This window comes from Brucella tritici, assembly GCF_902825325.1.
GTDB lineage: Bacteria > Pseudomonadota > Alphaproteobacteria > Rhizobiales > Rhizobiaceae > Brucella.
The window spans coordinates 115343-172807 of the sequence record NZ_CADEAR010000008.1 but is presented as its reverse complement, the minus strand read 5'-3'; the positions used below and the strand labels follow the sequence as shown (position 1 = coordinate 172807).

Genomic DNA, 57465 nt, shown 5'->3' with positions numbered 1-57465 from the left:
CGCCTTTCTCCTGACAAGCTTCATGCCTGGGGCAACGGTCCCGCGATCAAGTCTTTGCAGGAATTTCGCATTCTTGATGTGATTACGGCCGCCACACAGGATCATGTCGACCTCGCTCTATCGCCGCCCTTCGCATATCCCGACGACGGCATACTGAATTTTGAGGGTGGACTGGAATCCGGCAAGGGCTATCCGAAGCGGCCGGGGCAGCGCGGCGAAATCGAGAAGCTCTATTTCGGCGGCGATGCCGATCTTGGGTTCTATACGGTTGCCGATCTGGAAAAGAAGGTCCGCCGCAAGTTCTTCGCTGACTATCCCGAACAGCGCGGCGACACTCCGCCATCGGCAACGCAGTGGATGGATGAGATGGTCCGCTCGCAGCGCCGTATCGGCACGCCAGGACTGAAGTTCTGGCGAGAGGGCCCGTATGAGGTATTCCGCCGGTTCGAGTATCTGCTCGACAAGGATGGAAAGCTCGACCCGATTGAGGTCAACGGCAGCAAGATCACGGTGACGCCGAACAACCCGGCAACGCAGGCGCAGGACGCACAGAAGCTCCAGACAGCTGGCAATCTCCTGAATGCCTTCAAGGGATACTTCCCGATGACTTCTCAGGCCGCCATCAACGAGCGCGCTACAATGGACAAGATGAAATCGCTATCGAAAGATGAAGTCATAGTGCTCCGCGATGAACGGGAAACCAATCAGCTTGTGCAGGGCATATTGAGCCAAATGGGCGGCGGCGCAGGCGGGCCGGAAGGTGGCGACAATGGCGCAAGCTAAGCTTCACGACGAGGAAGTCCAGAACTCTATCCGGTGGATTTTCCGGCAGAAAGAAGCCCGCCCGTTCCTCGAATATCTACAATCAGAATTGGAAGCCATCGGTGTTCCCGAGACCTGTGCTTTGCACGTCCAGCATGGTCGCCGCACATTCGCGGCAGATTTGATCACAGCTGGAATGAAGGGATTGGGTAGCGATGGACCCGAAACTGACAATGAACGATACCGCCGAAGCAAACCTCAACCAGAACAGCGCAAAAGCAGGCGTCACGGCCCCGCTGGCCGGTAGTATTACGTTCGGCGCCACGATGTATGGTCCGAAACCAGTATTCGCGCCGGAAGATGGCGGAGGATCGGGCGGCGGAGACGGCGGACAAAGCGGTGACGATGGCGCAAACGCCAATGCTGGTGCTGGCGACGGTGGCGATCAGGCAGCCAAGGTCGAAGGCGATCAACAGCTACAGCGCCCCGATTACCTCCCTGAAGAACTATGGGATGAAAAGGCTGGCTTCAAGGCAGACGCTTACAACGATCTCGTTGCATTCAAGGCCAGCCGTGAAGCTGAACTCGCTCAAGTCCCCGACAGCCCGGACAAGTACGAGGCCCGTTTGCCCGCCACGTTCAAGCTGCCGGAAGGTGTGGAAGTTCCAGAGGGCGAGCTGGTTCTGGATGCCAGCGATCAGCGCATACAGTTTTTGCGCGAAGTAGCCCACAAGCAGAACTGGTCGCAGGCACAGTTTGAAGATGTTCTCGCCATGGGCGTCCATATGGACATTGGCGAAAACCAGAAAATGAAAGAAGCGGCAGCCGCTGAGCGCGAAAAGCTTGGTTCGCGGGGTGCCGAACGCGTCAACGCGGTTACGACATTTCTCGATGCCAAGATCGGCAAGGAGTATTCTGGCGCCCTACGCGGCATGATGTTCACCGCCAAACAGGTTGAAGCTTTTGAGGCGCTACAGCGCCTTGTCCGAGGAGACGTTCGGGGCAATCCGAACGGGGGCCGCGATGCCACACCAGCCGAACTTTCTGATGAAGAATATCAGAAACTATCGCCAACCGAACGGATCAACTACGCGCGCGGAATCATGCCCCGTTCGCTCTGACCGACTGCTGAGGAAAAACACCAATGCCAGCCATTACCCTTCCCGAATATGCCAAGGGTCTCGAAAAAAAGAGCATCGAACGTCCTCTGATCGAGACTTTCGCGGAGCATTCCGACATCGTTGCGGCCCTTCCGTTCTCCGGTTTCTCCGGCGGCTCGTATGAAGGTTATCGCGAAACCGATATCGGTAATGCGCAGTTCCGCGCCATCAATGAAGGCGCGAGCGAATCCCAGGGCAAGATTGCGCCGTTTCAGGAAACCAGCTTTCCTATCGACACTATTCTGAAGGTCGACAAGGCAATCATCCGCCGCCACGGCCCGGAACGCCGAGCCCGTGAAGAAGCGATGCAGATGAAGCGCCAATCAACGCTCTTTACTGACACCTTCATCAATGGCGACAACAAGTCGAACCCGAAGGAATTCAACGGTGTGAAGGCGCGTGCAACGGTTGCCAATGGCCGTCGCATTCACAATTCGACTGCTTCCGGTGGTGCTGCTCTGTCACTTGCTGCGCTTGATGAAGCGATCGACAACACCACGAACCCGACGCACCTCATCATGAGCCGCGCCTTGAAGCGCCGCTTCATCGGGGCGATGCGTGACACCACCATCGGCGGTTATATCTCGCAGACCCGCGACAGCATGGGACGTCCGGTCACCAGCTATAATGATCTGCCGATCCTGACCGGCTACCCCAAGGATCGTCATAGCGCAATTCTGCCATTCAACGAAGTTGGCTTCGGTGGCGGCGCTGCGCAGACGACTTCGATCTTTGTTGTTTCGTTCACTGAAGAAGGTCTTCACGGCATTCAGTTGACGAACATCCAAGCCGAAGACCTCGGCCTGCTCCAGCCCGACAATGTGTTCTACGGCACGAATGTCTCCTGGGATGTCGGCCTCGTCGATGACAGTGACTTCTGCTTGACGGCACTGGATTCGATTACTGACGCGGCCATCGTCAAGTAAGGCGAGCCGACTTTTGTGAAACATGGCCGGGTTTGATCCCGGCCAACTCTGACAGGAGATTGGCTATGGGCCAGCGGATTTTTAACCAGGACAAAGAGCTTATTTTCAAGGATGCCGGTGCAGTTACCGCCGATGGCGCAGCAACTGTTGACGGCTCCGCGAAGATCATCAAGGTCGGCGCCGGGCGCTTCGAAGCCGTAATGCTGATTGACGTTTCGGCGATCACTGTGGGCGCTGATAACGTATACAATATCATCATCCAGGGCAGCAACACGGCTGATTTCTCGGGTGCGAAAGAGAACCTTGCTGTTCTCAACCTCGGAAACACGGCGGTTCGGCCAGGCGGCGCAATTACCTCGCTCATCGGTCGATACGAAGTCCCGTTCCACACCGACATCAACGACGTGATTTATGATTACGTCCGCGTTTATGTCGACGTCGCCGGTACCACCCCGTCGGTCAATTTCAAGGCGTGGGCTTCCACCAAGTATTAATCGAAGGGGCGCGAAAGCGCCCTTTCTCCAAGGAGATATGAAAATGCCGGATAACAAAACGATCTATTTCAAGCGCGATGGCAAAGGCTATGAGATGGCCGCTATCGATGCGAACCGGGCACTACGTCAGCACTCAGACGAATGGAGTGCCGAGCCTTGGCCCAAGGCCAAGCAGCCAAAGGCTGACGCGAAGACGGACACGTCTGATGCGGGTTCCAACGACAAGACCGATCAGGACAAGACTGATTTGCTTGGGGCCGGTACCGAAGACAAGGCCAAGGCCGAACAGAACAAAGGCTGACGCGGCGCGTATCTCCATCGCGGCACGTGCTGCTCAGAAGGCCGGGGGTTCAACGCCTCCGGCCTTTTCGCTTATCCGCCCTGTGCTTTGCTGGTCTGCCGTGCGTCAGCCAAATTCTGCGCATGGACAAGCTCACGGTTCTCAATAACGCGCTCATCAACACCGGCAACAACCGCGTAAACACGCTTTACGAAGGTTCGGATGAGTATGTCGTCGCGGATACAGCGTTCGACGCTGCTATCAAACTCCTGTCGTCGATGCATACTTGGCCGTTTGCGACAACGATCGAAAAACTGGTGCGAGCGCCCGACAGCGAGAATAAGTCTCGAACGTTCCCCGAGAACTGTTTCCGTATCCCGGCACCGCCTCAAGTTCTTCATGTGAAGGAAATCTATTACGGCAATGTGCTGTTGGTCGATTACGAGATCATGGGCTTTATTCTCAGTTGCCGTTACGAGGACGAGGTTTATGCCAAGGTGGTTCGTGAGGTGCCGGGGGCAATCTGGCATCCAATGGCTGAGCAAATCCTCACGCTCCGGGTTGAGGCAGGTATTCTGCGCGGCCTGAACGAAGACTTCAAGGAAGCCGATAACCGTGAGGCTCGCGCCGACGACTGGCTAATGATGGCCCGGCCCCACCTCGATCAGCAAAACCCAGCCCGTAATATGTATCGCTCCAAAGTCGCAGAAGCGCGGCGCACGAGGCGGGTATGAGCATTGCAAAACAGGTCATCCGTCAACGTGATTGGTCTGCTGGGGAAATTGATCCCGACGGTGAGCGCCGCGACGACACCGAGGTTTTCAAGTACGGCGAACGCAAGTCCCTTAATATGCAATCGCTTCGGACCGGCGGTGTGGAAAACCGGAACGGTCGAAGCTATCTGTATCAGGATGATGGTGTGCGCGATGATTTTCGATTGCTGCCAAACATCCGTCATTCCGTAACATTTGCACATCAACGTGCGACGATCCGCAACGAAGCGGGGGCAACCATTGCAACGCTCACGGCGCCGTGGACAAGCGCTATCCTGGACCAACTCGTCTGGACATCGAACGATAACATGATTTTTGTGACAGGGCCTGGAATGCGCCCGCAAGTCATCGAGATCAACAAGAACACTGCAGCATGGTCAATCCGAAACTACGATTTCCGTGTTGAGATTGACGGAACCGTCAGCGTTCCGTTTTATCGGTTTGACGACTTCGGCGTGACGCTTCGCCCGAGTGCTCAAGCAGGCGTCGTGACTGTTACATTTTCCAGTGCGGTTCTGAACGCTTCTCATGTTGGCGTGATTTTCCGATATGCAGGAAAGCAGCTTCGAATTCAAAGTGTCACGTCCGCCACTACGGGCACGGCGTTGTGCCTTGAACCATTGAACCCGACTGTTCAATACCCAATGGGCAACGCAAACGAAATCACGTTTGCAATTGGCCAGACCGTTTCAACGACGATATCAGGCGTTCAGGGTGAAGTCGTCGGGATTGATATCCCGGGGAAGACTGTCACCATCGTAGTTACCAATCGATGGCGCGCACCCGCTGCCGATGAGAGGTTGGTCGGGCCAGGGTCAGACGCTGCGATTGCCAACACCGGGACAACAATCGTTTCGCCGGGGGCGACCACACAGTGGGACGAGCAATTCATATCATCACGGCGGGGATGGCCGCAAAGTGTGGCCAAGGATCGCCAGCGCGTAATTTTCAGCAATTTCCCGCAGCTTAAACAGGCAATTGTCTGGTCAGCCGTGTCCGATCCTTTTGACCTCCAAGTGAACGCAGATGCTTCCGGTGCAATATTTGAATTGATCGATGCTGATTGTCAGGTGTTCCACGTTGTCGGCGGCTACGATGAATTTGCCATTACTGATATCGGCGCGTTCTATATCCCGATTTCAGCCGAGACGCCGCTGACCCCAGGATCGGTTGAGTTTCGCAGAATTTATGCGGGTGAAGTTGCGAACGTCAAACCGATCGAAGTGACAGAAGGCGTTCTTTTCGTCGACGAATCGCTGACGGGAATCTATGCCATCACTGCAACTGGCCAGACTGCCCGTCCGTATGTCGCCACCGAGATTTCGCAGTTTCATCGACATTTGTTCAATGGGGTCAAAAGTCTCACGAGCAATTACGGCACACCGAAGAATGCCGCGCGCCAGATATTTGTTGTCAATGCCGACGGCACCGTCGTGGTCGGACAGTACAGCAACGAGCGCGAATTCGTAGGTTGGCGCTTATGGAACGGTGACGGCGTGGTGAACTCCGTCTCCGCTCGTTTCGGCGATGTGATTTTTTCAACGATGTACGCGACAATCGGGACCCCGCTTTATGTAGCCGAACGCATTGACGTCGACCGCGAGCTGGATTGTTCAGTTGTTTACAACGGCTCCGGCACATTGCCGTTCCCGGTTGGCGAGACAGTACAGGTTATTGCTGATGGGTTTTATCTCGGCGACTTCGTTGTCGGCCCAGGCAATACCGTCGCGGTAAACGTTTCGGATTATGCGCAGATTCATGTTGGCAAAGAGTTCGACTGGTACCTGACGCCGAACCTTTCCGACTTCGAAGGTGGTGAAGCATTTGGGCAACGGCAGCGCCGTCGCAAAGTGTCGAAGGTAAATGCCAAAGTTCGCGACTGTCAGGAATTCAAGATCGGAAACAAGGTGCTTTGCACGTGGCTTGGCGGCGAGGATACATCTCAACCCATGCCGAAACGCTCGGGCGTTTTCACATATCGCGAGACAGGCCGTTCCTTCGATCCTGAATTCACGATCAGCAAGACTATCCCGGGGCGTTTCAAACTGCTTGAACTGACGACAGAGGTGACCATCTAATGGCCGATCCAGCAACGCTCCTTACCGGCGGGTCGATGCTTATATCTGGCGTCGGTGGCGCCATTGGCTACAACCAGCAGGCCGAACAGTCGTTGAATGCTGCCGCAACGGGCCGCATCCAGGCGAACCAGATTGACACCGGATATCGCGACGAACTGAACTCGACGATCAACAATATTCGGGCGATACGTGCTGGTACAGGCGTAGCAGCCGACAGCCCAACCACCATGGCTATTGAGGCGGAAAACGACCGGGTTAGTGATCAGAACCGCTCTCGTGATGTTGCCAGCAGGCGCATCGATGCGGCGCAGAAAGAACGTGACGCCCGAACATTTCGCAATTCCGCCGTTACGTCGTTGCTTGGCGGTACTGCGAAGTCCCTTCCCTATTTCTTCGGACAGTAAACTATGGCTCGTCTCCCCACGGTATCGCAGCGAACAGCAATATTCCAAGGCCCGCAGTCGTCAGTCTCAGGCGCAGCGGCGGCGAATCCTTATATGCAAATCGCGGATGCAATGGGTGCGCTCGGGACAAAGTTCGAGGAGCAAGCCGTCATAAGAGCGGAGCAAGAAGGTTCGAATGCCGTCTATCGCGATGAGAGCGGTACCTTGCAAGTCGATCAGCGCTCGAACTGGTCGAAGTCAGGCCAGGCCTATAATCGTGCCGCACAACAAGCATACGCGGCTCGCGTAGCCGGAGATGTCCGCACGAAAGGGCAAGAGCTTTTCAACGCTGCGAAAGGCGATGTTTCCGCTTTCGATGCATCATGGAAGGGGTTCTCCGATCAGCTGCTTTCGAATACGCCGAAGGAGTATCGCGGCCCGCTGAAAACGATGCTGGAGACGGAAGGATCGCGGCTGGGCCTTGGTGTTTCTGAGCAGAAGCGGAAGCGCGATCTTTCCATATTCGAGAACGACATTAAGACTGAAATCCAGTTTCTCGATAATGACATGGCCGCCCTTGCGCGTGCTGGCGGCACCGGCACTCCTGATTATCTGGAAAAGCAAAGCCAATTGCAGTCTCTCTATAAGGAGCTTGTCGACAATCCGGAATTTACGGTTTCGGAAAAGCAAGCCCAGATGGAGTTGCAGCGGGTCGAATCCCGACACATGAGCGAAGCGGTTATCGGCTCCATCGATAAGACGCTGACGACTGGCGGCGTGAAAGCCGCCCAGAAGGAAGCTGAGCGCATCCTAACGGATGAGAAGTTGCATCTTTCTCCGGCGGAACGCCGTCAGTATGCAGGACTTGCAGAGCAACGCATCAGTGGCTTCGTCGCGGAGCAGAAAGTCGCGCTCAAGCCTATTCAGGACCAAGCGACGAAATACAAGAAGCTGCTTGATGAGGGTGTTGGTCTCGATAACCCGGACATCGACATGACGATTGCAAACCTCGCGCGGGGTGGCGATGTTGCGGGTGCTCTCGACCTCATCAACTCGCGGCGTGCTGCGCAAACGATTCAGCAGTTCAATCTTGCGAGCCCCGAGGCGCGCGTCGCTGCGCTGGAGCGTGGGCGTGCCGCCGCCAATGGCATTCAGGGCGCGGGCGGTAGCCTTATCGATGCTGTTATAAATGTCGAAAGCGGAGGTAACACGAATGCTGTCTCCCCTAAGGGCGCGGCTGGCATCACACAGGTAATGCCTGCAACGGGCGCGGAGATTGCGGGGGAACTTGGCGACGCCAATTATCCGGTTGATGGCACCGAAGCCGAGCAGCGCGCCTATCTCCAGCGCGAAGATGTGGGCCGCCGGTATGGTGAGCATTATCTGAACAAGCAACTGGCGAGATATGGTGGCGACCAGGAAGCGGCGCTTATCGCGTATAACGGTGGCGCGGCTCGTGCTGACGCTTGGCTCGCAGCTGGCCGAGACGATAGTGTCATCCCAAAAGAATCCGCCGACTATTACAAAAAGGTGCTTCGCCAGACTGGTAACTTCCAGCCGACCGGAAAAACCTTTGGTCAGTCGGGGCCTTCCGAAGCGCGTGCGTTCTTGCTCTCACGGAGCAATAAGGACGCGAGCCACGTCGACGGTATGGATGCAGCTTTTGGAAATAAGCTGGCGGCACTAATCCAGGCTGCGCCTCCTGGCATTTCCGAAAAGCTTGGAATTTATTCTGGCGCCCGATCGGTTGAGCGCCAGACAGAGCTTTGGAACGACGCGCTGAAAAAGTACGGTTCCGTTGCTGAGGCTCGCAAATGGGTCGCGCCGCCTCCCGGCGTTGCGGGATCGAAGGGCTCCAACCATAATCATGGCACGGCAGCTGACCTTTCATATAACGGTCAAAGTCTGAAGAACGCGCCGCCGGAAGTCGTTGACTGGTTGCATTCTCACGCCAAGGATTTCGGCCTCAAGTTTCCTCTCTCGAATGAAAACTGGCATATCGAGGATGATAGCACGCGCGGAGGTGCGGTCGCGTCGTCGCAGCCTACGGTCGATCCTGATGTCATCAAAGCCTACCGCACCGGCGTTACTCAAGACGCGAAAGACCTCTGGGGCGATATGAAAGATGGAATTTCAAAGGGAATTCCGCCCGCCGCCAATGAACTGTCGCTCCTTACCCGGCAGCTTTCCGTCATTGATGATCCGAGTTTCCGGCGCGAAGTTACGTCCTATCTGACGAACGAAGATGCCGCCGCGATGTTCGCATCGATGCCGCCGCAGCAAGCCGCCGCAGTTCTCGACGAACTAAAGGTAGACGCTGGGGACGGCGCCACTGTTGCACAGCAACAGATAATGGAAGCCGCCGACCGCACTGCAAAGCGGGTGGCCGAGGCGATGAAGAATGACCCCATTGGCTACGCTGCACAGCGCCAGTGGGCACCCAACACACCGCCGATCGACCTTGCAGCCGGGCCGGACGCTGTGGGCGCAGCATTCGCAGCCCGTCAACAGGCCGTCGACCTTTTACAGGCGCGTGGAATGGTCCAGCCGGGCACGTCCGCACTTCGTCCGCAGGATAAGGCTATTCTTAACCAGGTGATGACACAGGGCACTCCGGGCGAACAGGCCGCGCTCTTTGGCGCCATGTCGAAAAACCTATCTCCGCAGACATACCGGGCGACGATGACGGCGCTCGCCGGTGATGCGAACTCGCGCACGTCTGCAAGTGCGGGCGCGCTCTACCAGTACAATCCGCAAGTCGCTGAAGGTGTGTTACGCGGTCAGGCACTGCTCAAGGAAAATCCAAACTATGCGCCTAAAAAGACAGACGACAATCAGGCATCGATTGATGATATTCTGCCGCCTCAAGCGTTCGGCGCAGGCTTGGAAGCATCGCGGCAAACGCTTCTCGACTCCGCCCGTGCCCGTTATGCCGATCTGAGCAACACAGCAGGTGATACCTCGGGCGAGTTCAACGAGGAGCGAATGACGCAAGCCGTAAATGAAGTCACTGGCGGGATGATCGATTTCAATGGGCAGTCGATTATTGCGCCGCGCTACGGCATGAATCAGGAAGATTTTGACAAAACGATTGCCGGTCTTTCAGACGATAGCCTGACTGGGGCTGTAACGTCCGAAGGCCAGCAAATTACTGCAAGCGACCTTCGCCGTTATGGACGCCTGCGCGCGGTCGGCGATGGGCGGTATCTTCTCGAATTTGGACTGGAGAACGCGCCGACTTTTGCGATTGACAGCAAGGGCGGTCCGTTCGTTCTCGATCTGCGAGGTGACCAGTAATGGTGCTTCTCGTCGACCCAAAGGAAGAACGGACCGCGTTACAGGCCGCCCAACAAAATCCTGTTCAGGGTTTTGATCCCGGTTTCATTGAGCGATTCAAGGCGGATTATACGTCGATGATGGATTTCGCGAATGTGAACGCCCGCGAGCGTTCACGCGCCGATATCCAGAGCGAGTTCATTTCTCGGTTTTATCAGGAAAGCGGCATTGGGATTCGAAACTGGCTTACTGGCCCCGGCCTCAATCCTCGGGCTGACCTCGAAGCGAACGCGCGTGGGCAATTCGATGCCTGGAAAAAAGAGAACCCTGAAAGTGACCTGACGTTCCCTGACGCGGAGGCATTGGAAGCCCAGACGCTTGACCGTGCGCGCGCCGCTCGCGAAAAGTCCATCAAACTTCAGGGGCTTTCGACTGGCTGGGGCTCGGCTATTGGCGGTTTCGCCGGTACAGCAGTCGGCGCGATGCGCGATCCGATCAATGCCATTTCTCTTGCATTTGGTGCCGGTGCCGCGTCGGGCATTCTGCGCACTGCACTCATCGAGGGTGCCATCGGCGCGTCATCGGAAACGGCTATCCAAGGTTTTAACTACGGCTTCAAACAAGAAGTCGACCCCAATTTCGGATTTCGTGACGCGCTGACTGAAATTGCGGCGGCGGGTGCCGGTGGCGCTGTGCTCGGTAGCGGAATCAAAGGGCTGGCGGCTGCATGGCACCGCGCCGCCACCGGTGAGTGGCCTCGCCAACTCGTCGATGCTGGTAACGTTGTAACACGCGAGGCGTCCGTACCGTCGGCGCGCTTCGACAAATCCGCGCAAGGTTCCGCTGTTTATCGCGCCGCGGTTGAAAAGGCTGCCGACGATCTGTTTCGGGGCCAGCCAGTGGAAATTCCACAGGAGGCATTCTTGCAAGCGAATGCCCGGCCCGGTCGTGTATATGATGCGGATGGCCGTTCTGTTGGTGTTCAGTACGAAGTGGTTGAAGCTGACAACTTAATCACCTCCAATCTCGACGATATGTCGATCAATCCCGCCTTTCCTCCTGAGCTTCAGCCGCGAGACCGCACCCGAGCCATATCGCAAGACCAGATTAATTCAATCGCTGCGAACCTTCAGCCCGAACGGCTCGGCCCTTCCGCAGATGCCGCCAACGGTGCGCCGGTGGTCGGTCCAGAGGGGTTTGTCGAATCCGGCAATGGTCGCGTAATGGCTATGCGCCGGGCGTATCTCGAAAATGGTCCCGCGTCGGAGTCCTATCGCAACTTCCTGCGTTCGCAGAATTTCGATATTGAAGGCTTCAACAAGCCCGTGCTTATCGCGCGCCGGATTACTGATCTCGACCCAGAGGCGCGCATTGGATTCGTGACTGCCGCAAATCGATCGACAGCTATGCGTCTCGGAGCGGCAGAACAGGCGCTTGCCGACGCTCGCCTCATTGACGATGCGGTCTTGTCGAAGCTGCGCGATGCTGGTGATGTCGATACGATCAGCAACCGGGATTTCGTTCGCGGCTTCATGCAGAAGCTTCCTCGTGCTGAACAAGGTGAACTGGTCGATAAGGCTGGCGTTCTGTCTCAGGCCGGGGAACGCCGTATTATGTCGGCTCTTATGGGCCGGGCATACGGTGAGCCAACGCTCTTGGGCCGCGCGCTCGAAGATGCCGACAGCAACATTAAATCTCTGGCGGGTGCGCTCGGGGACAGTGCCGGTTCGTGGGCAATCATGCGTGATGCTGTAGTGCGCGGGGATATTCCTCGCGGTATGGATATTACCGACGATCTGATGAATGCCGTCGGTTTGGTGATGCGTGCGCGCGACGAAGGCCGTCCGGTCGCGGACTTGATCAACCAGGCTGAAATGTTCGGCGGGCCCAACGAAATATCGAAGATACTGGCGCGCGCCATGTTCGGCGATGAGAATATGCGCCGTCCGATCAGCCGCAAGCGCCTCACTTCGTTCCTCCGCGACTACGCCGATGAGGCGTTGAAAAACGATGCAGGCGCGCGCCTCTTTGGTGATCCGCTGGAATCCGCCGATGTTCTCCGTACATCGCTGGCCAAGGCGGACCGCGAAGATTTGATTGCGGTGGCCAACGACCGTTTGACGCCAGAACATGTCGAAGAAGTGGCCAAGGCTCAAGACACGTCTGACGCTGTTCTGCGCGAGGCAATCCGCATTGGCGAGGAAATGCCTGATATCAAGGTCGATCTGGGCGACGGCGCTGGCGAGCGTTCGATCGCTGAAATAATGGCCGAGGCCGACGACGAAATCCGCATGGCTGCCGATCTCGAAGCCTGCACTATGGGCAATACTGAACACTTCATGCGCGCTCCGGGGGCGAAATAATGTCGATCCAGAATTGTCTTGCCAAACTCGTTGCAGCTAAGCGGATCACACAGAAGGCAGCCGATGACGCTCTCGCCTTGCACAATGGTATTCAGGATAGGCTCTATCCGGCGATGGGCCCAGCAACCGCCGACGCCGCCGGTGCTCTTGAAGCTGCGCGTGTTATGGCGGAAGCCGCCCGCGAGCGAAAAATGGAAGCGGCTGTTCAGGCTATCCGGCAGGCTGAAATCTACGACCGTATGCAGAAACACCCTCGCGGGCAGACTGTCGGCCTGATGAGCGCGCTCGTCCGCGACAACTGGGAAGCCGGTCGAGCAACTGGCAACGCGATCAATATCGATAGCCATTCCGAAGCCGTTACCAAGCGTCTGTTCGGTATCATGGGCGGTACTCTTGATAAGTATCGCTCGACCATGGCCGGGCTTCGCCAAGATACGGAGTCCATCTGGAATGTTGTTGACGAATTGTTCGGGCGAGACACGGGCGATCAGTCTGCGCAGGCCGCAGCAAAGGCATTTCAGGAAGCGACTGGCTACGCCGTCGACCGCGTGAAGCGGGCTGGCAAACGCTTGTCCGTTCTCGAGGATTGGCGCCTGCCGCAGTTCTGGGATGCCTCGCGCACCAAGGCCGTTACCGAGCGCGAGTTCGTTGACGATCTGATGCAGGAAGTGCGTGCCGGAACAATGCGCGTGATGGATAAGGAAGGCCAAGGCGAAGCGCCCGTGACGATGATTCCGGGCATTATTCAAAACGCCTATAAGGACATTACGCTGGGCCGGGGCGTCGGAGCGGCGGGTCCGAGCGGGTTTTCAAACCAGCTTCGCGTTTTCCGTTTCGATAATCCAGACGCCTACAAGCGCTTGATGAAGAAATACGGTGTTGGCGATGGCGGTCTCTACAATACGCTTGTCGGTCATTTGTCCGGCATGGGTAAGGAAATCGCTTTTACCGAAGTTCTCGGACCTAAGTATGAGCAGAATTTCAACACGCTTCTGGAGAAGGCCCGGCGCGCCGACGCGGAAAATCTGACGAAGGGCCAGCGTATAAAGAACGTGATTTCCCTGAACAGTCCCGCAGCGGCACAGCGCACGTTCGATGCGCTTTCTGGTAAGCTCGGCGTTCCACAAAATGAATTGCTGGCTGGAATCGGGGGAGGTCTGCGCAATATTCAGACTGCCTCCCGGCTCGGCTCGGCGACAATCGCGGCCCTCCCCGGCGACAGCTTCACCATGTCGTTCGCAGCCAATCACAATGGCATCCCGGCGACGGCTGTACTTGGTCGACTGGTGAAAGACTTGGCGAACGACGAACAGGCCGAAGCCATTGCGCGTCAAGTAAATCTCACCGCGAATATGGTAATGGACAATGCGTTGGGTTCGAAACGCTTTGCCGATGAAATCGTCGGACAGGGCATCACTGCCCGCGTTGCTGATACGATTATGCGCGCGAGCGGCCTCAACACTTGGACGGAGGGTCTGAAGCGTGCTTTCTCAATGGAGTTCATGGGGGCTATCGCGCGCGAATCCGACAAGAAGTTCGAAGTCCTCGACCCGCTTTTTCGTGGTTTCTTTGAACGATATGGGTTTACGGCGGCTGATTGGGACAAACTTCGCGTCACGCCGCAACTCGAAGCGGACGGCGCACGGTTCTTCGATGTGAATGGAGTCGAAGATCAGCGACTTGCTGACCGGCTGATGTCGGCCATCATCGACGAGCGGCATATGGCAGTGCTCGAACCCGATGCGCGTATTCGCGGCGCTATGTCCGGCGGCTTGCAGCGCGGTACCGTGTTGGGCGAGGCCGTTCGGTCAGCCACTCAATTCAAAAGTTTCCCCATGACCTACATGATGACGCACATGATGCGCGCCGCATCTCAGGATGGAATGTGGTCGAAAGCCGCTTACACGTCGAAGCTGCTTGCGCTCATGACTGTTGCCGGTGCGTTCACGGTTCAGATGCAATCGATTATCGCGGGTCGCGACCCCAACGATATGAGCCGCCCGCAGTTCTGGACAGAAGCTTTTATTCGTGGCGGCGGTGGCGGCATGATGGGCGATTTCGTGAATTCATCTGTCTCGCGCGGTGGCGCTGGCGTCACGGAATTTCTCGCAGGCCCCGGTCCATCGGCGATAATTTCGACGGCTGACTTCCTGAAAAACGGGTTCAGCGGAAAGTCGCTTGCACAATACATGAAGGGTTGGACGCCCGGCTCGTCGCTCTGGTACACCAAGCTTGCGACCGATCGTATGGTTTTCGATCAGATACAGGCGATGATTGACCCGGATTACCGGAAGTCCTTCCGCCGGTATGAAAAGCGAATGAAGAAGGACTTCGGACAGACCTTCTGGTGGTCGCCAGGTCAAACGTCTCCGGCACGTTCACCGGGCTTCCAACGCTGACCTGTGCTTTGCTGGAAAATGCCCGCGCGTGAATATTCGCGGGCATGGTTACGATCTCTGAATCCACGCGCCGCACAACTTATCAACCAACGACGCCGACAACGGTTTTCCCTGTCGGCTATCCGATTTTCGACAACGACGATTTGCGCGTCACCTTAGATGGTGAGCCCTTTCTTTCGTTTACGGTGAGCGGAACATACATCAACGGCATAGCGACGGATGCCGCCATCAATGTTACTGGCCCCGGCATTATTGGTGATGTTGTCATCGACGGTTATCGACTACCGCGCCGCACTGATCAGTACAAGAATGGCGCTCCCCTCAAGATCGAAGATCACAATTATTCCTTGAACCGCGTGGAAATCACGCTGCAAGAGCTTCGTCGTGATACCGACGACAACACGTCCCGCATTGACGGGATGATTGATGAGGTCACCGATATAACAGAGCGAGCCGAAACGGCAGCCTCTAAAGCCGAAACTGCAAATACTGCTGCTCAGCAGGCGAAAGACGAATCCGAGCAAGCTCGTGATGAGGCTGTGGCTGCCGCTGCTGGCGTTAATCTGCCGTCCGTTTCAATCGGAAATGCTGGCCAGACGCTAGTCGTAAAGCCCGACGGCAGCGGTTACGATCTTCGCACGACGACGATATCCGTCCCAACTCGTACTGTTCTGAAGGCGTTATCCGTTGTTTTCAAATCGGTATACCTTACCGAAGCGGGGCGGGAAGGCACATTCATTTCTAAGGCCGGTTCGCCACCCGTAGCGGACACGCAGGAAGGCGTCTACGTAGTCAGCAACACAGCTGGATATTATTGGGAGCGTGTCTATGCTCCGATGCGCGTACCAAGTGTAACGGCGTTCGGCGCAAAATTAGACGGCGTTACAGACGACAGCCCGGCTATACGCGGGGCCTTGTCTGTATGCAAAGAGGCTTTCATCCCTCGTACTGATACCGGCTTTGTGGCGGGAGATATTGATATAAATCCTGCATTAGGTCATGTGATCTCTACAGTTGGATGCCCTACGTGGAAGATTAAAGACACAGCTTCATGTGCGATCCGAGTTCTGCCCGGTGCTGTCGCCGGGAAGTATGCTCGGATCAGTTTGTTCCTATACGATGGGCAGGCGGCACCGAATACATCAGGGGCAATTTTGATTAATACATCTTCCGGCATTGTGCTCGGTCTTCGCATTGAAGGAATAACCGCCAAGGATTGCGGGTTTGCCTATAAGGAGGAAGATAGCGCGTCTAACTACGTGGTTGATTTCACGATAGGAGACACGCTTTGTTACTTCACTCGCGGCAGACAAATATACTCTCGTCGATCGCGTGGGTTCTTTAACTGGAACGACATCAAGGTAGATAATACCTATAATGTTGCAGGTGGACGTCCTGTGGTTACTTGGAACAGTATCTACTTTGGGGATATGATCGGCCTCGAGTTTAACAAGATTGATGTTGTCGGCCAGGTGCCGGGAAGTCTTGCCCATCAGCCAAGTGCATATGGTGTTATTATTGATGGCATCGTTTCAACCGGTCGCGGGTCTATTTATGGTAGACGAATATTGGTCGACAATTCTACCGGACACGGGGTTCTTATGACTGATGTGTTCAATTGTGAGGTTGAAATAATCCAAGGGTTCCAAGTGCTCGGAGCGCCGATTACAATGACACGAGTAAAAGATAGCACCTTCAGTAAGATTAAAACCTATGGTGCACTTGGCCTTACAAACGCAGTTCCAGCCCAAAGCGGGTTTATCCAGCAAAGTTGTTCTTATGTGACGGTACTATCGTTTGAAGGCGAGAATAATCTTGGCAGTGGGTCCGTAATGTCCGGTTGTTCGGACTGCAGCATATTAGGCGGATATTCCAAGAATAACGGCGCTTATGGCTATCTTGACGACGGCGGGGCCAGGAACAAGCGAGTTGGTGTGACTGCCAGGGGGAATACATCTGGTTCTCTTTTCCAGAATGCAGCAAGCTGTGCAACATTTTCTTGGACGCCTGATAACGGAACGCCAATTGCGAGCACCATTGGCGTTACCACCGTATAATCGCTTGACGAAGCTGACACAAACCCGCCATATGCTGACTATGGCGGGTCAAGATTTTATTAGAAGCAATGAGATTGATGGTCTTAGGGGCCTAGCCGCGGCTGCGGTTGTATTTTACCATTCCATTTTGTACGCAGGTGATTTAGCGTCCACAACACTACTTTTGCCTATACAGGATTTGCAATCTTTACGCGATAAAATAACCAAGCTGGTGCTCCTGGCTTTAAACGGTCATAGCGCTGTAATGCTTTTCTTTGTTCTAAGTGGGTTCGTTCTGACGTTGTCCCTAAATAGGGCGGGTGAGATTGATGCGAAAGCCGCTCTAAACTTTATTATACGGCGGTTGCTTAGGCTGTATCCAGTCCTCGTAGTTGTTTTGGCAATGTATTGGATTATATCGTACGTTTATTATCTTCTGGGTTGGAACGGCTTCCCATTGCCAAGTTTTGAAAACTTTATTCGTAATGCGGTTTTGGTACAGAATGTCTGGATAGGTCCATCCTACACAATACAATTGGAGATATTGGCTGTACCATTCATTCTAATATTCTACATTATTCGGCGTAAATTTGGCATATCAGGCTTACTTTTTTGCATAGTTTACGCGTTGCTGGCGATAAACGAACCAGCATTGACTTTTCATATCCCAGAAATGGAACATTGGCTTATTGCATTCGTGATGGGAATAGTAATAGCAGAGCCGGGTTGGCGATCTTACTTCTCTAGTTTTTCTCCTGCCGCCATTTGGGGCATTGCTTTTCTGTTCTTATTTTGTCGGGTTGGCGTTATGTTGGTTGCCCCATCAGCTATAGTTGCACAAGTTTTGCTATGCGCCGCATTGGTAGGGTCTATCTGCTACGCGCAGCATACAGGCGGTTTGCGTGCGGCGCTTCGTCTCCCATTCATCCAGCATTTGGGACGTATTAGTTACAGCCTTTACCTCGTAAATGTACTTTTCTTATTGATTATTTGGTCGCTGATCGGAAAATCAGCGATTTATCAGCACAGACCTGTCGAGGTTGGTCTGTTGGTGGGATTGGTGGCCACTGCTCTTTCAATCCCGGTTGCAACATATCTGGAAAAGCATGTGGAGCAATGGGGCATACGGATGGGACGTAAATTTTCAGTATCGAGAGCGCCGCGTAATGACCCGGCAACCCACGCCGCTCCATAGTTCATTTCAATACCTGAACTAACCAAGCCGCCCACTGAGGCGGTTTTTTCTTTGCCGAATGGTGTGCTTTGCGCCGGTCGCCCGATCCTGTGATTTTCCGGACAACGGAAGAACTCAGGAGCGCGCGTTATGGCTCGCCAGAATTTGGAACCATCCCTCAAGCTATTGTTCGGTGACGAAGGCGGCTACTCGAACCGCGCTACCGACAGCGGCGGCCCGACGAAGTTCGGAATAACCCATCGGACACTTGCCGCATATCGCGGCGTTCCGTCCGTGACCGCCCAACAGGTCAAGGACATGACGATCCAGGAGGCCGAGGAAATCTACCGGCGCTCCTATTGGCTACAGTCTGGCGGCGACCTTCTTCCTTCTGGCCTCGACTATGCGGTATTCAACTCCGGCGTTATGTCCGGCCCCTCGCGCGCTGTCAAGATTTTGCAGTCTGTCGTCGGCGTTACTCAGGATGGTGTCGTAGGCGTTCAGACTGTTGCCGCAGTCAAATCCTATCGTGGCGGTGTCGAACAACTGATCCGCGATTATTGCGACGCGTACATGAGATTTCTGCGCGGTATCGGTGGTAAGCAAGGGTTCTCTGCCAATGGTCGCGGCTGGACGATCCGCATCACCGGCGTCGACCCCAAAGGCCAGTGGAAAACGACGTCGGGTGTTGTAGGCAACGCGATCGCAATGTCCCGCCGGGGAACTGTCACGCCGACGAATGTCGCTGACCCCGCCGGTGCGCCAAAGGCCAACCCGAAAGACACATCGATCGTCGAGACGTTGAAGAAGCCAGAGGCATGGGCGCCGCTTACCGGCGTTCTGTCCGCCATTGGAGCCTTCGCGGCTGGGTCCGGTCCCGTTCAATGGGCGCTTGCAATCGGCCTCGTCGTTGGCGTCGGGGTTGGTCTCTGGAAGTTCGTTCTCAGCCAGAAGGCGGCGGCGTGATGTTGGGTATCGCTGACATTCTCAAGATGGGTGCCGCAGCCCTGGCTGGCGCTGTCCTCGCTGGGTTCGTCGCTCACGGCATGGGCGTAAGTGACGGCAAGAAACAGGCTTCAGCCGATGCGTTGGCTGCGACCGTCAAATATTACCAGGACAAGGGGGTAATCAAAAATGAAGTGGACGCTGCTGACGCTGCCGCTCTTTGCGCTGATTACGGGCTGCCAGACGACGAACTCCCTGAGTGCGTGCGCCGGGTTCGAGAAGCTTCGGCCAAGTCTGGATACGTCGGTGAACATTCTGACGACTGACCGACCATTCGCCAATCAGGTGGCGGCACACAATCGATTTGGGGTTAAGGCGGGCTGCTGGAAATGATGCCGATGGACAACGATGCACCGACTGCAAATCGCCTCGTTGAATTGCCAGAGCGGACAAAGGAATTTTTGTCAAAGCTGGATGACGACGATATTGAAACCCTCGAAGATGCCATGCAGTTCTATGCGACCGTCCGCACGCTTGGCCGCGTCGGCAAGTGGACAGTTCTCACGATCTTGGCCGTTATCGTTGGCGTCGTCTCGCTTTATGAAAACGTTCTGAAAATGCTCGGGTGGTTCCACAAATAAGCGGCGGGTTGACGTTCCTACCCGCCGCTTATAGTTTCCTTGCCTAATGGGAACGCCGCCCTTTTAATTCAATCTCTTGCGGGAGACTACGAATCTGGGGGTCAGAGGTTCGAATCCTTTCGGGTGCGCCATTTTTCTCAAGACAATTCAGTGATTTGCTTCGGCGCAAGCCGAACATGCTTACACATTGCTTTGCATATTTTCCGAATTGACTGATTGCGACTTCGTGACGTTTTTGTTCTCTCCGCTATATGTGGCTCGACCTATCGGCATCACATTTCTGCAGTGGAATTTTTCTCATGAAGCATCACGCGCTCGTCTGGCTGCGTAACGATCTTCGAATCAACGACAATCCCGCACTGGATGCAGCCGCCGAAACAGGCGGGCATATCACAGCGGTTTATGTTCATGAGACCCTTGCCGAGATTCGCGCGCCTGGCGGTGCAGCGCGGTGGTGGCTCGATCAGAGCCTGAAAGCGATAGGAAAGCAGCTCGCTGATCGTGGTATCGAACTTCTCATCGAGACTGGTGATGTGAGGAATATCCTTCCTCACCTGATTGCAAAATTGGCCATAACCGAGCTGTTCTGGAATCGTCGCTACGCACCGGCGGAGCGTGAACTCGATGCAAAACTGAAGGCACAACTCAAGGAGAGCGGAACCGGTGTAAGCTCATTTCCTGGCAACCTTCTTCTTGAGCCCTGGGAACTCAGGACGGCCAGCGATACGCCCTATCAGGTCTTCACCCCTTTCGCCAAAGCGTTGCGCCACCACCATGTTCCCCGCCCGCTTTCTCGAAGGCAATGGGATATCAAACCAACACAGGAAACCTGCTATTCGCCCAACGTTCCTTCCTGGGCGAAAAAGTTCGATGGGCTTTGGAATATTGGAGAAGACGCGGCGCGCGACTGCCTGACATGTTTTCTGGCGAACATGCTGTCGGCCTATACCGAGGATCGCGACGTTCCCGGCATCGACGGAACTTCAAGACTTTCACCTCATTTGCGGCTTGGTGAAATCAGCGCGCGTCAGGCGTGGTATGCCACGCTGGCGTTTATGGACGAGCATCATTCGGCACGCGCTGGCGGCGACAAGTTTTTGTCAGAGCTGATCTGGCGCGATTTTAATTATCACCAGCTCTATCACCGCCAAGATATCAGCCAGTACGATATGCGTAACGCCCTCTCCGGCATCGCATGGCGCGATGATCCGGCTGCATTCGAAGCGTGGCGACGCGGACAGACGGGCTTTCCCATCATCGATGCCGGTATGCGTCAGCTTTGGGACACCGGATGGATGCACAATCGTGTGCGAATGCTCGTGGCATCTTTTCTCACCAAGAATCTGCTCATCGACTGGCGGAAAGGCGAAGATTGGTTCTGGGATACGCTCGCGGATGGTGATGTCGCCAGCAATCCGGGAAGCTGGCAGTGGGTGGCAGGCTGCGGCATGGACGCTGCGCCCTATTTCCGGGTCTTCAACCCAATTCTGCAGGGTGAAAAATTCGATGCCGAGGGACGATATGTCCGGCATTGGGTGCCAGAGCTATCCGGCCTGTCGAACAAATGGCTGCACAAGCCATTTGAGGCGCCCAGTGATGTGCTGGCCAGTGCTGGAATTGCGTTGGGCAGTACCTATCCCAAACCAATCATTGATTTGCAGGCCTCACAACGCGAGGCCCGCAAACGGCTCAACAGCCAGCCGTAATCAGCGCGCTTCCAGTCCGCCATTCTCAACGATAAAGTCGATGATTTCCGGCACGCCCTTGCCGCGATGGAGGTCGGTGAAACCGAATGGACGCTTGCCGCGCATGCGTGCCGCATCGCCTTGCATAATATCGAGATCGACATGAACGTGAGGGGCAAGATCGCTCTTGTTGATTACAAGAAAATCTGACCGCGTGATACCCGGACCGCCTTTGCGCGGAATTTCCTCGCCCTGACAAACAGAGATGACATAAAGCGTCAGGTCCGCCAGATCAGGTGAGAAGGTGGCTGCGAGATTGTCACCCCCGGATTCGATGAAGACGATCTCAAGATCGGGAAACCGCCGGTTCATTTCGGCAATTGCCTGCAGATTGATCGAAGCATCCTCGCGGATTGCGGTATGCGGGCATCCACCTGTTTCGACGCCCATGATCCGATCTTCGGACAAAGCCTGAGAACGCGCCAGAATGAGAGCGTCTTCCTGCGTGTAGATATCATTGGTAATCACGGCGACCGAGTATTTATCACGCAGCGCTTTGCAAAGCTTTTCGGTCAGCGTCGTCTTTCCCGATCCCACCGGTCCACCGATGCCTATACGCAAGGGTCCGTTTTTCTGTGTCATGTGCGAAAAAGCCTCGAATGTTGGGTTTCGTGTTTCATGGCCATGATGTCGCTAATGTAAGTCGCGGAACCAAGGTCACTCAATGAAGTTTTTTCTATTCGCGCCGCTGTTTCGGCGAGAACCGGTTCCAAGTCTGACATTGTCGCAGTCACGCCGCTTTGCCCCATGACCGAAAGACGGATCGATGCCTGCAAAAGATTGATACAGAAGGCTTGCAGAAAGGCGGCGAGTGTCAATCCAAGCGATACTCCGTTGCCGCCCGCTACGGCACCGACTGCCACCGGATAGGGACAATCGGCTGGCAGGCGGTCGAATGCGGAGCTGGGCCAGCTTCGGGCTGCAGCCAGAAACGCCTCGCCCTGCAGCATCGTTTCCATATGACGTTCGCGCGAACCGGCCAGTGCTTCGGCCAGTTCTGCAACTTCGACAAGATTGCCTTCGGTAACCGCACGCCGCCAGCTTTCCGCGCAAAGCACGGCGTCGTTCCAGCCGGAGCCACGTGTTACAAGCCAGCGCAGCCAATCGCCCGTCGTGGCCGTGTCTGCGATATAGCCGTCATGGACTGCGCGCTCCAGCCCATGACTATAGCTGAACGATCCCACCGGAAAGACGGGCGACAGCCAGGCCATCAGCCGCAGCAAAGCGGTGGTGGTATCAGTCGTGGTGGTGGTGATGATGTTCATGATCGTGTTCGTGATGACCATAATGATGATCGTGGTCATGCCCATGGTCATGATGCGAATGGCCGCCGGAATAAGCGCCGCGTAGCGGACTGAAAATAGCCGTTACATCCGTAACCGTTGCACCAAGCCCCTCAAGCATCGCCTTTATGACATGGTCGCGAAGAATGAAGATGCGATCACTCTCGATCTGGGCCGCGAGGTGGCGGTTGCCGATATGCCAGGCGAGTTCGGCAATATGCAGCGGATCACGCCCGCAGATTTCGTAAAGTTCCTCGCTTGCAGCGCGGATTTCGATCTCGCGTCCGTCATCGAGGACGAGCCGGTCGCCGTGCTCGAGCACGATTGGCTCTGCAAAATCGACGAGCACCTTCTCGCCGCCTTCCAGAACGATGGCCTTGCGCCGCAAATGACGTTCATCGCGTTCGAGAACGGCGTGGCCCGTAGGCACAGCATCGATCACCTTATCTGCACGAATAATGGCAGTGGCACGAAACATTTGTTTGCCTTTCAAGATCAAAACATGAAGTAGCGTTGCGCCATTGGCACGACGTCGACGGGCTCGCAGGTCAGAAGTTCGCCATCCGCGCGCACCTCATAGGTTTCCGGATCAACTTCCATTTGCGGCATCGCATTGTTGAGGATCATGGAATGTTTGCCGATGCCACCTCTGGTATTGGCCACGGCAATCATCTGCTTGTCCACCCCAATCTTCTCTCGAAGCCCTTCATCCATTGCGGCCTGCGAAACGAAGGTAATGGACGTATTGGTGCGGGCTTTCCCGAATGAGCCAAACATCGGGCGATAATGCATTGGCTGCGGCGTTGGAATCGAGCCATTCGGATCACCCATTGGCGCGGTTGCAATCCAGCCACCAAGCAGCACCATTTCCGGCTTCATTCCGAAGAATGCAGGGTTCCACAAAACGAGATCAGCGCGCTTGCCGACTTCCACCGAACCGATTTCATGCGCCATGCCATGAGCGATAGCGGGGTTGATGGTGTATTTCGCAATGTAGCGGCGCGCCCGGTAATTGTCATTGCCCGGTTTGTCGTCGGGAAGACTGCCGCGCTGCTTCTTCATCTTGTCCGCGGTTTGCCAGCAGCGAATAATCATTTCGCCGACACGGCCCATAGCCTGGCTGTCGGAGGAAATGATGGAGAACGCTCCCATATCGTGCAGGATGTCTTCTGCCGCGATAGTTTCCTTGCGGATACGGCTTTCTGCAAAGGCAATATCTTCCGGGATTGCCGGGGACAGATGATGGCACACCATCAGCATGTCGAGATGCTCTGCAATCGTATTGACCGTGTAGGGCCGGGTCGGGTTTGTCGAAGCCGGCAACACGTTCGGATACTGACACACGCGAATAATATCCGGAGCGTGTCCGCCACCAGCGCCCTCCGTATGGAAGGAATGGATCGTGCGCCCCTTGAAGGCGTTGAGCGTATCTTCGACGAAGCCACCTTCGTTCAGCGTATCGGTATGGATCGCAACCTGAATATCGAACCGGTCTGCGACCGAAAGGCAATTATCGATCGCAGCCGGTGTCGAGCCCCAGTCCTCATGCAGCTTCAAACCGCAGGCGCCGGCGCGGATCATTTCTTCCAATGCACCGGGCAGCGAAGCGTTTCCCTTGCCGAACACACCGATATTCATCGGCAAGCCGTCGAACGACTGGATCAGCCGGGCTATATGCCACGGCCCCGGCGTGCATGTGGTGGCAAGCGTGCCGTGAGCAGGTCCGGTGCCGCCACCCACCATGCAGGTGATGCCCGCATTGAGTGCTTCATCCACCTGTTGCGGTGAGATGAAATGGATATGCGTGTCGATACCGCCCGCAGTGAGTATTTTACCCTCGCCTGCAATGATTTCGGTGCCGGGTCCGATGATGATCGAAACGCCGGGCTGCGTATCAGGATTTCCGGCCTTTCCGATCACCGCGATACGCCCGTCTCGCAGTCCCACATCGGCCTTGTAGATACCGGTATGATCAAGGATCAGGGCATTGGTAATCACTGTATCCATTGCGCCATCGGCGCGGGATAATTGGCTTTGCCCCATACCGTCGCGGATCACCTTCCCTCCGCCGAATTTTACCTCTTCACCATAGGTGGTGAGATCCCGTTCGACTTCGATAAAAAGTTCCGTATCGGCGAGGCGCACCTTATCGCCGACAGTAGGGCCGAACATTTGCGCATAGGTGGCGCGACTAATTCTGGCTGGCATGAAATGTCTCCGTCACCTGTCTTAAAGTTTTCCCATGACCATCTGGCGAAATCCGTAGATTTCGCGCTTGCCGCTTACGGGAACCAATGTCACGTCGCGCTCCTGGCCAGGCTCGAAGCGCACGGCAGTTCCGGCTGCAATATCCAGCCGCTGTCCGAGCGCCTTGTCGCGCTCGAAAGAAAGGGCCGCATTCACTTCGTAAAAATGAAAATGGCTGCCGACCTGGATGGGGCGGTCGCCGGTATTGGCGACCTTGATCGTGATGGTGGGTTGACCCTGATTGAGTTCAATATCGCCGTCCTGCGTAATAATTTCGCCGGGGATCATGTCACACCTCACCCGGCCATCAGCATCAGGCCGCCAAGCGCGGTAGCGCCACCGGCCAGACGCAAAGCAATTCTGCCATTCCTGCCCGCCAGAAGCCGTCCTGCGGCAAGGCCGATACCCATGCCGGCGGCATGTAGCAGTGCGGTCGCAAGCGTAAATCCAGCCGCATAAGAGAGGAATGTCGCACCTCCGATTTCTCCGCCATGCGCATGTCCGTGAAAGAAGGCAAAGAAACCGGCAATAAGCGCACCGACAACCGGAGAGACCGGGAGGGCAAGCGCCACCATAAGACCCAGCACGACGACCGAAGCCAGAATGACCGGCTCAACAAAGGGCAGTGGCATGCCCAAAAGTGCCGCCACAAAGCCAAGTAGCATCACGCCGACAAATGCTGCTGGCACGACGAAGAGTGCTCGTCCACCGAGCATGGCGGCCCAAAGCCCTACCGCAACCATCGCCAGGATATGGTCCGCGCCGGAGAGCGGATGCGTGAAGCCCGCCGCGAATGAGCCGTGTTCGGCCGGATTGAGATGGGCAAAGGCAGGGCTTGCGGTGAGCGCCATCGCTACCGCGGCGAGAACCGTAGTCTTCTTCATTATCGTACCTTTCAAAAAACAGGTTCGCTTCGGCGAAACCTGAAAATCAGCGAATTGGCTCGTGAACCGTCACGAGCTTTGTGCCATCGGGAAATGTGGCTTCAACCTGAATGTCGTGGATCATTTCGGGTACACCATCCATCACCTGTTCACGGGTGATGACGTGCGCGCCTGCTTCCATAAGGTCGGCGACTGAGCGCCCATCGCGGGCACCTTCAACGACAAAATCGCTTATCAGTGCGATCGCTTCCGGATGATTGAGTTTTACCCCGCGCTCCAGACGGCGGCGGGCAACCATGGCGGCCATGGCGATCAAAAGCTTGTCTTTTTCCCTGGGCGTCAAATTCATGACTTCATTCCAACTTCATACTTTCAAAGCGGTATGCATTCCGCTGGCGTTAAAAGCGGCGGGATTGCCGCGAACTCAAAATGTCCAAACTTTGGGCAGTCCTGCCTTGCCGTTAAGCAGGGCAAGCAATGGCCCCAGACGTTTGCGCAAGGTGTAACTATCCGGCGCGTGAAGCCGCATCATCAGTTTGGTTGCAGGGCCAACCTGCCAGAGGCTGGCACCGCCCTCCTCTCCAATGATCCGCCGGGCGGCTTCCAGATGTCTCCCGGCCTCCCCTGAAATCAGAAGCACGGTGGCAACGGCAAACGCCCCATCCGTCACTGGACGCGCTTGCAATTCGGCCTCAACATCTGGTCCCAGCCGAAACTCTTCGGCGTGCACAAGCCTCCCATCGGGCCGCCCACCCAACCGCACACGCCAACGGTCACTGAACATCGCTTCATCAACCCGCTCACCCATGGCAAGGCGCCCGAATATGGTCGCCTCCACCACCAGGATTTCCGCCCCTTCCTCCAGTTCGACATCCAGCGTTCGTGACAACACGGATTGATTGAACAGAATGGTTTCCTGCGGAAGCCAAGCAAGACGCGTGCCTTTTGCAGCCTTCAAGCGCGTGGCAATGCGTGCCTCGCCGCCCCCTGAGCGATAGATGCGCTCACAGGCCTGCGTGGTAATGACAGCCGAAGCGTTTTCGCCAAGCTCCACATCCCATCGCAGTCGGTCACCGCCCGTCAGCCCTCCTGATGTGTTGATCAGGATTGCTTCCAGCGGATCGCCTCCGACCTGCGGCATGCGGATCTTGGCTGCGCCTTCCTGGTAAAGCCTGGAAATGCGCGAACGCCCGTCCTTGAAATGTATCGAAAGCCCGCCCAGCCCGTTGACGCGCTGCGAGGAGAGCTCCGCTAACTTATTGTTATTTATTATCATCTGCGCGAATCTCGTATTGCTCTTCTAAAGCAGAACCGAGCGCAGAATAAAGGGGGGTGGGGGTGCGGCAGGACGCCGCCACATATTGGAAAGCTTGAAAATGTTTCATCAAAAGTCACAGCAATCCCACCCGAAGCAATGTTTCGGATGGGATTGATCGGTCAGTTTTTTCTGGTCAAATACGCATTGCCGCCGGGTGCGTGACCGTCTTTCGATAGAGATGCCAGGTCGCATGACCAAGGATAGGTATCACTACCGCCAACCCGGCAAACATCGTGACAAAACCGACGATCAGCATCGCGGTTACGATTGCAGCCCAGAGCAGCGATTCCATGGGGTTGCGCATGACGACACGCAACGATGTCGCAACCGCCGCCGCCGCACCGCAATCCTGATCAAGCAGCATCGGGAAAGTCACAATCGTCGAGCACAGGACAACGATTGCAAAAAGCAAACCAATGCCACAACCGGCAAAAATCAGGCTCCGTCCCTCTTCCGTTGACGACACCTGATTCATCAACATTGAAAAGCTTTCGGGCGGCATCGGTCCGAAATAGTGAACATAGAGATTTTGAGCCACCAGCAGCCATGCAATAAAGATTGCGAACAGAAAAGCACCGACAGCCACAATAGACGGCAATGCCGGAGAATGGCTCACATCGAGTGCACGTTTCCAGGATGTGTCCAGGCCTTCTTCACGGCGTCGGCTCATCTCATAAAGCGGCAGCGCAGCAATTGGCCCGATCAGGGCAAAGCCGGACATCAGGGGAAACAGGAGCGGCAACGCATTGGCGTTTGTGCTCCAGTAAGTGATGAGCAGCCCCGCCAGCGGATATATGAGACAAAGGAAAACGTAATGCGATGGCTTCGCCCAGAAATCGTCGAATCCCAGACGCAAGGCATCAAATACATCCGCCATGCGGATGCGCTTAACTTCAGGATAAAAGGCTGATTGGTCTCGACCTGCAACAACATGAAACTGTGCCATGACGCTCCTCCTGCGGGTGAGGCAGTCCTGACAGCAAGCACGGCGGTCAGGACATGGCCTGCACGCAATTTCCGGCTTTCGCACGGTCACCGGATAAATCCGGTTTTCGTGACGCCAATTCGTCAGGCCAAAGCCTGACAGTCTGGCAAATAGTATACATCGAAAAGACTGGCGGCGAAAGAAAGCGGCTCAATGAGATTGAGCCCCGCGTCAACTGATCTCAAACCAGCAACCACACGCACTTTCCATTCGGGCGCATCCCGAAAAATGTGAAACGGCTTTCGGAAGAGATGCGCGTCACAACAAATGATTAGATCGCCGATCTGATTCAATCTGATCGAAACGCTCTCTCATGAAAGCACGGCGAGGCCAGTTTCTGGATTCTATCGGGGAATAATGGTGCTGCGAGAGAGGATTGAACTCTCGACCTCTCCCTTACCAAGGGAGTGCTCTACCACTGAGCTACCGCAGCAATCTCTTGAGTGCGGCGGACTTCTGCCACATCATTACGCAAATCGCAAGCAAGCAATTGCATTTCTTTTCACATAATGTGGAAATCTGCCGGACACGCATTTGAAAGCAGCTTTTCCGGCCCTTTTTCCCGTAGTAGAAGACCGCCATGAGCGAAAATACGACCAACAAAGAGAAACAAACCCAATCGGACCAGCGCAAAAAGCGCCGGGCCGAGGAGTTGCGCGCGAATCTGATGCGCCGCAAAGCCCAATCCAGATCGCGTCGCGCGGGCGAAGCGGATGAACGAAACGACGGCATCACCGCTGCCAGCGACGACACCGACTGAGAATCGCACCATCAAAGCCTTCCTTGAAGATAGGGGGGCTCTGCGGTAAAAGCTCATTTCTGTTCTTCGCAGCGATGTCGTCCTATTGTGATTCGTATTTGACGTAATTTGGCCGCAAGACTCGTAATTTCATGACGCAACACCACCGCGCCGTATTGGCTGCCGGATTTGGTGAAATTTATCGGGCAAGGTATCGGCCCAGAAGGTGACACAGCATGGATCGCATCAAAATCGTTGGCGGCAACAAGCTCAACGGCATCATTCCAATTTCCGGCGCAAAAAACGCCGCTCTGCCGTTGATGATCGCCTCGCTTCTGACCGACGATACGCTGACGCTCGAAAATGTGCCGCATCTGGCCGACGTCGAACAGTTGATCCGCATCCTCAGCAATCATGGCGTCGATTATTCGGTCAATGGCCGTCGTGAGCATCAGGATGGAGCCTATTCGCGCACGATCCATTTCACTGCCCGCAATATCGTCACCACGACGGCACCTTATGAACTCGTTTCCAAGATGCGTGCGAGTTTCTGGGTGATTGCGCCTCTTCTCGCGCGCATGGGCGAAGCAAATGTTTCCCTGCCGGGCGGCTGCGCCATCGGAACGCGTCCGGTCGATCTTCTCCTCGAAGCTCTATTAGCTCTTGGAGCCGACATCGAAATCGAAAACGGCTATGCCAAGGCAAAGGCCAGGAACGGTCTCGTCGGCGCGCGTTACAAGTTCCCGAAGGTCTCCGTCGGCGCAACCCATGTCATGCTGATGGCAGCAGCACTCGCCAAGGGCGAAACCGTCATCGAGAATGCCGCTCGCGAACCGGAAGTCGTCAATCTCGCCGACTGCCTCAATGCAATGGGCGCCAAGATCACCGGCGCCGGAACCGGCACCATCCATATCGATGGGGTCACCAACCTGTCGGGCGCGCGCGTCCGTGTTATTCCAGACCGTATCGAAGCTGGAACCTATGCCATGGCCGTCGCCATGACCGGTGGTGACGTGCTTCTGGAAGGCGCACAGGAAAGCCAGCTTTCCGCCGCTCTTGAAACGCTGCGACAGGCTGGCGCTGAAATCACCGAGACCAATAGCGGTCTTCGCGTTGTCCGCAACGGCCACGGTATTCACCCTGTTGACGTTACTACAGACCCTTTCCCCGGTTTCCCGACCGATTTGCAGGCGCAGTTCATGGGCCTGATGACCAAGGCAAAGGGAACGTCGCGCATCACCGAAACCATTTTTGAAAATCGCTTCATGCATGTGCAGGAACTGGCACGTCTTGGCGCAAAAATCTCCCTGTCCGGCCAGACTGCTACCGTCGAAGGCGTGGAACGCCTGAAAGGCGCACAGGTAATGGCAACCGATCTTCGGGCCTCGGTTTCGCTTGTGATCGCCGGCCTTGCCGCTGAGGGCGAGACCCTGGTCAACCGCGTGTATCATCTGGATCGCGGCTTTGAGCGTCTGGAAGAAAAACTGTCCCGCTGCGGCGCGACAGTAGAACGTATCAGTGGCTGATCGGACCAGGCCGGAGTGACATTCAGTGCTCCGGCTTTTTCTTGCGCTGCGCTAAAGATTCCAATCGACGAAAGACAGGCTTGAAAAGCCTGTCGATTTTTTTGCCTTGACATGCCAAGTTGATAATTGGCCGCGCGGGCGATTGATTTTTGGTTCGCCGGGAACAGTTATTGGCCGACAATGGAAAGTGGTGCTGGAGTATGGATATGTTGAAGCTTGTGGCGCTGGATGAGGAGGATTTGCAGGTCCTGTCCGCTCATCTTCAGGACGCAGTTTTGAAAGTATCCGACCTTCAGTATCTCGGAAACGAGAAGCGCTTCGTCCTGACGGCAAATCGTTTTGTCTGGGAGGAAAGCAAGCCGAAATTCCTGCGCAAGCCGCAATATCAGCGCAGGCGCACCGCCCTGCACTTCAATCGCGTGATTGCAGCCAAGGCAGTCGGCATTGATCGCCAGAAGCCGGATGAAGTGCTTTCCCTGATGGCCATTCAGTTCATGACCAGTGAAGCACCTGCCGGAACAATAGAACTGACTTTTTCGGCAAATGCGGCTATCCGTCTTGAAGTGGAATGTATCGAAGCGCAAATGACGGACCTTGGCGCGGCATGGGAAACTGAATCACTGCCTCGCCATAACGTCTAGCCCAAACCTGGATGAGCTGAATCATCGCGGTTTGGTAAGCCCGTGCGGCGATTGAGCATTTTCAGGGCCTGGATAGCGTCAGCATCTCAGCGCCCTGGCATAGGAGAGGGTTCTACAAAACCGTCTTTCGTCAGCCGGACGCCAATCTGGCAAAGCATATTTGAAGGAACAGAAGCGTGGTCAAGACGCTCAGACAAACCGATCCCGATTTCGAGAGTAATTTCGCGACATTTCTGGCCAGTAAACGCGAGGCGTCCGAGGATGTCGATCGTGCGGCCCGCGAGATCGTTGAGCGGGTGCGGCGCGAAGGCGACAGCGCGCTCATCGACTACTCCCGTCGCTTTGACCGGATCGATCTCGATAAAACCGGAATCGCGGTCACTGAAGCTGAAATCGATGCCGCATTCGACACAGCCCCGGCGTCGACGATCGAAGCGCTGAAGCTTGCTCACGAGCGCATCGAGAAGCACCATGCACGGCAGCTTCCCAAGGATGATCGTTATACGGATGCGCTCGGCGTCGAACTCGGCTCGCGCTGGACAGCTATCGAAGCTGTGGGGCTCTATGTTCCGGGCGGCACGGCAAGCTACCCAAGTTCCGTATTGATGAACGCCGTTCCTGCCAAGGTGGCAGGCGTAGAACGCATTGTCATGGTGGTTCCGGCACCCGATGGCATTCTCAATCCATTGGTTCTGGTGGCAGCACGTCTGGCTGGCGTTTCGGAAATCTACCGTGTCGGCGGCGCGCAGGCTATCGCGGCCCTCGCCTATGGCACCGAAACAATTCGTCCCGTTGCCAAGATCGTCGGCCCCGGCAATGCCTATGTTGCGGCCGCCAAGCGTATTGTCTTCGGCACGGTCGGCATCGACATGATCGCTGGCCCGTCGGAAGTGCTGGTCATTGCCGACAAGGACAACAATCCCGACTGGATCGCCGCCGACCTCCTTGCCCAGGCGGAGCACGATACAGCGGCGCAATCGATCCTCATGACCAATGATGAAGCGCTCGCACAGGCTGTCGAAGAAGCTGTTGAACGGCAGCTCCGCAACCTTCCGCGCGCGCAAACTGCAGCCGCGAGCTGGCGCGATTTCGGCGCGGTTATTCTGGTCGAGGATTTCGAGGCAGCCATCCCGCTTGCCAATCGCATTGCAGCCGAGCATCTGGAAATCGCCACAGCCGATCCGGAAGCCTTGCTGCCAAAAATCCGCAATGCAGGATCGATCTTCATCGGCGGTTATACGCCGGAAGTGATCGGCGATTATGTCGGCGGCTGTAACCACGTTCTGCCGACGGCGCGCTCGGCACGTTTTTCATCCGGCTTGTCGGTTCTCGATTACATGAAACGAACCTCGCTTCTCAAACTCGGCCCTGATCAACTGCGTGTGCTCGGACCTGCGGCAATCGAGATTGCCCGCGCCGAAGGCCTTGACGCACACGCACAGTCTGTCGCTATCCGGCTGAATCTATGAGGTGACATGACTGCCGCTGTTCCAAATGCGCGCCTTGTTGACGTCGAGCTCGATGAATCCATCGGGCGCTCGACACCTGACGTCGAGCATGAACGTGCGGTGGCCATTTTTGACCTTATCGAAGAAAATTCCTTCCACCCGATCGGAGACGAGACGGGAGGACCTTATCGTCTGAAGCTTTCATTGATGGAATCACGGCTGATCTTCGCCATTACCCGGGAAGCCGGTGAAGACGTCGCGACCCATATTCTCTCGCTCACGCCCTTGCGGCGTGTCGTGCGGGATTATTTCATGATTTGCGAAAGCTATTATCAGGCGATCCGGTCGGCCACGCCAAGCAAGATCGAAGCAATCGACATGGGACGGCGCGGCCTTCACAATGAAGGATCGCAAACGCTCCAGAACAGGTTGCAGGGCAAGATCGAGGTTGATTTCAACACGGCACGGCGGCTTTTCACACTTGTCTGCGTCCTGCACTGGAGAGGCTGATCATTGATGGTCATCACCGATGCCCCTCCCGTAAATTTTGGCGCCGACGGCGACGAAGATCACAAACCGAGCCTGCCCAAGTCCCTGCTTTTTGTCTGCGGCAAGAATGCAATTCGTTCCCCCATGGCGGAATTGCTTGCAAGACAGGCCCTGCCACCCAATATTTATGTAGCTTCTGCAGGTGTGAAACGGGGCGAACGTGATCCGTTTGTCGATGCTGTCCTTCAGGAAGAAGGCTTGTCGCTTGATAACCGGCAACCGCGTGGCCTCGAAGAACTTGCTGATGGCTATTTCGACCTGATTGTAACGCTGACACCACTTGCCCACCATACTGTGCTGGAGCGAATGCGGGGGTTCTCGGTTGATGTCGAATATTGGCCGACGCCGGACCCGACCTTGGTAACCGGCAGCCGAAGCCAGATCATGGCGGCGTATCGCGATGTGCGGGACCGTCTGAAGCGGCAAATCATGCAGCGTTTTAATGAGCATTGAGTTCACGGAATTCCGTTGTTCACAAATGCCGCCTAATCATATAGGTTCCGCGCAAATTCCGACCTAAAGACCGCTCGAGAGCGGCATTTTATCAAAGAAAGAAACAGGTATCGCATGGCGAAAGAAGAAGTCCTAGAATTTCCGGGTGTTGTTACGGAACTGCTGCCGAATGCTATGTTCCGCGTGAAGCTCGAGAACGAACATGAAATCATCGCCCATACGGCAGGCCGTATGCGCAAGAATCGCATCCGCGTTCTGGCTGGCGACAAGGTTCTGGTTGAGATGACCCCTTACGATCTGACCAAGGGCCGCATCACCTACCGCTTCAAGTAAGCAATCCGTTCCCGTTCCAGGAAATGTCTATTCGATGAGCGCGCAACACAAGCTGGTTCTTGCCTCCGGTTCTCCACGCAGGATCGAGCTTCTGGGGCAGGCAGGCATCGAACCGGACCACATTCATCCGGCTGATATAGATGAAACGCCGCAGCGCGCGGAACACCCGCGCTCGCTGGCGCGACGTCTGTCGCGGGAAAAGGCACGCAAGGCACAGGAGCAGTTGAAGGACGATGCGAATTTCGCTGGCGCCTTTATGCTTGCAGCCGATACTGTCGTGGCCGTCGGTCGGCGCATTCTCCCCAAAACGGAGAGTGCCGACGAAGCCCGAGAATGTCTAAGGTTGCTTTCCGGGCGTTCTCACAAGGTCTTCACAGGTGTGAGCCTTGTCTTGCCGAACGGGAATTTGCGCCAGACACTGGTTGAAACACGCCTGCGTTTCGAGCGGTTATCCCGCCAGCAGATAGACGCCTATCTCTCGTCTGGAGAATGGCGCGGTAAAGCGGGCGGCTATGCAATCCAGGGACTGGCGGGCAGTTTCGTCGTGAAGCTGGTCGGGTCCTATACAAACGTCGTGGGATTGCCGCTGCAGGAAACCATAAGCCTGCTGAGCGATGTCGACTACCCGGTTTACGCTAACTGGAATAGCGGGAAAGTCTGAGAACAGGCATGAGTGACAAGAAGGACATATCGGCAGCCGCAGGTGCACGAGTGACGCCATTGCGCCCGACGCGCCCCTGCCCGGAATGCGGAAAGCCTTCATCGCGCGAATCCTACCCGTTCTGTTCGCCACGCTGTAAAAGCATCGATCTCAATCGCTGGCTGTCGGGCAGCTATGTATTGCCGGGAAAGCCGATCGATGAAGAGGAAGAAGAAGGAAACTAGGCCTCTCTCAAAGCGGCTTCCTCCAATAAAATCAGTTATTTATCGAAACTGTGAGAAAAGCTGATAAAAATTGCGATACGGTGCTGGACAGCGCGAAATTTAATGCTATAACCCACCCACTTCCGGCGGGAACCAACACCGCCTCGAACGAGCAAATTGCTTGTTACGGATGCCCGGATAGCTCAGTTGGTAGAGCAGCGGATTGAAAATCCGCGTGTCGGTGGTTCGAATCCGCCTCCGGGCACCATCTATCTCTTCAGTAGTAATAGCGATAGTCTTTGTCTTTTCGGGCCTCTGCGCTTGTTCGGCTAGTGTGGTGGACTTTGATCGAAATATTGACCTGACGATTTTCCTCTGCGAGGACTAATCGTTCCACCAGTTCCTTCCAAATTTTCACCACGCGAGGAAATCTCCATGCTCTGGACGTTGTTCGGCATCCTTTCCGGTGCCTGTATTGCTATTCAGGCGCCCATCAATGCGGCCCTGGCCCGTGGATTGGGATCGCCTGTAACGGCTGCTGCGATTTCGTTCCTTTCTGGCGCTGTCATCCTTGCTGTCATCGCCGGAATCACCGCACGCGCGACGGGTGCAATGCCAGCGTTCAACGTGCCTGCGGGCTGGCTGTTCGTGGCTGGCGGTGCGCTTGGCTGTATCTATGTGACCGCATCCGTGTTGCTGACGCCACGCATCGGGGCTGCTGCCGTGATGGGGCTTGCTGTTGCGGGGCAATTGATGGCCGGGCTGGCTGCTGACCGCATCGGCTTCATGGGCGTTGCGGTGCGTGAAATCACTGCGGGACGCATTGCCGGTGCGGTTCTGTTGCTTTCCGGCGCGTTGATGATCCGCTTTCTTTAGAGCGCGTTTCGATCTGATTGAATCAGATCGGCGCTCTAACTGCTTGTTTTAACGCGCATCATACCCGAAAGCCGTTTCACACTTTTCGGGATGCGCTCGAAACACAAAAGCCGCGCTTTCCAGCGCGGCTTTCGCTTTTTACCATCGAGAAACTGGCTCTCAACCCTTGAACGTATATTCCGCAATCGACTGCGGCTTCATCTCGATCGAAAAGCCCGGCAGCGACGGCGGCATATAGGCCGCGTCCTTGATCACGCATGGGTCGATGAAGTGCTCATGCAGATGATCGACATATTCGATCACACGGCCTTCCTTGGTGCCTGAAACGGCCACATAGTCGATCATCGACAGATGCTGCACATATTCGCACAGGCCAACGCCGCCCGCATGCGGCCAGACCGGCTTGCCGAACTTCGCAGCCATCAGCAGCACGGCCAGAACTTCGTTCAGTCCGCCCATGCGGCACGAGTCGATCTGAACGATGTCGATGGCGCCTTCCGCGATGAACTGCTTGAACATGATGCGGTTCTGGCACATTTCGCCAGTCGCAACCTTCACGTCGCCAATGGCCTGACGAATCTTGCGATGGCCTGCAACATCGTCCGGGCTGGTCGGTTCTTCAATGAAGAACGGCTTCGAGAAGGCTAGCTTGTTGACCCATTCGATGGCCTGATCGACCTCCCAGACCTGATTGGCGTCGATCATCAGATAACGGTCGGGACCGATCACTTCGCGCGCAATGGTCAGGCGGCGGATATCGTCTTCGAGATCGCGGCCGACCTTCATCTTGACGTGGTCGAAACCTTCATCGATGGCTTCCTGGCAAAGACGGCGCAACTTGTCGTCGTCATAGCCGAGCCAGCCAGCCGACGTCGTGTAGCAGGCATAGCCTTCCGCTTCGAGCGTGGCGATACGTTCCGCCTTGCCAGCTTCCGCCTTGCGGAGGATCGCAAGAGCCTCGTCACGCGTCAGCGCATCGGTGAGATAGCGATAATCGACAATGTCGGCGATTTCTTCCGGCGACATGTCGGCCACAAGCCGCCATACCGGCTTGCCAGCCTGCTTTGCAGCCAGGTCCCAGAAGGCGTTGACGACAGCGCCGGTGGCGAGGTGCATCGCGCCCTTGTCCGGGCCGATCCAGCGCAGCTGGCTGTCGCCGGTCAGGTAGCGCCAGAACTTGCCGGGGGCCGCGAGGAAATCATCCTTCGAGGAACCCACGACCAGATGGCGCATGGCGAGAATCGCCTGACAGCAAATGTCGTTGCCGCGTCCGATGGTGAAGGTGAGGCCGTGGCCCTTCAACGACGTGTCATCCGTATCGAGGATGACATAGGCCGCCGAATAATCCGGGTCCGGGTTCATGGCATCCGAGCCGTCCAGACTTTGCGAAGTCGGGAAACGCAGGTCGAAGACGCGCAGGTCAGTGATTTTCGTCATGATATATCCGTGATCAGGGCATGATCCCAAAACATGGGAACGGTCTTGGGATCATGCATAAACAAACACCTAGATGTCAGCGCGTACGTTCTGCTTCTGCGAACCAAGGCCTTCAATGCCGAGTTCGACGACATCGCCAGCCTTCAGGTAGCGAGGCGGCTTCATGCCCATGCCGACGCCGGGAGGCGTGCCGGTGGAGATGATATCGCCCGGCTGAAGCGACATGAACTGCGAGAGATAGGAAACGAGGTGGCGAATGCCGTAGATCATCGTCTTCGACGAGCCGTTCTGCATGGTTTCGCCATTGACCTTCAGCCACATGCCAAGATTTTCCGGGTCAGCAACTTCGTCCTTGGTCACGAGCCACGGGCCGGTCGGGCCGAATGTGTCGCAGGACTTGCCCTTCGTCCACTGACCCTGACGCTCGATCTGGAAAGCGCGCTCAGACACATCATGGATGGTGCAATAACCAGCAACATAATCAAGCGCATCGTCTTCCGACACGTATTTCGCGGTCTTGCCGATCACGATACCGAGTTCGACTTCCCAATCGGTCTTTTCAGAACCGCGCGGAATGAGCAGGTCGTCATTCGGGCCAACGATTGCCGATGTAGCCTTCATGAAGATGATCGGCTCTGGCGGTACGGTAGCGCCCGTTTCAGCCGCATGGTCGGAATAGTTGAGACCGATGCAGATGAACTTGCCGGTGCCAGCAACGCACGGGCCAAGGCGCGGATTGCCTTCGACCTTTGGCAGCGAATTGACGTCGACAGCGCCAAGCTTGGCCAGCGCATCGGGGGCCAGAGCCGCACCGGAAAGGTCGCTTACATGCGCGGAGAGATCGCGGATCGCACCATCGGCATCGAGAATGCCCGGCTTTTCCTGACCGGCTTCACCGTAACGAAGAAATTTCATGAGTTTACTCCTTTGGGGGGATGAAAGAGATGGGGCTAAGGGTGGTTGAGATTCTGGCTATGGCGTGCCGAAAATGGTGTTTTTCGAGAACCGGAGCGGAATGTACTTAAAGGTACATGAGCACCGGAAGGCGAAGAAAAATGCCATTTGCAGGCCGCCAGAGCCTGAATATCGATTGCCCTAAATCGTCCAGCCGCCATCAATGTTGTAAGCCTGACCGGTCGTGTAGGTCGCACCGGCGAGATACACGGCGAGATCAGCGATTTCTTCCGGCTGACCGATGCGGCCAATCGGCTGACGGGCGATGAACGCCGCGCGCTGTTCTTCATAATCGCCCTGCGCACGCAGGCGGTCCTGAAGCGATGGGCTTTCAACCGTACCGGGGCAGATGGCGTTGCAGCGGATGCCCTTGGCAACATAGTCGGCAGCAATAGCCTTGGTCAGACCAATGACAGCGGCCTTGGTGACGCCATAGGCAAAGCGGTTCGGCACGCCCTTCACGCTCGACGCGACGGACGCCATGTTGACGATAGAACCGTCCTTGCGCTCCAGCATGCCTGGCAGCACGGCGCGAATGGTGCGGATCATCGAGCGGATATTGAGATTGACGGCGAAGTCGAGGTCTTCGTCCTTCATTTCCAAAATCGAGCCGCCATGGACGACGCCTGCGCAATTGAACAGGATGTCCACCTGACCGATTTCGGCGACCAGCGCCTTCACTTCCGCTTCATCAAGCACATTGAGCTTGCGGGTGACGATACCGTTGACACCGTCGATTTCCTTGAGAGCTGCCTCGTTGATGTCGGTCGCATAGACCTTGGCGCCAGCTTCCGCAAAAGCCAGTGCACTTGCACGGCCAATGCCCTGAGCGGCAGCCGTCACCAGTGCGGTTTTTCCATCAAATCGTATCGTCATTTTCAAGCCTTCCGTTCGACAAGCAGGATGTGGTCGCAAGCGAGCACCACTTCATCCCGCTGATTAAGCACTTCGCAGCGTTCCGTCACGCGTCCCATAGTGGCGCGCTTGGGATCGTCTTCCTTGGCGCTGATCGTAACCCGTGTGCGGATCGTATCGCCGATATGCACCGGACGAATAAACCGCAGACGATCATAACCATAGGAAAAAGCAACCGGGTTGATCAGCGTCGCCGTGAGGCCGACGCCGATTGCAAAGATCATGGTGCCATGCGCAATGCGCTGGCCGCCCGGCAATGTCTTGGCAAATTCCGCATCCATATGATGCGGGAAAAAATCGCCCGTATGCCCGGCATGAACCACGAAATCGGTTTCGGTGATGGTGCGGCCCGTGGTGAGGCGCACATGATTCATTTCATAGTCTTCGTAGTAGATTTTCTGTTCGGCCATGATCAGACCTCCGGTTTTGCGGCAAGCGGCGTGGCGGGCGCAGCGCTCGACTGATAGGCGGCCTCGACAAGCGCCATGGTGTGCCAGGCATCTTCGACAGAACCAAAGAGCTCAGCATCTTCGCCTGTCGCGAAACGCTGCAACTGCGCCATGCGATTGAGGAAAGCGTCGGGGAACCAGGCACCTTCGAGCGGCACGGAAACCCAGTCATCACCGCCCTTGGGCTTGATCCAAAGCTCGTCCGGCTCACCGCGCGGATAGTCGAGATTGACGCCCAGTTTCACATAGGCCGCACCTTGCGCGCCACAGATGCGGAACTCGCAGGCCTGAAACTTGCGGCCGAAATCATGGTCATGATTGACCGACAGAGCACAACGGACACGGTCGCCATAATCGAGGATTGCGGCGGTGCGGGTCTGAGCCACGTCATGGTTCGGATGACCGATGGTCTTGGCATGAACACCGAGCGGATTGCCAAGCAGACCGCGGATGAAATCCAGATAATGGATCGAATGCATGGCGATCTCGATGCGCGGCAGACCTTTCAGGAAAGGCCACAGACCCCATGGCGTGGCGAGCGCCAGCCAGGCGTCGAAATCCACCACTTCGCCAAGCAGGCCCTTATCGACGGCGTCGTAAAGCGCGAGCATCATCGGCGCGAAACGCAGCTGGAAATTCACCGCCGCTTTCAGATTGCGCGCGCGGCAGACCTTCAGGATCTCTGTTGCTGCGGCAAGGTCGCTGCCCATCGGCTTCTGGATCAGAACAGCCGCACCTTCCGGCAATTGCGACAGGATCGCTGCATGGGCCGACGGTGGCGTTGCCAGATCGAAGATCGCGCCTTCGACGGCAAGCGCTTCCTCAGCGCTGGCAAAAGCCTTGATGCCCCACTGGTCGGCTAGCTCTTTAGCCTTGTCCAGATTGGGATCAAAAATACCGGCAACCGGAAAGCCGCCCTTCTTATAGGCGGGCAGATGCGCGTCGCCGACAATGCTGCCCGCGCCGAAGATCACGATGGGTTTTGGCTTGGAGGGCTTGGCCCACCACTGACGCAGCTGCTTTGGATCGAAAGCCTCAGTCATGATGGAACACCTCTTCCATCATTGCCCACCACTCGCCCTCTTTGCGGGTTTCGAGCGGCTTCTGGCATGGCATGCAGACGGACCACCATTCCTGATTTTTCGGGTTATCGGCCATCTTCTTCATGTCGGCGTCAAAGTCGGTGCCGACATAGTCCCATGTGCCGAACAACAGATTTTCCGGCTCTTTCAGAAAGATCGTATAGTTGGTGATGTTGCATTCCGAGATGAGCGCAAGAATTTCCGGCCACACGGCAGCGTGCAGCTTCTTATATTCTGCGATCTTCTCCGCATTGAGGCCAATCACCATGCCCATGCGCTGTTTTGCGGGAGACGTCATGCCGCCTCCGTGATCTCGCGGGTGAATTCCGAAATCGACCGGGCGCGCACTGCGTCCCAATCCCACTCGATGCCAATACCTGGCTCGGATGGTGCAATGGCGCGGCCGTCGCGGATTTCCATGCCCTTGGTGGTGAGGTCGTCGAGCTGCGGAATATATTCGACATAGCGACCGTTCTGCACCGCGCAGACGAGGCTGACATGCAGCTCCATCAGGAAGTGCGGGCAGACCGGAATGTCGAATGTTTCAGCCGCATGGGCGACTTTCAGCCAAGGCGTGATGCCGCCGATGCGCGCAACATCCACCTGCACGATGGAGCATGCACCCTTCTGCATATATTCGCGGAAATGGCGGATCGAATAGATGGATTCGCCCACCGCAATCGGCGTCGGAGTGGAGCGCGTCAGGCGGATATGACCGTCGAGATCGTCAGCTGGAAGCGGTTCTTCGATCCATGCCAGATCAAGCTCCTTCAGGCGCTCGGCGCGGCGAATGGCTTCGTCCACCGTAAAGCCCTGATTGCAATCAGTCATGATTTCGAAGCCGTCGCCCAGCGCCGCACGCACTGCGGACAGGCGCGCATAATCTTCAGAACCGTGCGGCTTGCCGATCTTGACTTTGGAGCCGGTGAAGCCCTTGGCCTTGGCCTGCAATGCATCCTCGACCAGCGCTTCTTTCTCGATATGCAGCCAGCCGCCTTCGGTCGTGTAGAGCGGGCAGCTTTCCTTGGCGCCGCCTGCGAGCTTCCAGAGCGGCAGGCCCTGCTTCTTCGCGCGCAGATCCCAAAGCGCAGTATCGACTGCCGCCAGCGCCAGCGCGGTGATCGGGCCGATGGTCGTGGCATGGGTTGCGAATTCCAGCTTGCGCCAGATAGCTTCGATACAATCGGCGTCCTCACCGATGATCAGCGGCACGAGATGGTCGCTCAATAGGCGCATGACGGACGAACCGCCAGTGCCGATCGTATAGCTGTAGCCCGTACCGACCGCACCGTCGCTATCGGTGATGGTGACAATCGGCGTTTCCTGGCTGACGAAGCTCTGGATCGCGTCGGTGCGCTTGACCTTCGGCGGAAGGTCAACCATGCGCAGTTCAACTTTTTCAATACGTGCCATGATTAAGCCGCCAAAGTTTTGCCGGTTGCGGCATCGAAAAGATGCGCCTGCGACAGATCGAGTTGCATTGTGATGGTTTCGCCTGGTTGCAGGTGACGCGGGTTCAGCATGCGCGCCACCCATTCCTTGCCGGCGAATTCCACGAAAACCAGCGTTTCATTGCCGAGCGGCTCGGTGATCGAAACACGCATGTCTTTTTCATGCACAGCGTCGCTTGTGGAAATGCCGTGGCCTTTCGGGAAGACATCATCCGGGCGCAGGCCGAATGTCACCTTGGAGCCGTCCTTGGCCTTGCCCCTGAACTGGGCAGGTAGCGGCAGGTGGTCGCCATTGGCAAAGACCAGATCATCGCCCGTCACCGTCGCTTCGCCCATATTCATCGGCGGGGAGCCGATGAAACCGGCAACGAACTGCGTTGCCGGGCGCTTGAAGACTTCATCCGGGGTTCCGGCCTGCTCGATATGGCCATCGCGCATGATGACGATACGGTCGGCAAGCGTCATGGCTTCGACCTGATCATGCGTGACGTAAACGACCGTCGACTGCACCTTGGCATGCAGCTTCTTGATTTCAGTGCGCATCTGGGTACGCAGCTTGGCGTCGAGGTTCGACAGCGGTTCGTCGAACAGGAACACTTCCGGATTGCGCACAATGGCGCGGCCCATGGCGACGCGCTGGCGCTGGCCGCCGGAGAGCTGCGCCGGGCGACGTTCCATCAGCGCTTCAAGACCGAGAATGGCCGAGGCCTCATTGACGCGACGGTCGATTTCCGCCTGCGACTGCTTGGCGATCTTCAGCGAGAAACCCATGTTCTCGCGCACCGACATATGCGGATAAAGCGCATAGGACTGGAACACCATCGAGATGTTGCGGTCGCGTGGCGGCAGATCGTTGACTTGCCTGCCGCCGATTTCCAGCGTGCCGTCGGTGATGGATTCCAGACCCGCAATCATGCGCAGCGTCGTGGACTTGCCGCAGCCGGACGGACCGACCAGCGCCACGAACTCCTTGTCCGCGATTTCGAGATTGATGCCATGCACCACGCCGACATTGCCGTAGCGCTTGACGAGATTTTTGATGGAAAGCTGAGCCATTGCTATATCAACCTTTAACCGCGCCGAACGTCAGACCAGCAACAAGGTGTTTCTGGACGATGAATGTGAGGGTCAGCGCCGGAATAATCATCACGACCGCCAGCGCGCACATGCCGCGCCAGTCGATGGTGAATTCAGCGGTGTAATCGAGAAGACCCACAGGAAGGGTCTTGGAATTGACGGAACGGGTCAGCTGGGAAGCCAGCGCATATTCGTTCCACGAGGTGAGGAAGGCAAAGATGCCTGCCGTCGCGATGCCGGGACCGGCCAGCGGAAACTCCACCTGCCAGAAAGCCTGCCAGCGCGTGCAGCCGTCAATCTGGGCGGCTTCGGCAAGATCCTTCGGCACCTGACGGAAGAAACCGTCGATCAGCCAGATCGTGAATGGCACGTTCAGCGCCACATAGGTCAGGATGAGGCCGAAATGGGTGTCGATGATGCCAACGCGGGAAAACACCATGAAGAGCGGCAGCGAGAGCGCAATACCCGGCACCGAACGCGTCAGCATAAAGCCGAGGAAGGTTGCCGACTTGCCCCAGAAGCGGAAGCGCGCGAAAGCATAGCCGCCCGAAACGCCGACGATCAGCGCAATCACGGTGGAGGTCACCGAGATGATGAGCGAGTTGCGGAAATAATCCCAGACCGGAATACCGCCAGCGCCTGCGCCCGAGAACATGGCGCGATAGGCCTCGAAGGTGATTTCCTGCGGAATCCACACCGGCGGTTTCGCCATGATTTCGACTGGCGGACGCAGTGAGGACAGCACGATCCACAGGCCGGGCAGGCAAATGACGGTCATCGCCAGAAACAGGCCGACCAGATAGGCGATTTTCTTGATACGGCGCAGCAGGCGATGCTGGCTGTTGCTGAGTGTTGTTGTTGCCATGATTACCACTCCGCTCCAATCTGCGTGCGTGCGGACGCAAGTTTGCGGAAGAACAAGACGGTGAAGAGGATCGAGAGCAGGATCGCGACATAGGCCATGGCATTGGCCATGCCCATCTGCGCATCCGCATAGGCCGTGCGGCCAACCAGCGTCCAGATCAGCTCGGTGCGGCGCGCCGGACCGCCATCGGTCATGATCTTCACAATGTCATAGGCGCGCGCCACATCCAGCGAACGGATGGTCATCGCGATATAGGCGAAAGGCATCAGGTAAGGCCAGATGACATAACGGAAGGTCTGCCACGGCGTGCAGCCATCGACGCGCGCGGCTTCCACCGGATCCTGCGGCATGGACAGAAGGCCGCCCAGAATGAGGATCGCGAAGACCGAAGTCGACATCCAGACTTCCGCCAGCAGGATGGCGATCAGCGCCAGATTGCCGTCGATCAGCCATGGAATGGCGGTATTGGTCAGGCCCAGCGATTGCAGCGCATTGTTGACCAGACCGATATTGTCATTGAACATGAACTTGAACTGGAAGCCGACAAGCACCGGCGAGAACATCATCGGAAACATCATCAGCGTGCGCAACACGCGCTGGCCACGCGTCGCCTTATTAACGAGCATGGCAAGGCCGAGGCCGAGCAGCATTTCCAGATTGAGCGCAATGGTGAGGAAGACCACCGTGCGAATGAAGGCCGCCCAGAACACCCAGTCGGTCAGAATGCGCTGATAGTTGCGGAAACCGATGAAGTTGAACAGGCTCTCGGGACGCGTCAGCCGAAACGGCGTGAAGCTCGAATAAAGCGACAGCGCGAGAGGAAACAGAACCACCGCTGCGAGGATGATAAAGGCCGGGAGCAGAAGCAGGACCGGCGGGGAAAGTCTCTTGAACATTGCTCTTCCAGACAGTGGATTGGCAAACAGTGGAACTGGCAACCGGCGGAACTGAAAACGGTGGTTCCGACCACGCAGTGCTACTGGCAAAAAAGGCCCGCCCCAAAAAGGTTTCAGGGCGGGCCCATGATTTCATTCAGGCAGGATTAGAGCTCGCCCGCATCCTCAAGAATCTGCGTTGCCTTTTTGGCAGCGTCGTCGAGAGCCTGCTGGGAGGTCTTGTCGCCAAGGATCGCAGCCTGAAGTTCAGGATAGACCGCGTTGGAAATTTCGATCCAGGACGGGGTCTGCGGAACCGGGAATGCGGTCTTTGCAGTTTCCTGGAACACCGAGAGCACTTCCTTCTTGTATGGATCGGAAGCAGCCTGTTCGATGACGTAATCCCAGACAGCGGTACGGGTCGGGAGCGTGCCTGCGGCCGATTCCTGCTTCTGCGAATCTTCGTTGGTCAGGAACCAGACGAGCGATGCAGCGGCTTCCTTCGTCGGGCAGGCTTCCGTTACCGAGAAACCATGATGACCCGACCAGCCGGTGCGCTTGCCGGAAGAACCGGTCGGCGCTGGAACGATGCCGACATTGCCAGCGACCTTCGACGACTTCGGATCGTTGAAGTAGGTCGCCCAGCCCGGCCAATCCAGATTGATCGCGATGGTGCCGGAAGCAAAGCCCGCGCCCAGTTCATCCCACAGATAGTTGGTCGTACCGGCAGGAACGGCCTTGGCCTTGTAAAGATTGACGAACCAGTCGAGCGCACGGACACCGGCTTCAGAATTGAAAGCTGGCTTGCCGTCCTTGAGATATTCGCCGCCTTCTGCGACCAGCATTTCATAGAAGCGGCCATTGATGGCTTCTTCCTTGCCCGCAAACTGCGTGCCGTAGAAATTCGGCGGATCGGCAAAGAACACAGCCTGATCGGAAACTTCTTTCCAGGTCTTTGGCGGCGCCAGATCGTAGCCGTATTTTTCCTTGAACGCGGTCTTCTTGGCGTCGTCTTCGTAAAGGCTCTTCTGATAGTAGAGCGCCGAGACGTCGAACTGTGCGCGCGGAAGCATGACCAGCTTGTCGTTAAGCGTCGAAGCCTTGATCACCGATGGCACGAAGCCTTCGATTTCGCCCGCAGGAAGCAAACCATTCAGGTCGGCATAGAGATCAGGATATTGCGGCGCAAAAGACGAATGGTTGGAGCCAACGCACCAGTTGATCGAGCCCGACGCGATGTCCGACTTGATTTCCTTGTCCAGTTCGAAGTGGTTCTTCTTGGACAGGATATTGACCTTGGCACCGGTCGCCTTTTCCCATTCAGCAATGCGCGAATAAAGCGCTTCATATTGCTGACCGCCGATCAGCTTGGCGTTTACGGTTACGCCTTCAAACTTACCCGGCAAATCGGCCGCACCAGCGGAACCCATTGCCAATGCCAATAGAGCCGTTCCTGCCAGGCAGGACGTTTTGAAACTCATCATGCTTCTCCTCCTCACGACGGACATTTCCCCGGTCCGCCCCCAATTGTGAATTTGGTATTTATATGCAAACATATTATTCAAAACCGGTCAAGGCGAGTTTCCGCACATTTGCGACTTTCGCATTCACGACTGTTCGTATATGAAGGGGAATATTCATGAGGGGAGCCAACTTGGAAACAGACGATCGCTATCGCGCCCCGGCGCTGGACAAGGGACTGGATATTCTGGAACTGCTTGCGAGCGTGGATGGCGGGCTGACACAGGCAGAAATTGCCAAGCACCTCGACCGCAGCCCCAACGAGTTTTACCGGATGCTCGACCGTCTGGTGAAGCGCGGTTACGTGACCAAGCTTGAGGGCGACCGCTATTCACTGACGCTCAAGCTGTTCGGTCTTGCACATCTTCATGCACCGGTGCGCAGACTTGCATCCTTTGCCACGCCTTTCATGCGTGAACTTGCCGATCGTTCGAAGCAGGCCAACCAGCTTGCCGTGTTTGACCGGGGATCTGTTGTCGTCATTGCACAGCAGGAAGCTCCGGATTACTGGGGCATTTCAATCCGCGTCGGTTCGCATATCAGCCTGTTCGACACCGGTTCCGGCCATGTGCTTCTCGCCTTCCGATCCCCGGAAGAACGCAAGATGATGATTGCCGAATATGCGAAAGACGGTGAAACCGTGAAGCTCGATGAGAGTTTCTACGAGCGCCTCGACCAGATTCGCGAACGCGGCTATGAAATGATGCCCAGCGCTCAGGTGGCAGGCGTCTACAACCTCTCGGCCCCGATTCTCGGCCCGGATGGCACATGCATTGCCTCACTGACCTGTCCTTACGTAACACTCGTCAATTCAGCTTCAGCACCCGACATTACGCAAACCATCAGCCTGCTTCAAAAGACCGTCAAAGACCTGTCGAAACTGGTTGGTTCCGACATCGGGGCAACCGACTAAGCAATGCCGATAATTCTTATTTGAAAACTCTCTTCTTTTTTGAAAGTATGGCATCGGAGGAGAGTTTTCATGATTATCGATACCCATCTGCATCTGATAGACAAAAGCGCGTTGGCTTACCCATGGCTGGGGGATGTACCGGCGCTCGACCGCGACTTTCTGTTTGAGACCTATCGGAAGCAGGCTGAGCGCTGCGGCATCAAGGCGGCGCTGCATATGGAAGTGGATGTGGCGGCTGATGCCATTCAGGCTGAAACGGACCACATTCAGGAGATTTCCAGAAGATCGGGCGGTTTCATCAAGGGTGCAATCGCCTCGTGCCGCCCGGAAGAGCCGGGATTCGCGGAATATCTGGAACAACAGCGCAGCAATTCTTTCGTCAAAGGCTTTCGCCGCGTGCTGCATGTCGTGCCTGACGACGTTTCCGAGGGTGCTCTTTTCCGCGAGAATATCAAGCGGCTGGAAGGCACCGGCCTGACCTTCGATCTCTGCACGCTCCCGCACCAGATCGACAAGGTGACGGCACTGGCCGATCTAGCGCCGGACGTGCAATTCGTGCTCGATCATTGCGGCGTTCCGGACATCAAGTCAGGTGCGCTGGAAGTCTGGCAGAAGGGCATTACCGAGATTGCGCAGCACGACAATGTGACGGCAAAGATTTCCGGTGTGGTTGCCTATGCCGATGCTGAAAGCTGGACTGTCGACACCGTGCGCCCCTATGTGGAGCATGTCATTCAATCCTTCGGCTGGGAGCGGATTGTGTGGGGAAGCGACTGGCCGGTCTGCACACTGGCGAGCAATATCGATGCAGGTCTTTCAACATGGGTAGCAACAACCCATGCGCTTCTTGAAGGGTGCAGCGAAGACGAAAAAGCGCTGCTTCTCTCCGAGAATGCAACGCGTCTCTGGAAACTTTAAACTTAAAGGCTGGCGAGTTTCTCGCCAGCCAAACATTATTGATCAGAAGCTTTCGCGGAAAAGCCGGTTTAGATCGGCAATAACATCTTCCGCCTTCTCATTGTCCAGCAAGCCCTTGTTGATACGCTCGGAAGCCGCTTCCTGAAACGGCATATAGCCATCGTGACGCGGACGCACCCATGCGCCTTCCAGCGTTGCACGCGTGTCGCGATAGAAGTCGGACGTCGCCGCATTCACAGTGTCATCTTCCCAGGCTGTCGCATGTCCCGGCTGACCGTTGGACGCCGCGTAAAGCCCTTTCTGAACGTCACCGCTTGCAATCCAATAGGCAAAATCGATAGCGGCTTCAGGATGTTTGCTGAAGGCTGAAACCGCAATACCCGTGCCACCCAGAGCCGATCCTGCAACACCCGCCGCGCCCGCTGGAATATCGGCAAAGCGGATCAGGCGGTCGCGGAAGCCCGGCATGGCATAATTCACATAGCCATAGATCAACGGCGAGCACGCGATTTCGGATTCTGGATTTGCCATTTCCTCGAACACGGCAATCGGGTCCATGCCGAAACATTCAGGCTTAACCAGCGAAGCAATCTCGCGCAGTTGCTCGAAAGCTTGTGAGCCGTCCTCGACAGAGATCAGCTCGCCTTCGACCGCGCAAGGCGTTCCGGCATTGGCAACGAGTGTATAAAAGCACATCAGCGAATGCGGCGAGCGCAGTGGCAGCAGAACTTTCCCGGCGCGGGCAAGACGCAGCACCTCGCCCCATGAGGTGGCTGGCTTGTCCATGAGATCGGGACGCCACGCCTGAACCTGCGTGGCCGCATCCAGCGGAAATGCCCATTGCCGCCCCTGCCAGTTATAGCTTGGGAAGGATTGACCGACCGAACCGTCGGCCAGCGCTTTCAGTTCGGCTTCGCGGCCCGGCACATCAAGCGGCAGCAGACAGCCTTCCTTGGTGATCTGGCCCACATGCGGATGGTCGATCACGATCATATCGAAATTGCGTGCCAACTCCTCGACCGGGAAGGTCTCGAAATCCTGTAGCGACCGCTTTTCCCACGCGATTTCAACGCCTTTGTCCGCGAGCCATTGTTCGGCGCCTGCAACCATCGGATCGTAACCGCGCGGGTGGCTCCAGGTCATGCCTTTAAGCTTGATCTTGCTCATAGACCGAACTCCTCGCGTATTTGCTCGCTATTTTCGCCAATGCGCGGTGCGGCGCGCGCCACCTTCGGGCGCTGTCCGTTGATGCGCAGCGGCGAACGTGTCGTGGTGATGGAAACATCATCCTCACGCGTCACCGTCTGGAGCATGTCGAGGGTCAAAAAACCTTCGCTTGCGAGCAATTCTTCCCAGTTGAGAACGCGGGCGCACCAGATATCGGCAGGTTCCAGAATGGCGAGCCATTCATCGACGGTCTTCTCGGCAATGCGGGCAGCAATCAGCCGCTTGATCTCATCGCGTTTGGCAAAAGCGCTTTTGGGATCATCGGCAAACGGGATGAGCGTATCCGCTTCCAACAGTGGCGCCAGTTTCGCAATCGGCATCATGGCGATTGCGAGATAACCGTCCGCTGCCGGATAGACACCGTAAGGTGCTGCGAGATAGGCGTGGGCACTGCGGAAATCGGAACGCTTTGGCAGACGACGGCCATCGTTAAGGTGGGTGGTCAGCACTTCAAACTGAAAATCAACCAGCGCTTCGAGAAGGCTGGTTTCGACATGCGAGCCTTTATTGGTGATGCCGCGGCGAACCAGCGCTGCGAGAATTCCCTGTGCGGCCGCAGCCCCTGCCAGCATATCGGCAACAGCAAGACCGAAGGGCACAGGCCCCTGCCCTTCATCGCCATTCAGCCACATGAGGCCCGAGCGCGCCTGCGCCAGCAGATCCTGTCCGGGACGTCCGACCCATGGCCCTTCTTCGCCATAGCCGCTGATCGATGCATAGACGAGACGCGGATTGATTTCTTTGGCTGCCTCGTAATCGAGACCAAGACGCTTGATGACACCGGGACGGAAGTTCTGGATGAGCACATCGGCCTGAGTGAGAAGCTTTTTCAATGCTGCCAGATCGTCAGGATTTTTGAGGTCGATCGCAAGGCTGTCCTTGCCGCGATTGATGGCATGAAAAATCGTGGAATCACCGCCGATCTCCGTGTCGCTCAGATAAAGCCTGCGCGAGAGATCGCCACCATCGGGCCGTTCAATCTTGATAACGCGCGCGCCCAGATCCATCAGGCGCAACGAGCAATAAGGCCCCGACAGAAACTGGCTCATATCGACAACAACAAGCCCGCTCAGCGGCAGTTCGCTTTCCGACATCGGGAAATTCCCTCCTCATGAATTTCTTATGTGAATATAGTCTTCACATATGGATTTATGGAAGGCAAGACTGAAATTGGGGGCAGAACACAAAAACGCCGCCCGGTTGGGCGGCGTTTTTGTGTTCTGATTTGATAAATGGGATTGCGTGTTAAACTTCGTTGCTGGCCAGTTCCAGCAAGGTCCAGACGTGATCTGCAAATGAGTTCCACACTTCGATCCGGTAGTGATCGGCATCCCACTTCAACAGAATGATCTGGGCATGATCGAAGATCGTGCGGGCAGCACCCGGAGCCTTCATCTGCGAAAGATCAAGCGGGGAAGCAGCATTCAACAGCCATTCGGCCTTGGGGCCTGTAATGTCGATGCCGGTTTCCCGATGGCTAACCTCAGTGAGGCTATGAGGCTCCGTTTCATAAAGCTTGGCAAAGGCCTGCACGATATCTGCGCCCTTGGCTTCCTCGGCCCAGATATACCATTCATCCGGTCCGATACAGGCGACAGCAATATCGCCGGTGCGCGTAAGACCGCCGATCCTGGCCGGGATTTTTGCGCCCAGTGCCTTTTCAGCCAAGGCGAGTTTTGCCGGAACAATGCGCAGGATGAAGCGGGCGGCGTCATCGGCGGCATGGATTTCCAGGCGACCGGAAATGACGACCTTGCGGTTCGAATAAGGTTTTGTCTCAACAAGCATGGTTCAATCCTTATCCGTTCAGTTTCTTGCCTTCGGGGTCATAGAAGACCATGCCCGAAACAACCGCTTCATGCACGCTACCGTCAGGCATCGGCATATAAAGCGTTTCACCCATCCGGTCCTTGCCGCCTGATACCACGGCCATGGCTATGGAACGACCAAGCGTCTCGCTCCAATAGGACGACGTGACATGGCCAAGCATGGTCATTGGCAGCGCCTGTTTTGGATCAACGACAATCTGCGCACCTTCTTCCAGCACCAGCTTCGGATCGTTGGTGAGCAGGCCCACGAGATGCTTGCGATCTGATTTCAGCATATCCGGACGCGCCAGCGAACGCTTGCCGACGAAATCCGGCTTCTGCTTGCCAATCGCCCAGCCAAGGCTGGCATCATCCGGCGTTACCGTGCCGTCAGTGTCCTGACCGACGATGATATAGCCCTTTTCAGCGCGCAGAACGTGCATGGTTTCGGTGCCGTAAGGCGTGATGTCATATTGCTGGCCAGCCTCATAAAGCGCCTTCCAGAGTGACAGGCCATACCGCGCAGGCACGTTGATTTCGAAGCCCAGCTCGCCGGTGAAGCTCATGCGGAACAGACGCGCCGGCACACCAAGGAATGTGCATTCCGCCACCGACATATGCGGGAAGGCTTCGTCCGAAATATCCAGACCTTCGACCATCGGTTCGATGAGCTTGCGCGCATTCGGGCCATTGATTGCGACCACTGCCCACTGTTCGGTGGTCGAGGTCAATGAGACTTTCAGCTCCGGCCATTCGGTCTGGAGATAATCTTCCATCATGTTGAGAACACGCGCGGCACCGCCGGTTGTGGTCGTCACATGGAAGCGATCCTGCGTCAGACGACCGACAACACCGTCATCGCGGATGAAGCCATCTTCGCCAAGCAGCAGCCCATAACGGCAGCGCCCGACGCCAAGTTTCGTCCATGGGTTGGTGTACATGCGGTTCATGAATTCGGCCGCATCCGGGCCGACTACTTCGATCTTGCCAAGGGTGGAGGCATCAAACATGCCGAGCGACTGGCGGGTCGCCTTGCATTCACGCGCCACGGCCTGATGCATGTCTTCGCCCGCTTTCGGGAAGTACCATGCGCGGCGCCACAGCGAGACCGGCTCGAAAGCTGCACCGTGCTGTTCGGCCCAGCTATCAATTGGCGTCTTGCGCGTGACATCGAACAGCTTGCCGCGATTATAACCGCAGAAAGCACCAAAGGTCGTCGGCGTGTAAGGCGGGCGGAAGGTGGTGAGACCAACCTGCGGCGTTGGACGCTTCAATGCGTCAGCGGCAACGGCCAGACCATTGATGTTGGAGGTCTTGCCCTGATCGGTCGCCATGCCATTGGTGGTATAGCGCTTGATGTGCTCGATGGAATGAAACCCCTCGCGCACGGCCAGACGAATATCCTTGGCGGTCACATCGTTCTGGAAATCGATGAAAGCCTTGGCCTTGCCCGGATCGCGATCCGTTGGCAGTTCGCGAACACTCACACCATCACAGATGAAGTCACCGGCAACTGCATATTCATATGCCTTGGCCTTATGCCCGGCATCCGAGGCCGCAGCAGCACCGGCCTCCGCACCCTCGCGCAAGGCGGCTTGCAGATCGAAATTGCCATTGCCTGCACCGGCGCAGCGGCTTTCCTCGGTGCGTTCGCCCGGCAGATAGATCTGACGCGCCTCATCCCAGACGAGCGAGCCTTTCGTGTGCGAGAAAAGATGCACGCTCGGATTCCACCCGCCCGACATCAGCAGCACATCGCAGGCAATCGTGCGCGCAGCACCGACCGAGCCATTGGAAACCGGATTAGCGCGGACCGACGACACGCGATGGCGTCCTCCGGTGTCCGTCACAGTCCAGCCGGTCAGTGTTTCAATGCCGAGCATTTTGGCACGGTTGATAAGGCTGTCGGCAACGCTTGAACGCACATCGATGATGGCAGGAACCTTGACGCCTGCGACCGCGAGATCGAAAGCCGCAAGCCATGCGCTGTCATGCGAGGTGACGACGACGGCCTGATTGCCGACCTTGACGCCATAGCGATTGAGATAGGTGCGTGCGCTCGATGCCAGCATCACGCCGGGACGGTCATTGCCAGCAAAGACCAGCGGCTTTTCAATCGCGCCCTGCGCCAGCACCACCTGTTTTGCGCGCACGCGCCACATGCGTTCACGCGGTGCATTGGCGGCAGGCTTTGCCTGATGATCGGTCAGGCGTTCGCAAAGGCCGACCATGTTTTGATGGTAATAGCCAATGGCCGTCGTGCGCGGCAAAAGCGTAACATTCGGATTGGCCTTGAGCGCTTCTATGGTTTCATTGAGCCAATCCCAGCTTGCGCGGCCATTGATGACCGGCTCCGGTTCCGACAGAAGCGAGCCGCCGAATTCCGCCTGCTCGTCAACGAGGATAACCTTCGCACCGCTTTTTGCGGCTTCGAGCGCAGCAGCCAGACCGGCAGGTCCGCCACCGGCAACCAGTACATCGCAGAAGGCATAGCGGCTGGCATAGGTGTCCGGGTCCGGTTCGGATGGCGATTTGCCAAGACCGGCAGCACCCCGAATGAAAGGCTCATAGACCTTGTTCCAGAAGCTTTTCGGCCACATGAAGGTCTTGTAGTAAAAGCCTGCCGAGAAGAACATGTAGAACGCATCATTGATCGCGCCGACATCGTGCTTCAGCGACGGCCAATGGTTCTGGGTTTCGGCCTTGAGACCATCATAGAGTTCCAGCACCGTTGCGCGGGTGTTCGGCTCAAACCGACCTGGTCCACGCGAGACGCCCATCAGCGCATTCGGCTCTTCGGAACCAGCAGAAAGAATGCCGCGCGGGCGGTGGTATTTGAATGAACGACCGGCCAGATGCTCGCCATTGGCAAGCATGGCGGATGCCAGCGTGTCGCCTTCAAAGCCGGAATAGGTCTTGCCGTTGAAGCTGAACCGAACGGACTTGGCCTTGTTGACACGGCCTTTGTTATGAATGCGCATATCGGTCATTATTTCGTCTCCGCAGCCGGAGTTTCTGCCAAAGCAGGACGGGATTCGCCTGCCTTGTAGGTCACTGCAAACTTGTCGCTCACCGTATCGCGCACCGCATTGAAGAAGCGACCGCAGCCATTGATATGCCGCCAGCGCTCATAATGGGTGCCGCGCGGATTGGAGCGCGTGAACAGGAAGTCGCGCCATTCATCGTCGGTCAGTGTCGATGGGTCGGCTGGGCGCGCAATATGCGCTTCGCCTGCATAGGCGAATTCAAGCTCGGGACGTTCCATCTCGCAATAAGGGCAACGGATAAGAAGCATGTTTTATCTCCCTTAGTGCGCGACAGCGGCAGCAGCCGCTTCGTCGATCAGGCGACCGGTGGTGAAGCGTTCAAGCGTGAATGGTGCGTTGATCCAGTGTGGCTCGTCGCGGGCAATTGTATGCGCAAAGACATGCGCCGAACCCGGTGTCGCCTTGAAGCCGCCCGTACCCCAGCCGCAATTGACAAACAGGCCCGGCACCGGCGTCTTGCCGATGATCGGCGAACGATCCGGCGTGACGTCAACAATACCGCCCCATTTGCGCAGCATCCGCATACGGGTGAAGATCGGGAAGACTTCGCAGATGGCCGCAAGCGTATGCTCGATCAGCGGCAGACCGCCGCGCTGGCTGTAAGACACATATTGGTCAGTACCGGAGCCGATCACCAGCTCGCCCTTGTCGGACTGGCTGATATAGGCATGAACCGTGTTGGACATGACCACGCAAGGGAAGATCGGCTTGACCGGCTCGGACACGAGCGCCTGTAGCGGGAAGCTTTCAAGCGGCATGCGAACGCCTGCCGTGTCCATGACAATGGAAGTGCTGCCAGCAGCGGAAACCGCCACTTTCTTCGCCTTGATGAAACCGCGTGGCGTATCAACACCGGTCACGCGACCCGATGCATCGCGGCGAATGGCCGTAACCGGGCAATTCTGGATGATATCAACGCCGCGCTCCGTCGCACCACGCGCATAGCCCCAGGCCACCGCATCGTGGCGGGCCACGCCGCCGCGCCGCTGCAAGGTGGCGCCGACAACCGGATAACGCGCATTGGCTGAAATATCGAGCGGCGGGCAATATTCCTTCGCCTGCTCCCTGGTCAGCCATTCATTGTCGATGCCGTTGAGGCGATTGGCATGGATGTGACGCTTGAAGCTCTGCACATCATGCACCGTATGCGCCAGCATCATCACGCCGCGCTGCGAGAACATGACATTGTAGTTGAGGTCCTGGCTGAGACCTTCCCACAGCTTCATCGCATGTTCGTAAAGATGCGCGCTCTCATCATAGAGGTAGTTGGAGCGGATAATCGTGGTGTTGCGCCCGGTATTGCCGCCGCCAAGCCAGCCTTTTTCGATGACCGCGACATTGGTGATGCCATGTTCCTTGGCCAGATAATAGGCGGCACCCAGACCGTGCCCGCCAGCGCCGACGATGATGACGTCATATTCGGCCTTGGGTTCGGCATTCGGCCATTGCGGCTTCCAGTTCTTGTTACCGGAAAGCGCATTTTTAATAATAGAAGCTGCAGAAAAACGGGACATAGACAACCACCAGTTTCGCGACCGCAAGCGCCGTGTCGGCACAAGCGAAGCCTTTGATGATATTTCTATTGTTTCCGTTTCAAACCCGACAGCAGGCTTGCGTCAAAAGACGCCACAAATACGACATGCCCACCATTTCGCGACATCTCGTCCACCCCATACAGTTGGGTCCGCGTCTGTAACCTGACGGCAAAGCAGTTTCAAAAATCGCCCCTGTAAAATAGGACAACATTATTGTCCTTTTCTCTTTCCTTTTATTGCGCAAAGGTCTACGCATTCTTTCGCAAAATCGCGTCCAAAATAAAAGAAACGCAAGAAAGGTGATTCCGTGACTAAGGAGAATCTACTCGAGAGCGCACTCGTTCGTCTGGACGAAGCGGCAAGCCACATCAACATCGATGCGGATGTCATCGAGAAGCTGAAATATGCGCGTGAGACCATGAAAGTGCGTCTGATGATTCGTATGGATGACGGCTCGCGCAAATCCTTTCTTGCATGGCGCTGCCGCTATGACGATACACGCGGCCCGACGAAGGGCGGCATCCGCTATCACCCGGAAGCGACCGCTGAAGAAGTCGAGACGCTGGCCTTCTGGATGACTTTCAAATGCGCGGTCATGAACCTGCCTTATGGCGGCGGCAAGGGTGCTATTCAGGTCGATCCACGTCAGCTTTCCAAGGCTGAACTGGAACGTCTTTCGCGCGCCTACATCCAGGCTTTCTCCGGCATTATCGGGCCGGATCGCGACATTCCGGCGCCCGACGTCTACACCAATTCCATGATCATGGGCTGGATGGCAGACGAATATTCCCAGATCGTCGGACAGTCCTCGCCTGCCGTCATCACCGGCAAGCCGCTGGCGCTTGGCGGTTCGCTCGGACGCAATGATGCAACCGCACGCGGCGGCTTCTATCTCGTGCGCCATCTGTCGCACGATCTGGGCCTTGCTGCGCAGCTTCGCGTCACCGTTCAGGGTTTCGGCAATGCCGGTCAGTTCATCGCCAGGCTGATGGCAAGCGATGGTCACAAGATCGTCGCCGTATCGGATTCGTCCGGTGCTGTTTATTGCGCCAACGGCCTTGATCTCGATGCGCTTCTGGAAGCAAAGGCACAGAACAAGTCTGTTGTTTCTACCGCTGGCAAAAACGGCCATGAAGCAATCACGCCTGACGAACTGGTTGCTGCCGAATGCGATGTTCTGGTGCCAAGCGCCATGGAAAACATGATCCATGCCGACAATGCGGCATCCATCAAGGCCAAGCTGATTGTCGAACTTGCAAATGGTCCTGTCACGCCGGAAGCAGACGAAATCCTTGCAAATAACGGCGTCATCGTTCTGCCGGATATTCTGGCCAATGCAGGCGGCGTTACGGTTTCCTATTTCGAGTGGGTGCAGAACCGTCAGGGCTATTACTGGACGCTTGAAGAAATCCATGAGCGCCTGAAAACCATCATGGAACGTGAAGGCCGCGCCATCTGGAATCATGCCAAGCAGCACAAGGTGACAGTTCGCTCGGCAGCTTATGTCCATGCGCTGCAGCGTCTTGCACAGGCCATCGAGGCACACGGCACGCAAAGCGATTTTACTGCCTGATCCTGCCTTTTGAGATCACCCCTCCTGCCAGCCTGCTGTCAGGAGGGGTATCGAACGGCGGTTTCCTTTTCCCGCCTGCGCTATAGTTTACCTTCACAAGGGAAAACCAGCGCGATGGGATGAAGAGCATGTCGTACGGAAATCTATTCAAGGGAAGTGCTGTCGCACTTGCCCTCTTTGCGGGCGCAATTCAATTTTCCAGCCTCGCGCAGGCACAGGTGGTCGTGTCGTCCAAGA

General features: G+C 56.5%; 57 protein-coding genes and 2 tRNA genes (2 of these 59 only partly in view). 32 read left to right on the top strand and 27 right to left on the bottom strand.

Annotation, left to right across the window (positions count from 1 at the left end):
• From HWX93_RS13780 to HWX93_RS13700, 17 genes are all read left to right on the top strand, one after another.
• A protein-coding gene (locus HWX93_RS13780) for a portal protein (protein WP_176037632.1) crosses the window boundary here: on the top strand, window positions 1-783 show its end. It extends 822 nt beyond the left edge of the window; the window shows 783 of its 1605 coding nt (coding positions 823-1605); its start codon lies off the left edge, out of view; the stop codon is at window positions 781-783.
• A 212-nt stretch (window positions 784-995) separates the two neighbouring features.
• A complete protein-coding gene (locus HWX93_RS13775) occupies window positions 996-1883 on the top strand; it encodes a hypothetical protein (protein WP_235969110.1) in 888 nt (295 codons plus the stop codon).
• 23 nt (window positions 1884-1906) lie between these two features.
• The gene (locus HWX93_RS13770) at window positions 1907-2848 is read left to right on the top strand and encodes a major capsid protein (protein ID WP_114214211.1); all 942 of its coding nucleotides are present in this window, start codon (window positions 1907-1909) and stop codon (window positions 2846-2848) included.
• Between the two features lie 65 nt (window positions 2849-2913).
• Window positions 2914-3342, top strand: a complete 429-nt coding sequence (locus tag HWX93_RS13765) for a hypothetical protein (protein ID WP_109368271.1) — start codon at window positions 2914-2916, stop codon at window positions 3340-3342.
• Between the two features lie 43 nt (window positions 3343-3385).
• Window positions 3386-3643 carry a hypothetical protein gene (locus HWX93_RS13760; protein WP_176037630.1) on the top strand — a complete coding sequence of 86 codons (258 nt, stop codon included), beginning with the start codon at window positions 3386-3388 and terminating at the stop codon, window positions 3641-3643.
• Window positions 3644-3765: 122 nt separating this feature from the next.
• Complete coding sequence (locus tag HWX93_RS13755) at window positions 3766-4356, top strand: hypothetical protein (RefSeq protein ID WP_176037629.1); 591 nt, start codon at window positions 3766-3768, stop codon at window positions 4354-4356.
• Window positions 4353-6473, top strand: coding sequence for a hypothetical protein (locus HWX93_RS13750; RefSeq protein WP_176037628.1), 2121 nt, complete (start codon window positions 4353-4355; stop codon window positions 6471-6473). Before HWX93_RS13755 ends, HWX93_RS13750 begins: the two co-directional genes overlap by 4 nt.
• The gene (locus tag HWX93_RS13745; RefSeq protein ID WP_176037627.1) at window positions 6473-6877 is read left to right on the top strand and encodes a hypothetical protein; all 405 of its coding nucleotides are present in this window, start codon (window positions 6473-6475) and stop codon (window positions 6875-6877) included. The genes HWX93_RS13750 and HWX93_RS13745 overlap by 1 nt, the downstream gene beginning before the upstream one ends.
• A 93-nt stretch (window positions 6878-6970) precedes the next feature.
• Complete coding sequence (locus HWX93_RS13740; protein WP_176037626.1) at window positions 6971-10153, top strand: transglycosylase SLT domain-containing protein; 3183 nt, start codon at window positions 6971-6973, stop codon at window positions 10151-10153.
• The gene (locus HWX93_RS13735; RefSeq protein WP_176037625.1) at window positions 10153-12495 is read left to right on the top strand and encodes a hypothetical protein; all 2343 of its coding nucleotides are present in this window, start codon (window positions 10153-10155) and stop codon (window positions 12493-12495) included. Before HWX93_RS13740 ends, HWX93_RS13735 begins: the two co-directional genes overlap by 1 nt.
• Complete coding sequence (locus HWX93_RS13730) at window positions 12495-14894, top strand: hypothetical protein (protein ID WP_176037624.1); 2400 nt, start codon at window positions 12495-12497, stop codon at window positions 14892-14894. Before HWX93_RS13735 ends, HWX93_RS13730 begins: the two co-directional genes overlap by 1 nt.
• A gap of 44 nt (window positions 14895-14938) precedes the next feature.
• Window positions 14939-16951, top strand: coding sequence for a hypothetical protein (locus HWX93_RS13725; protein ID WP_176037623.1), 2013 nt, complete (start codon window positions 14939-14941; stop codon window positions 16949-16951).
• A gap of 4 nt (window positions 16952-16955) precedes the next feature.
• Window positions 16956-18125, top strand: a complete 1170-nt coding sequence (locus HWX93_RS13720; RefSeq protein ID WP_176037622.1) for an acyltransferase family protein — start codon at window positions 16956-16958, stop codon at window positions 18123-18125.
• 129 nt (window positions 18126-18254) lie between these two features.
• On the top strand, window positions 18255-19070 hold the full coding sequence (locus HWX93_RS13715) for a glycoside hydrolase family 108 protein (RefSeq protein ID WP_176037621.1): 816 nt from the start codon (window positions 18255-18257) through the stop codon (window positions 19068-19070).
• Window positions 19070-19375, top strand: coding sequence for a hypothetical protein (locus HWX93_RS13710; RefSeq protein ID WP_176037620.1), 306 nt, complete (start codon window positions 19070-19072; stop codon window positions 19373-19375). The genes HWX93_RS13715 and HWX93_RS13710 overlap by 1 nt, the downstream gene beginning before the upstream one ends.
• Before the next feature lie 54 nt (window positions 19376-19429).
• On the top strand, window positions 19430-19690 hold the full coding sequence (locus HWX93_RS13705) for a hypothetical protein (protein WP_176037678.1): 261 nt from the start codon (window positions 19430-19432) through the stop codon (window positions 19688-19690).
• 299 nt (window positions 19691-19989) lie between these two features.
• Window positions 19990-21396, top strand: a complete 1407-nt coding sequence (locus tag HWX93_RS13700) for a cryptochrome/photolyase family protein (RefSeq protein ID WP_176037619.1) — start codon at window positions 19990-19992, stop codon at window positions 21394-21396.
• Here HWX93_RS13700 and ureG read toward each other — a convergent pair whose 3' ends face one another.
• The 10 genes from ureG to HWX93_RS13650 form a co-directional block, all read right to left on the bottom strand.
• Complete coding sequence (gene ureG, locus HWX93_RS13695; RefSeq protein ID WP_010658108.1) at window positions 21397-22017, bottom strand: urease accessory protein UreG; 621 nt, start codon at window positions 22015-22017, stop codon at window positions 21397-21399.
• The gene (locus HWX93_RS13690; protein ID WP_109985976.1) at window positions 22014-22700 is read right to left on the bottom strand and encodes an urease accessory protein UreF; all 687 of its coding nucleotides are present in this window, start codon (window positions 22698-22700) and stop codon (window positions 22014-22016) included. Before HWX93_RS13690 ends, ureG begins: the two co-directional genes overlap by 4 nt.
• Window positions 22672-23196, bottom strand: coding sequence for an urease accessory protein UreE (gene ureE, locus HWX93_RS13685; RefSeq protein ID WP_176037618.1), 525 nt, complete (start codon window positions 23194-23196; stop codon window positions 22672-22674). Before ureE ends, HWX93_RS13690 begins: the two co-directional genes overlap by 29 nt.
• A 17-nt stretch (window positions 23197-23213) precedes the next feature.
• Window positions 23214-24926 (bottom strand): urease subunit alpha, encoded by a 1713-nt coding sequence (ureC, locus tag HWX93_RS13680; protein WP_176037617.1) that lies wholly within the window; start codon window positions 24924-24926, stop codon window positions 23214-23216.
• Window positions 24927-24947: 21 nt separating this feature from the next.
• On the bottom strand, window positions 24948-25253 hold the full coding sequence (locus tag HWX93_RS13675; RefSeq protein ID WP_010658104.1) for an urease subunit beta: 306 nt from the start codon (window positions 25251-25253) through the stop codon (window positions 24948-24950).
• An 8-nt stretch (window positions 25254-25261) separates the two neighbouring features.
• The gene (locus HWX93_RS13670; RefSeq protein WP_151652192.1) at window positions 25262-25849 is read right to left on the bottom strand and encodes a HupE/UreJ family protein; all 588 of its coding nucleotides are present in this window, start codon (window positions 25847-25849) and stop codon (window positions 25262-25264) included.
• 46 nt (window positions 25850-25895) lie between these two features.
• Window positions 25896-26198 (bottom strand): urease subunit gamma, encoded by a 303-nt coding sequence (locus HWX93_RS13665; protein WP_151555446.1) that lies wholly within the window; start codon window positions 26196-26198, stop codon window positions 25896-25898.
• 75 nt (window positions 26199-26273) lie between these two features.
• Window positions 26274-27125 (bottom strand): urease accessory protein UreD, encoded by an 852-nt coding sequence (locus tag HWX93_RS13660; protein WP_176037616.1) that lies wholly within the window; start codon window positions 27123-27125, stop codon window positions 26274-26276.
• A 175-nt stretch (window positions 27126-27300) separates the two neighbouring features.
• Window positions 27301-28113 (bottom strand): DUF2189 domain-containing protein, encoded by an 813-nt coding sequence (locus HWX93_RS13655; protein ID WP_151555448.1) that lies wholly within the window; start codon window positions 28111-28113, stop codon window positions 27301-27303.
• Window positions 28114-28510: 397 nt separating this feature from the next.
• Window positions 28511-28585 (bottom strand) — tRNA-Thr (locus HWX93_RS13650).
• Window positions 28586-28732: 147 nt separating this feature from the next.
• On the opposite strand from HWX93_RS13650, the gene HWX93_RS13645 reads away from it, so the two are divergent.
• The 11 genes from HWX93_RS13645 (at window position 28733) to HWX93_RS13595 (ending at window position 35581) form a co-directional block, all read left to right on the top strand.
• On the top strand, window positions 28733-28912 hold the full coding sequence (locus HWX93_RS13645; protein WP_010658099.1) for a hypothetical protein: 180 nt from the start codon (window positions 28733-28735) through the stop codon (window positions 28910-28912).
• A gap of 215 nt (window positions 28913-29127) precedes the next feature.
• Window positions 29128-30417 (top strand): UDP-N-acetylglucosamine 1-carboxyvinyltransferase, encoded by a 1290-nt coding sequence (murA, locus tag HWX93_RS13640; RefSeq protein WP_151555449.1) that lies wholly within the window; start codon window positions 29128-29130, stop codon window positions 30415-30417.
• A 200-nt stretch (window positions 30418-30617) separates the two neighbouring features.
• Window positions 30618-31058 carry a DUF2948 family protein gene (locus HWX93_RS13635; protein ID WP_151652196.1) on the top strand — a complete coding sequence of 147 codons (441 nt, stop codon included), beginning with the start codon at window positions 30618-30620 and terminating at the stop codon, window positions 31056-31058.
• A gap of 176 nt (window positions 31059-31234) precedes the next feature.
• Window positions 31235-32527 (top strand): histidinol dehydrogenase, encoded by a 1293-nt coding sequence (gene hisD, locus HWX93_RS13630; RefSeq protein ID WP_151677292.1) that lies wholly within the window; start codon window positions 31235-31237, stop codon window positions 32525-32527.
• A gap of 6 nt (window positions 32528-32533) precedes the next feature.
• Window positions 32534-33016, top strand: coding sequence for a UPF0262 family protein (locus HWX93_RS13625; RefSeq protein ID WP_061344926.1), 483 nt, complete (start codon window positions 32534-32536; stop codon window positions 33014-33016).
• 6 nt (window positions 33017-33022) lie between these two features.
• Window positions 33023-33508: a low molecular weight phosphatase family protein gene (locus tag HWX93_RS13620; protein WP_235912787.1), complete on the top strand. Its 486-nt coding sequence runs from the start codon at window positions 33023-33025 to the stop codon at window positions 33506-33508.
• Between the two features lie 114 nt (window positions 33509-33622).
• Window positions 33623-33841 carry a translation initiation factor IF-1 gene (gene infA / locus HWX93_RS13615; RefSeq protein WP_002965531.1) on the top strand — a complete coding sequence of 73 codons (219 nt, stop codon included), beginning with the start codon at window positions 33623-33625 and terminating at the stop codon, window positions 33839-33841.
• A gap of 34 nt (window positions 33842-33875) precedes the next feature.
• Complete coding sequence (locus HWX93_RS13610) at window positions 33876-34502, top strand: Maf-like protein (RefSeq protein ID WP_061344924.1); 627 nt, start codon at window positions 33876-33878, stop codon at window positions 34500-34502.
• A gap of 8 nt (window positions 34503-34510) precedes the next feature.
• Window positions 34511-34726 (top strand): DNA gyrase inhibitor YacG, encoded by a 216-nt coding sequence (gene yacG / locus HWX93_RS13605; protein ID WP_061344923.1) that lies wholly within the window; start codon window positions 34511-34513, stop codon window positions 34724-34726.
• A gap of 171 nt (window positions 34727-34897) precedes the next feature.
• Window positions 34898-34973 (top strand) — tRNA-Phe (locus HWX93_RS13600).
• Between the two features lie 167 nt (window positions 34974-35140).
• Entirely contained in the window at window positions 35141-35581 is a 441-nt protein-coding gene (locus HWX93_RS13595) for a DMT family transporter (protein ID WP_029925820.1), read from the top strand.
• A gap of 159 nt (window positions 35582-35740) precedes the next feature.
• On the opposite strand, the gene HWX93_RS13590 is transcribed toward HWX93_RS13595, so the two are convergent.
• The 11 genes from HWX93_RS13590 to HWX93_RS13540 all read right to left on the bottom strand — a co-directional run bounded on the left by HWX93_RS13590 (window position 35741) and on the right by HWX93_RS13540 (window position 46170).
• Entirely contained in the window at window positions 35741-37018 is a 1278-nt protein-coding gene (locus HWX93_RS13590; RefSeq protein ID WP_176037615.1) for an L-fuconate dehydratase, read from the bottom strand.
• Between the two features lie 69 nt (window positions 37019-37087).
• Window positions 37088-37933, bottom strand: coding sequence for a fumarylacetoacetate hydrolase family protein (locus HWX93_RS13585; protein WP_151652199.1), 846 nt, complete (start codon window positions 37931-37933; stop codon window positions 37088-37090).
• Between the two features lie 180 nt (window positions 37934-38113).
• Complete coding sequence (locus HWX93_RS13580; RefSeq protein WP_151652200.1) at window positions 38114-38848, bottom strand: SDR family oxidoreductase; 735 nt, start codon at window positions 38846-38848, stop codon at window positions 38114-38116.
• A 2-nt stretch (window positions 38849-38850) separates the two neighbouring features.
• Window positions 38851-39297: a MaoC/PaaZ C-terminal domain-containing protein gene (locus tag HWX93_RS13575; RefSeq protein ID WP_078337859.1), complete on the bottom strand. Its 447-nt coding sequence runs from the start codon at window positions 39295-39297 to the stop codon at window positions 38851-38853.
• A 2-nt stretch (window positions 39298-39299) separates the two neighbouring features.
• Entirely contained in the window at window positions 39300-40379 is a 1080-nt protein-coding gene (locus tag HWX93_RS13570; RefSeq protein WP_151652201.1) for a Gfo/Idh/MocA family protein, read from the bottom strand.
• A complete protein-coding gene (locus HWX93_RS13565) occupies window positions 40372-40716 on the bottom strand; it encodes an L-rhamnose mutarotase (protein WP_078337857.1) in 345 nt (114 codons plus the stop codon). Before HWX93_RS13565 ends, HWX93_RS13570 begins: the two co-directional genes overlap by 8 nt.
• The gene (locus HWX93_RS13560) at window positions 40713-41831 is read right to left on the bottom strand and encodes a mandelate racemase/muconate lactonizing enzyme family protein (RefSeq protein WP_078337856.1); all 1119 of its coding nucleotides are present in this window, start codon (window positions 41829-41831) and stop codon (window positions 40713-40715) included. Before HWX93_RS13560 ends, HWX93_RS13565 begins: the two co-directional genes overlap by 4 nt.
• Before the next feature lie 2 nt (window positions 41832-41833).
• A complete protein-coding gene (locus tag HWX93_RS13555) occupies window positions 41834-42925 on the bottom strand; it encodes an ABC transporter ATP-binding protein (RefSeq protein WP_151652202.1) in 1092 nt (363 codons plus the stop codon).
• A gap of 7 nt (window positions 42926-42932) precedes the next feature.
• A complete protein-coding gene (locus HWX93_RS13550) occupies window positions 42933-43811 on the bottom strand; it encodes a carbohydrate ABC transporter permease (RefSeq protein WP_151652203.1) in 879 nt (292 codons plus the stop codon).
• Between the two features lie 2 nt (window positions 43812-43813).
• Window positions 43814-44707, bottom strand: coding sequence for a carbohydrate ABC transporter permease (locus tag HWX93_RS13545; protein ID WP_078337853.1), 894 nt, complete (start codon window positions 44705-44707; stop codon window positions 43814-43816).
• A gap of 146 nt (window positions 44708-44853) precedes the next feature.
• The gene (locus HWX93_RS13540; RefSeq protein ID WP_151652204.1) at window positions 44854-46170 is read right to left on the bottom strand and encodes an ABC transporter substrate-binding protein; all 1317 of its coding nucleotides are present in this window, start codon (window positions 46168-46170) and stop codon (window positions 44854-44856) included.
• A 155-nt stretch (window positions 46171-46325) separates the two neighbouring features.
• Here HWX93_RS13540 and HWX93_RS13535 point away from each other — a divergent pair, with 155 nt between their 5' ends.
• Both HWX93_RS13535 and HWX93_RS13530 read left to right on the top strand, forming a co-directional pair.
• Entirely contained in the window at window positions 46326-47120 is a 795-nt protein-coding gene (locus HWX93_RS13535; protein WP_061344910.1) for an IclR family transcriptional regulator, read from the top strand.
• Window positions 47121-47189: 69 nt separating this feature from the next.
• Window positions 47190-48038, top strand: coding sequence for an amidohydrolase family protein (locus tag HWX93_RS13530; RefSeq protein WP_151652205.1), 849 nt, complete (start codon window positions 47190-47192; stop codon window positions 48036-48038).
• Window positions 48039-48080: 42 nt separating this feature from the next.
• Here the strand turns inward: HWX93_RS13530 and HWX93_RS13525 are convergent, their stop codons facing one another.
• From HWX93_RS13525 to HWX93_RS13500, 6 genes are all read right to left on the bottom strand, one after another.
• Window positions 48081-49205: an extracellular solute-binding protein gene (locus tag HWX93_RS13525; RefSeq protein ID WP_151652206.1), complete on the bottom strand. Its 1125-nt coding sequence runs from the start codon at window positions 49203-49205 to the stop codon at window positions 48081-48083.
• A complete protein-coding gene (locus HWX93_RS13520) occupies window positions 49202-50359 on the bottom strand; it encodes a CaiB/BaiF CoA transferase family protein (protein ID WP_151555461.1) in 1158 nt (385 codons plus the stop codon). The genes HWX93_RS13525 and HWX93_RS13520 overlap by 4 nt, the downstream gene beginning before the upstream one ends.
• 151 nt (window positions 50360-50510) lie before the next feature.
• Window positions 50511-51053, bottom strand: coding sequence for a sarcosine oxidase subunit gamma (locus HWX93_RS13515; RefSeq protein WP_151652207.1), 543 nt, complete (start codon window positions 51051-51053; stop codon window positions 50511-50513).
• A 10-nt stretch (window positions 51054-51063) separates the two neighbouring features.
• Window positions 51064-54063: a sarcosine oxidase subunit alpha gene (locus HWX93_RS13510; RefSeq protein WP_176037614.1), complete on the bottom strand. Its 3000-nt coding sequence runs from the start codon at window positions 54061-54063 to the stop codon at window positions 51064-51066.
• A complete protein-coding gene (locus tag HWX93_RS13505; RefSeq protein ID WP_151555464.1) occupies window positions 54063-54368 on the bottom strand; it encodes a sarcosine oxidase subunit delta in 306 nt (101 codons plus the stop codon). Before HWX93_RS13505 ends, HWX93_RS13510 begins: the two co-directional genes overlap by 1 nt.
• A gap of 12 nt (window positions 54369-54380) precedes the next feature.
• Window positions 54381-55634, bottom strand: a complete 1254-nt coding sequence (locus tag HWX93_RS13500; protein ID WP_061344902.1) for a sarcosine oxidase subunit beta family protein — start codon at window positions 55632-55634, stop codon at window positions 54381-54383.
• 328 nt (window positions 55635-55962) lie between these two features.
• Between HWX93_RS13500 and HWX93_RS13495 the strand changes: the two genes are divergently transcribed.
• Both HWX93_RS13495 and HWX93_RS13490 read left to right on the top strand, forming a co-directional pair.
• Window positions 55963-57228: a Glu/Leu/Phe/Val family dehydrogenase gene (locus HWX93_RS13495; RefSeq protein WP_151555465.1), complete on the top strand. Its 1266-nt coding sequence runs from the start codon at window positions 55963-55965 to the stop codon at window positions 57226-57228.
• Window positions 57229-57356: 128 nt separating this feature from the next.
• On the top strand, window positions 57357-57465 hold the start of the coding sequence (locus HWX93_RS13490) for an ABC transporter substrate-binding protein (RefSeq protein ID WP_151652209.1). It continues 821 nt past the right edge of the window; 109 of the gene's 930 nt are visible here — the first part of the coding sequence; the start codon lies at window positions 57357-57359; its stop codon lies beyond the right edge, outside the window.

Bases quoted from the DNA above. Each gene is read 5' to 3' on its own strand.
- HWX93_RS13775 (WP_235969110.1), top strand. From the start codon at position 996: ATGAACGATACCGCCGAAGCAAACCTCAACCAGAACAGCGCAAAAGCA.
- HWX93_RS13770 (WP_114214211.1), top strand. From the start codon at position 1,907: ATGCCAGCCATTACCCTTCCCGAATATGCCAAGGGTCTCGAAAAAAAG.
- HWX93_RS13765 (WP_109368271.1), top strand. From the start codon at position 2,914: ATGGGCCAGCGGATTTTTAACCAGGACAAAGAGCTTATTTTCAAGGAT.
- HWX93_RS13760 (WP_176037630.1), top strand. From the start codon at position 3,386: ATGCCGGATAACAAAACGATCTATTTCAAGCGCGATGGCAAAGGCTAT.
- HWX93_RS13755 (WP_176037629.1), top strand. From the start codon at position 3,766: ATGGACAAGCTCACGGTTCTCAATAACGCGCTCATCAACACCGGCAAC.
- HWX93_RS13750 (WP_176037628.1), top strand. From the start codon at position 4,353: ATGAGCATTGCAAAACAGGTCATCCGTCAACGTGATTGGTCTGCTGGG.
- HWX93_RS13745 (WP_176037627.1), top strand. From the start codon at position 6,473: ATGGCCGATCCAGCAACGCTCCTTACCGGCGGGTCGATGCTTATATCT.
- HWX93_RS13740 (WP_176037626.1), top strand. From the start codon at position 6,971: ATGCAAATCGCGGATGCAATGGGTGCGCTCGGGACAAAGTTCGAGGAG.
- HWX93_RS13735 (WP_176037625.1), top strand. From the start codon at position 10,153: ATGGTGCTTCTCGTCGACCCAAAGGAAGAACGGACCGCGTTACAGGCC.
- HWX93_RS13730 (WP_176037624.1), top strand. From the start codon at position 12,495: ATGTCGATCCAGAATTGTCTTGCCAAACTCGTTGCAGCTAAGCGGATC.
- HWX93_RS13725 (WP_176037623.1), top strand. From the start codon at position 14,939: ATGGTTACGATCTCTGAATCCACGCGCCGCACAACTTATCAACCAACG.
- HWX93_RS13715 (WP_176037621.1), top strand. From the start codon at position 18,255: ATGGCTCGCCAGAATTTGGAACCATCCCTCAAGCTATTGTTCGGTGAC.
- HWX93_RS13710 (WP_176037620.1), top strand. From the start codon at position 19,070: ATGTTGGGTATCGCTGACATTCTCAAGATGGGTGCCGCAGCCCTGGCT.
- HWX93_RS13700 (WP_176037619.1), top strand. From the start codon at position 19,990: ATGAAGCATCACGCGCTCGTCTGGCTGCGTAACGATCTTCGAATCAAC.
- ureG (WP_010658108.1), bottom strand. From the start codon at position 22,017: ATGACACAGAAAAACGGACCCTTGCGTATAGGCATCGGTGGACCGGTG.
- HWX93_RS13690 (WP_109985976.1), bottom strand. From the start codon at position 22,700: ATGAACATCATCACCACCACCACGACTGATACCACCACCGCTTTGCTG.
- ureE (WP_176037618.1), bottom strand. From the start codon at position 23,196: ATGTTTCGTGCCACTGCCATTATTCGTGCAGATAAGGTGATCGATGCT.
- ureC (WP_176037617.1), bottom strand. From the start codon at position 24,926: ATGCCAGCCAGAATTAGTCGCGCCACCTATGCGCAAATGTTCGGCCCT.
- HWX93_RS13675 (WP_010658104.1), bottom strand. From the start codon at position 25,253: ATGATCCCCGGCGAAATTATTACGCAGGACGGCGATATTGAACTCAAT.
- HWX93_RS13670 (WP_151652192.1), bottom strand. From the start codon at position 25,849: ATGAAGAAGACTACGGTTCTCGCCGCGGTAGCGATGGCGCTCACCGCA.
- HWX93_RS13665 (WP_151555446.1), bottom strand. From the start codon at position 26,198: ATGAATTTGACGCCCAGGGAAAAAGACAAGCTTTTGATCGCCATGGCC.
- HWX93_RS13660 (WP_176037616.1), bottom strand. From the start codon at position 27,125: ATGATAATAAATAACAATAAGTTAGCGGAGCTCTCCTCGCAGCGCGTC.
- HWX93_RS13655 (WP_151555448.1), bottom strand. From the start codon at position 28,113: ATGGCACAGTTTCATGTTGTTGCAGGTCGAGACCAATCAGCCTTTTAT.
- HWX93_RS13645 (WP_010658099.1), top strand. From the start codon at position 28,733: ATGAGCGAAAATACGACCAACAAAGAGAAACAAACCCAATCGGACCAG.
- murA (WP_151555449.1), top strand. From the start codon at position 29,128: ATGGATCGCATCAAAATCGTTGGCGGCAACAAGCTCAACGGCATCATT.
- HWX93_RS13635 (WP_151652196.1), top strand. From the start codon at position 30,618: ATGGATATGTTGAAGCTTGTGGCGCTGGATGAGGAGGATTTGCAGGTC.
- HWX93_RS13625 (WP_061344926.1), top strand. From the start codon at position 32,534: ATGACTGCCGCTGTTCCAAATGCGCGCCTTGTTGACGTCGAGCTCGAT.
- HWX93_RS13620 (WP_235912787.1), top strand. From the start codon at position 33,023: ATGGTCATCACCGATGCCCCTCCCGTAAATTTTGGCGCCGACGGCGAC.
- infA (WP_002965531.1), top strand. From the start codon at position 33,623: ATGGCGAAAGAAGAAGTCCTAGAATTTCCGGGTGTTGTTACGGAACTG.
- HWX93_RS13610 (WP_061344924.1), top strand. From the start codon at position 33,876: ATGAGCGCGCAACACAAGCTGGTTCTTGCCTCCGGTTCTCCACGCAGG.
- yacG (WP_061344923.1), top strand. From the start codon at position 34,511: ATGAGTGACAAGAAGGACATATCGGCAGCCGCAGGTGCACGAGTGACG.
- HWX93_RS13595 (WP_029925820.1), top strand. From the start codon at position 35,141: ATGCTCTGGACGTTGTTCGGCATCCTTTCCGGTGCCTGTATTGCTATT.
- HWX93_RS13590 (WP_176037615.1), bottom strand. From the start codon at position 37,018: ATGACGAAAATCACTGACCTGCGCGTCTTCGACCTGCGTTTCCCGACT.
- HWX93_RS13585 (WP_151652199.1), bottom strand. From the start codon at position 37,933: ATGAAATTTCTTCGTTACGGTGAAGCCGGTCAGGAAAAGCCGGGCATT.
- HWX93_RS13580 (WP_151652200.1), bottom strand. From the start codon at position 38,848: ATGACGATACGATTTGATGGAAAAACCGCACTGGTGACGGCTGCCGCT.
- HWX93_RS13575 (WP_078337859.1), bottom strand. From the start codon at position 39,297: ATGGCCGAACAGAAAATCTACTACGAAGACTATGAAATGAATCATGTG.
- HWX93_RS13570 (WP_151652201.1), bottom strand. From the start codon at position 40,379: ATGACTGAGGCTTTCGATCCAAAGCAGCTGCGTCAGTGGTGGGCCAAG.
- HWX93_RS13565 (WP_078337857.1), bottom strand. From the start codon at position 40,716: ATGACGTCTCCCGCAAAACAGCGCATGGGCATGGTGATTGGCCTCAAT.
- HWX93_RS13560 (WP_078337856.1), bottom strand. From the start codon at position 41,831: ATGGCACGTATTGAAAAAGTTGAACTGCGCATGGTTGACCTTCCGCCG.
- HWX93_RS13555 (WP_151652202.1), bottom strand. From the start codon at position 42,925: ATGGCTCAGCTTTCCATCAAAAATCTCGTCAAGCGCTACGGCAATGTC.
- HWX93_RS13550 (WP_151652203.1), bottom strand. From the start codon at position 43,811: ATGGCAACAACAACACTCAGCAACAGCCAGCATCGCCTGCTGCGCCGT.
- HWX93_RS13545 (WP_078337853.1), bottom strand. From the start codon at position 44,707: ATGTTCAAGAGACTTTCCCCGCCGGTCCTGCTTCTGCTCCCGGCCTTT.
- HWX93_RS13540 (WP_151652204.1), bottom strand. From the start codon at position 46,170: ATGATGAGTTTCAAAACGTCCTGCCTGGCAGGAACGGCTCTATTGGCA.
- HWX93_RS13535 (WP_061344910.1), top strand. From the start codon at position 46,326: ATGAGGGGAGCCAACTTGGAAACAGACGATCGCTATCGCGCCCCGGCG.
- HWX93_RS13530 (WP_151652205.1), top strand. From the start codon at position 47,190: ATGATTATCGATACCCATCTGCATCTGATAGACAAAAGCGCGTTGGCT.
- HWX93_RS13525 (WP_151652206.1), bottom strand. From the start codon at position 49,205: ATGAGCAAGATCAAGCTTAAAGGCATGACCTGGAGCCACCCGCGCGGT.
- HWX93_RS13520 (WP_151555461.1), bottom strand. From the start codon at position 50,359: ATGTCGGAAAGCGAACTGCCGCTGAGCGGGCTTGTTGTTGTCGATATG.
- HWX93_RS13515 (WP_151652207.1), bottom strand. From the start codon at position 51,053: ATGCTTGTTGAGACAAAACCTTATTCGAACCGCAAGGTCGTCATTTCC.
- HWX93_RS13510 (WP_176037614.1), bottom strand. From the start codon at position 54,063: ATGACCGATATGCGCATTCATAACAAAGGCCGTGTCAACAAGGCCAAG.
- HWX93_RS13505 (WP_151555464.1), bottom strand. From the start codon at position 54,368: ATGCTTCTTATCCGTTGCCCTTATTGCGAGATGGAACGTCCCGAGCTT.
- HWX93_RS13500 (WP_061344902.1), bottom strand. From the start codon at position 55,634: ATGTCCCGTTTTTCTGCAGCTTCTATTATTAAAAATGCGCTTTCCGGT.